This is a genomic window from Phytohabitans kaempferiae, from assembly GCF_042433955.1.
GTDB lineage: Bacteria > Actinomycetota > Actinomycetes > Mycobacteriales > Micromonosporaceae > Phytohabitans > Phytohabitans kaempferiae.
Genome location: NZ_JBHLUH010000030.1, coordinates 1 through 55,677, shown reverse-complemented (window position 1 = coordinate 55,677; position 55,677 = coordinate 1). Strand labels below are relative to the sequence as shown.

At 69.3% G+C, this 55,677-nt stretch carries 45 protein-coding genes and 1 pseudogene; 14 read left to right on the top strand and 32 right to left on the bottom strand.

What is annotated here, in order from left to right:
• Window positions 1–363 precede the first annotated feature (363 nt).
• The 3 genes from ACFFIA_RS16945 to ACFFIA_RS16935 form a co-directional block, all read right to left on the bottom strand.
• On the bottom strand, window positions 364–726 hold the full coding sequence (locus tag ACFFIA_RS16945; RefSeq protein ID WP_377251993.1) for an alpha/beta hydrolase family protein: 363 nt from the start codon (window positions 724–726) through the stop codon (window positions 364–366).
• 93 nt (window positions 727–819) lie between these two features.
• Window positions 820–981 carry a hypothetical protein gene (locus ACFFIA_RS16940; RefSeq protein WP_377251991.1) on the bottom strand — a complete coding sequence of 54 codons (162 nt, stop codon included), beginning with the start codon at window positions 979–981 and terminating at the stop codon, window positions 820–822.
• Between the two features lie 482 nt (window positions 982–1,463).
• On the bottom strand, window positions 1,464–4,763 hold the full coding sequence (locus ACFFIA_RS16935) for a glycosyl hydrolase family 95 catalytic domain-containing protein (protein WP_377251989.1): 3,300 nt from the start codon (window positions 4,761–4,763) through the stop codon (window positions 1,464–1,466).
• Window positions 4,764–5,988: 1,225 nt separating this feature from the next.
• On the opposite strand from ACFFIA_RS16935, the gene ACFFIA_RS16930 reads away from it, so the two are divergent.
• A complete protein-coding gene (locus tag ACFFIA_RS16930) occupies window positions 5,989–8,580 on the top strand; it encodes an alpha-L-fucosidase (protein WP_377251987.1) in 2,592 nt (863 codons plus the stop codon).
• A gap of 149 nt (window positions 8,581–8,729) precedes the next feature.
• Here the strand turns inward: ACFFIA_RS16930 and ACFFIA_RS16925 are convergent, their stop codons facing one another.
• From ACFFIA_RS16925 to ACFFIA_RS16900, 6 genes are all read right to left on the bottom strand, one after another.
• A complete protein-coding gene (locus ACFFIA_RS16925; RefSeq protein WP_377251985.1) occupies window positions 8,730–9,110 on the bottom strand; it encodes an L-rhamnose mutarotase in 381 nt (126 codons plus the stop codon).
• A gap of 10 nt (window positions 9,111–9,120) precedes the next feature.
• Window positions 9,121–9,996 carry an amidohydrolase family protein gene (locus ACFFIA_RS16920; RefSeq protein ID WP_377251983.1) on the bottom strand — a complete coding sequence of 292 codons (876 nt, stop codon included), beginning with the start codon at window positions 9,994–9,996 and terminating at the stop codon, window positions 9,121–9,123.
• Between the two features lie 187 nt (window positions 9,997–10,183).
• Window positions 10,184–11,230, bottom strand: a complete 1,047-nt coding sequence (locus ACFFIA_RS16915; RefSeq protein WP_377251981.1) for an ABC transporter permease — start codon at window positions 11,228–11,230, stop codon at window positions 10,184–10,186.
• The gene (locus ACFFIA_RS16910) at window positions 11,223–12,782 is read right to left on the bottom strand and encodes a sugar ABC transporter ATP-binding protein (protein ID WP_377251979.1); all 1,560 of its coding nucleotides are present in this window, start codon (window positions 12,780–12,782) and stop codon (window positions 11,223–11,225) included. The genes ACFFIA_RS16915 and ACFFIA_RS16910 overlap by 8 nt, the downstream gene beginning before the upstream one ends.
• A gap of 25 nt (window positions 12,783–12,807) precedes the next feature.
• Window positions 12,808–13,869 (bottom strand): sugar ABC transporter substrate-binding protein, encoded by a 1,062-nt coding sequence (locus tag ACFFIA_RS16905; RefSeq protein WP_377251977.1) that lies wholly within the window; start codon window positions 13,867–13,869, stop codon window positions 12,808–12,810.
• Window positions 13,870–13,958: 89 nt separating this feature from the next.
• Entirely contained in the window at window positions 13,959–15,260 is a 1,302-nt protein-coding gene (locus tag ACFFIA_RS16900) for an enolase C-terminal domain-like protein (protein WP_377251975.1), read from the bottom strand.
• A gap of 300 nt (window positions 15,261–15,560) precedes the next feature.
• Between ACFFIA_RS16900 and ACFFIA_RS16895 the strand changes: the two genes are divergently transcribed.
• The 4 genes from ACFFIA_RS16895 to ACFFIA_RS16880 all read left to right on the top strand — a co-directional run bounded on the left by ACFFIA_RS16895 (window position 15,561) and on the right by ACFFIA_RS16880 (window position 19,086).
• Window positions 15,561–16,265, top strand: coding sequence for a FadR/GntR family transcriptional regulator (locus ACFFIA_RS16895; RefSeq protein WP_377251973.1), 705 nt, complete (start codon window positions 15,561–15,563; stop codon window positions 16,263–16,265).
• Between the two features lie 88 nt (window positions 16,266–16,353).
• Window positions 16,354–17,340, top strand: coding sequence for a zinc-dependent alcohol dehydrogenase (locus tag ACFFIA_RS16890; protein ID WP_377251971.1), 987 nt, complete (start codon window positions 16,354–16,356; stop codon window positions 17,338–17,340).
• Window positions 17,337–18,098 (top strand): SDR family oxidoreductase, encoded by a 762-nt coding sequence (locus ACFFIA_RS16885; protein ID WP_377251969.1) that lies wholly within the window; start codon window positions 17,337–17,339, stop codon window positions 18,096–18,098. The genes ACFFIA_RS16890 and ACFFIA_RS16885 overlap by 4 nt, the downstream gene beginning before the upstream one ends.
• Before the next feature lie 7 nt (window positions 18,099–18,105).
• Entirely contained in the window at window positions 18,106–19,086 is a 981-nt protein-coding gene (locus ACFFIA_RS16880; protein WP_377251995.1) for an aldo/keto reductase, read from the top strand.
• A gap of 95 nt (window positions 19,087–19,181) precedes the next feature.
• Here the strand turns inward: ACFFIA_RS16880 and ACFFIA_RS16875 are convergent, their stop codons facing one another.
• Window positions 19,182–20,696 carry a non-reducing end alpha-L-arabinofuranosidase family hydrolase gene (locus ACFFIA_RS16875; protein ID WP_377251967.1) on the bottom strand — a complete coding sequence of 505 codons (1,515 nt, stop codon included), beginning with the start codon at window positions 20,694–20,696 and terminating at the stop codon, window positions 19,182–19,184.
• A gap of 425 nt (window positions 20,697–21,121) precedes the next feature.
• Between ACFFIA_RS16875 and ACFFIA_RS16870 the strand changes: the two genes are divergently transcribed.
• Complete coding sequence (locus ACFFIA_RS16870; protein WP_377251965.1) at window positions 21,122–21,334, top strand: helix-turn-helix domain-containing protein; 213 nt, start codon at window positions 21,122–21,124, stop codon at window positions 21,332–21,334.
• A 52-nt stretch (window positions 21,335–21,386) separates the two neighbouring features.
• On the opposite strand, the gene ACFFIA_RS16865 is transcribed toward ACFFIA_RS16870, so the two are convergent.
• From ACFFIA_RS16865 to ACFFIA_RS16805, 13 genes are all read right to left on the bottom strand, one after another.
• Window positions 21,387–23,096 carry a hypothetical protein gene (locus tag ACFFIA_RS16865; protein WP_377251963.1) on the bottom strand — a complete coding sequence of 570 codons (1,710 nt, stop codon included), beginning with the start codon at window positions 23,094–23,096 and terminating at the stop codon, window positions 21,387–21,389.
• Complete coding sequence (locus tag ACFFIA_RS16860) at window positions 23,084–24,175, bottom strand: hypothetical protein (RefSeq protein WP_377251961.1); 1,092 nt, start codon at window positions 24,173–24,175, stop codon at window positions 23,084–23,086. Before ACFFIA_RS16860 ends, ACFFIA_RS16865 begins: the two co-directional genes overlap by 13 nt.
• Entirely contained in the window at window positions 24,165–26,078 is a 1,914-nt protein-coding gene (locus ACFFIA_RS16855; protein ID WP_377251959.1) for a right-handed parallel beta-helix repeat-containing protein, read from the bottom strand. The genes ACFFIA_RS16860 and ACFFIA_RS16855 overlap by 11 nt, the downstream gene beginning before the upstream one ends.
• 225 nt (window positions 26,079–26,303) lie before the next feature.
• Window positions 26,304–27,071, bottom strand: a complete 768-nt coding sequence (locus ACFFIA_RS16850) for an SDR family NAD(P)-dependent oxidoreductase (RefSeq protein WP_377251957.1) — start codon at window positions 27,069–27,071, stop codon at window positions 26,304–26,306.
• The gene (locus ACFFIA_RS16845) at window positions 27,068–27,898 is read right to left on the bottom strand and encodes a carbohydrate ABC transporter permease (RefSeq protein ID WP_377251955.1); all 831 of its coding nucleotides are present in this window, start codon (window positions 27,896–27,898) and stop codon (window positions 27,068–27,070) included. The genes ACFFIA_RS16850 and ACFFIA_RS16845 overlap by 4 nt, the downstream gene beginning before the upstream one ends.
• On the bottom strand, window positions 27,895–28,848 hold the full coding sequence (locus ACFFIA_RS16840) for a carbohydrate ABC transporter permease (RefSeq protein WP_377251953.1): 954 nt from the start codon (window positions 28,846–28,848) through the stop codon (window positions 27,895–27,897). Before ACFFIA_RS16840 ends, ACFFIA_RS16845 begins: the two co-directional genes overlap by 4 nt.
• A 2-nt stretch (window positions 28,849–28,850) precedes the next feature.
• Complete coding sequence (locus tag ACFFIA_RS16835; RefSeq protein ID WP_377251951.1) at window positions 28,851–30,215, bottom strand: sulfatase family protein; 1,365 nt, start codon at window positions 30,213–30,215, stop codon at window positions 28,851–28,853.
• 19 nt (window positions 30,216–30,234) lie between these two features.
• A complete protein-coding gene (locus tag ACFFIA_RS16830) occupies window positions 30,235–31,536 on the bottom strand; it encodes an ABC transporter substrate-binding protein (protein ID WP_377251949.1) in 1,302 nt (433 codons plus the stop codon).
• Between the two features lie 23 nt (window positions 31,537–31,559).
• Window positions 31,560–31,880 (bottom strand): L-rhamnose mutarotase, encoded by a 321-nt coding sequence (locus tag ACFFIA_RS16825; protein WP_377251947.1) that lies wholly within the window; start codon window positions 31,878–31,880, stop codon window positions 31,560–31,562.
• An 11-nt stretch (window positions 31,881–31,891) separates the two neighbouring features.
• Entirely contained in the window at window positions 31,892–33,490 is a 1,599-nt protein-coding gene (locus ACFFIA_RS16820) for an apiosidase-like domain-containing protein (RefSeq protein ID WP_377251945.1), read from the bottom strand.
• 189 nt (window positions 33,491–33,679) lie between these two features.
• Window positions 33,680–34,435 (bottom strand): SDR family NAD(P)-dependent oxidoreductase, encoded by a 756-nt coding sequence (locus ACFFIA_RS16815; RefSeq protein WP_377251943.1) that lies wholly within the window; start codon window positions 34,433–34,435, stop codon window positions 33,680–33,682.
• Window positions 34,436–34,574: 139 nt separating this feature from the next.
• Window positions 34,575–35,690, bottom strand: a complete 1,116-nt coding sequence (locus tag ACFFIA_RS16810) for a LacI family DNA-binding transcriptional regulator (protein WP_377251941.1) — start codon at window positions 35,688–35,690, stop codon at window positions 34,575–34,577.
• 57 nt (window positions 35,691–35,747) lie between these two features.
• Window positions 35,748–36,863, bottom strand: a complete 1,116-nt coding sequence (locus ACFFIA_RS16805; RefSeq protein ID WP_377251939.1) for a mandelate racemase/muconate lactonizing enzyme family protein — start codon at window positions 36,861–36,863, stop codon at window positions 35,748–35,750.
• Between the two features lie 88 nt (window positions 36,864–36,951).
• Here ACFFIA_RS16805 and ACFFIA_RS16800 point away from each other — a divergent pair, with 88 nt between their 5' ends.
• Together ACFFIA_RS16800 and ACFFIA_RS16795 are read left to right on the top strand one after the other, a co-directional pair.
• Window positions 36,952–38,172, top strand: a complete 1,221-nt coding sequence (locus ACFFIA_RS16800) for a CaiB/BaiF CoA transferase family protein (protein ID WP_377251937.1) — start codon at window positions 36,952–36,954, stop codon at window positions 38,170–38,172.
• Window positions 38,169–39,248 carry a Gfo/Idh/MocA family protein gene (locus tag ACFFIA_RS16795; RefSeq protein WP_377251935.1) on the top strand — a complete coding sequence of 360 codons (1,080 nt, stop codon included), beginning with the start codon at window positions 38,169–38,171 and terminating at the stop codon, window positions 39,246–39,248. The genes ACFFIA_RS16800 and ACFFIA_RS16795 overlap by 4 nt, the downstream gene beginning before the upstream one ends.
• Here the strand turns inward: ACFFIA_RS16795 and ACFFIA_RS16790 are convergent.
• The 6 genes from ACFFIA_RS16790 to ACFFIA_RS16765 are packed head-to-tail and all read right to left on the bottom strand — an operon-like array spanning window position 39,245 to window position 44,646.
• Complete coding sequence (locus ACFFIA_RS16790) at window positions 39,245–40,384, bottom strand: MmgE/PrpD family protein (protein ID WP_377251933.1); 1,140 nt, start codon at window positions 40,382–40,384, stop codon at window positions 39,245–39,247. The genes ACFFIA_RS16795 and ACFFIA_RS16790 overlap by 4 nt on opposite strands.
• Window positions 40,381–41,505, bottom strand: coding sequence for a mandelate racemase/muconate lactonizing enzyme family protein (locus ACFFIA_RS16785; protein WP_377251931.1), 1,125 nt, complete (start codon window positions 41,503–41,505; stop codon window positions 40,381–40,383). The genes ACFFIA_RS16790 and ACFFIA_RS16785 overlap by 4 nt, the downstream gene beginning before the upstream one ends.
• Entirely contained in the window at window positions 41,502–42,383 is an 882-nt protein-coding gene (locus tag ACFFIA_RS16780; RefSeq protein ID WP_377251929.1) for an amidohydrolase family protein, read from the bottom strand. The genes ACFFIA_RS16785 and ACFFIA_RS16780 overlap by 4 nt, the downstream gene beginning before the upstream one ends.
• Before the next feature lie 9 nt (window positions 42,384–42,392).
• Window positions 42,393–42,629 (bottom strand): biotin/lipoyl-containing protein, encoded by a 237-nt coding sequence (locus ACFFIA_RS16775; RefSeq protein ID WP_377251927.1) that lies wholly within the window; start codon window positions 42,627–42,629, stop codon window positions 42,393–42,395.
• Entirely contained in the window at window positions 42,626–43,633 is a 1,008-nt protein-coding gene (locus tag ACFFIA_RS16770; protein ID WP_377251925.1) for a thiamine pyrophosphate-dependent dehydrogenase E1 component subunit alpha, read from the bottom strand. Before ACFFIA_RS16770 ends, ACFFIA_RS16775 begins: the two co-directional genes overlap by 4 nt.
• On the bottom strand, window positions 43,630–44,646 hold the full coding sequence (locus tag ACFFIA_RS16765) for an alpha-ketoacid dehydrogenase subunit beta (protein WP_377251923.1): 1,017 nt from the start codon (window positions 44,644–44,646) through the stop codon (window positions 43,630–43,632). Before ACFFIA_RS16765 ends, ACFFIA_RS16770 begins: the two co-directional genes overlap by 4 nt.
• A gap of 370 nt (window positions 44,647–45,016) precedes the next feature.
• On the opposite strand from ACFFIA_RS16765, the gene ACFFIA_RS16760 reads away from it, so the two are divergent.
• The 6 genes from ACFFIA_RS16760 to ACFFIA_RS16735 all read left to right on the top strand — a co-directional run bounded on the left by ACFFIA_RS16760 (window position 45,017) and on the right by ACFFIA_RS16735 (window position 53,246).
• The gene (locus ACFFIA_RS16760) at window positions 45,017–48,091 is read left to right on the top strand and encodes an AfsR/SARP family transcriptional regulator (protein WP_377251921.1); all 3,075 of its coding nucleotides are present in this window, start codon (window positions 45,017–45,019) and stop codon (window positions 48,089–48,091) included.
• Window positions 48,092–48,405: 314 nt separating this feature from the next.
• A complete protein-coding gene (locus tag ACFFIA_RS16755) occupies window positions 48,406–49,173 on the top strand; it encodes an IclR family transcriptional regulator (RefSeq protein WP_377251919.1) in 768 nt (255 codons plus the stop codon).
• A gap of 198 nt (window positions 49,174–49,371) precedes the next feature.
• Entirely contained in the window at window positions 49,372–50,802 is a 1,431-nt protein-coding gene (locus ACFFIA_RS16750) for an extracellular solute-binding protein (RefSeq protein WP_377251917.1), read from the top strand.
• Window positions 50,799–52,799 (top strand): ABC transporter permease, encoded by a 2,001-nt coding sequence (locus ACFFIA_RS16745; RefSeq protein ID WP_377251915.1) that lies wholly within the window; start codon window positions 50,799–50,801, stop codon window positions 52,797–52,799. Before ACFFIA_RS16750 ends, ACFFIA_RS16745 begins: the two co-directional genes overlap by 4 nt.
• A 37-nt stretch (window positions 52,800–52,836) precedes the next feature.
• A complete protein-coding gene (locus tag ACFFIA_RS16740; RefSeq protein WP_377251913.1) occupies window positions 52,837–53,025 on the top strand; it encodes an RNA polymerase sigma factor in 189 nt (62 codons plus the stop codon).
• Window positions 53,022–53,246: a hypothetical protein gene (locus tag ACFFIA_RS16735; RefSeq protein WP_377251911.1), complete on the top strand. Its 225-nt coding sequence runs from the start codon at window positions 53,022–53,024 to the stop codon at window positions 53,244–53,246. Before ACFFIA_RS16740 ends, ACFFIA_RS16735 begins: the two co-directional genes overlap by 4 nt.
• Window positions 53,247–53,349: 103 nt before the next feature.
• On the opposite strand, the gene ACFFIA_RS16730 is transcribed toward ACFFIA_RS16735, so the two are convergent.
• The 3 genes and pseudogenes from ACFFIA_RS16730 to ACFFIA_RS16720 all read right to left on the bottom strand — a co-directional run.
• Window positions 53,350–54,216 carry an NAD(P)-dependent oxidoreductase gene (locus ACFFIA_RS16730; protein ID WP_377251909.1) on the bottom strand — a complete coding sequence of 289 codons (867 nt, stop codon included), beginning with the start codon at window positions 54,214–54,216 and terminating at the stop codon, window positions 53,350–53,352.
• Window positions 54,217–54,438: 222 nt separating this feature from the next.
• Entirely contained in the window at window positions 54,439–55,122 is a 684-nt protein-coding gene (locus tag ACFFIA_RS16725) for an SDR family NAD(P)-dependent oxidoreductase (RefSeq protein WP_377251907.1), read from the bottom strand.
• Between the two features lie 314 nt (window positions 55,123–55,436).
• Window positions 55,437–55,677, bottom strand: a pseudogene (locus tag ACFFIA_RS16720) (NADP-specific glutamate dehydrogenase); the annotation flags it as partial.

Genomic DNA, 55,677 nt, shown 5'->3' with positions numbered 1-55,677 from the left:
GGTGCTGCCACTCGCACCACGTCATGGATGTGCGCACTGTTGGGCAAGCCCACCGAGACCCCCGGCGGCCCATCGACTTGCCTAGATGGACTTTGGCCGATGGCAGCGGCAGCCGTCAAGATGTGTCGGCAATGTTTCGCGAAAGTTCTTTCCCGACCCGGCGCTCGACCGGACATCGCCCCACCGGGGCCGGCACCGCGCGACCGCAAGCCACGCCGTCAAGGCCGGCGCCGGCAAGCACGACCACACCTGATCCTACGTGCCGCCGGCCAGGACAGCCCGTCCGCGAAGGGCACGGGCCAGCGCGGACAATCAGCCCCGCATCGCCGTTTCTCCAGCTCAGGAGGTCGGCGACCCGCGATGTCAACGCGCCGGACAAGCCGCCGCGGCGTACGCGTTGGTCAGCGCCGTCCGCGTGTCGCGGGCCAGGTTGATGTTCAGCAGGTGGTCGTGCACGCCGTGCGTGACCCACAGTGGGATCTCGGCGGTCGCGATCGCCTCCGCCTGGTCGGCGTTCACCGCGAATCCGCCGGTCACCAGCCCACCGGCGAAGAGGTCCGGGACGCTTCGCGAACGCGTTCCACAGCAACTGCGAGCCGTACGAGACGGTGGTTGCGCAGACCCGTTGCCTGTCGACCGCGAAGTCTTGAGGAAGTGGTCCAGCATCTTGGTCAGCAGGTCGGCCTCGGCCGGGCCGCCCACGCGCTGATGCTGTGGGGCTAGCACGATCACCTCCTCGGTACTCCCGGTCCATTTCGGCTGGAGCCACGCAGTCGCGGGAATGTCCGCGGCCACCTCGACGAGCAGATTGTCGCCGTCTCAGCCATACCGTGCCCGGGCAGCACCACCATGAGTGGATACCTCTTGGTCGGGTTTGTAGCCCTTGGGCAGGTGGTAGTGGTACGGCAGGACCATCCCACCGCTGAGGTAGCAGCCATATGTGAACTCGTCGACAAGCTGGTTGACCGGTTTCTCGGTCACCTTTCGGGAGGTGTTCGGGGCTGCCTTGGCCAACATCGGGCCTTTGCCGATGTCGAAACCTGGTTGGCCGTACACCGCCTGCGCTGCACCACGCGGGTCGGCAGGTCCGGGTTGACCTTGACGGTGCAGAGGAAGCTCGGGCACTTGGAGACGATGACCGTCCAGCCCGCGTTCTGGTCGGGTGCGCCGCCACGCGACCACCCGGTGGTCCGGTAGTCGCGTGCATTTACCAGAGGTGACCCGAGGAAGGGTCGCTAAACTGATTTAGCAGGAGCATGCGCACCATGGCCGAACCGTGTCGAGCGAGGACCCGGGATGAGCCCGAAACGTCCGGTTCACAGTTCGCCGGCGGGCGCTGCCGCGGTCGAAGCGACCGGCCTCATCGCCGAGCATGGACAGGCGCCGGGCCCACGTGGTACGGCGTGGGTCCGGCGCCCGGGCTCCGGCTCATCCAGAGCCTGTCCGGCGGATGACCAGCGCCGCTACCTGCCCATCGCCATGGCGAAGATGTGCAAGGTGGGCACACCCACTGCCGGCCTGCTGCTGATGTTCGGCAGGTCGACACGGGATACCGGCTTGTTCTGCAACGGCACACCTACGAAGTAGATGGTCGCCGGGGTGTTCTGCCGTTGGTTGCCGGGTCGGTTCTGGTACGGCGCGACGATAGCGCCGTCACCGCCCGGTCGTGGGGCACCGAACCAGTCCGGCGTGCCGAGGACGAAGGGCTGTCGCGTGCCATCGGCGTAGACGATGGTGGCCGCCCCCGACACCGCGCCGTACGTACCGGTGGCCAGGAAGCCGAGCGTCTTGCCGGTGCCCTCGATCTTGATGGACTGTCCTGAGGCGATGGCGTTGTCAGCGGTGCCGGCACCACCTGAGGGCCAGGTGAAGTCGATGCCGCCGTGGCTGATGGTGCTGCCCGGGGTCACGCCGACCTGGGCCAGTGCCTGTGCCGAGATCGAGCCGCCGTTTCCGTCGAGATTTCCGGCGTTGGTGTTGGCGTCGTCGGAGACCCCCACGTTGGTGAGGCTCTCCGACAGGGGCGCCTCACGACCGTCCCACACTCGCGTGGAAACGGTCGCCGAAGCGGTCCAGCCCCGCCCCAGTGCCTCGGCGGTCAGGGTAACGGCGCCGGCGGCGGGCGCCGGGCCGACGGTGACGTCGAGCTCGACGGTCCGCTCCGTGTCGGGCTGGATGGGGGGCAGCGTGACGCGCGCCGGTGCGACCGTCCACCCCTCGGGGACGACCAGTGAGACCGTCGTGGACGGCGTCAGCGGCAGCTCGATGGCGCGCACCGCCACGCTGACCTTCACGGTCTGACCGGGGCTGACCTCGATCGGCGCCCGCAGCCGCACCTTCTGGAGGGCGTAGGCGCGGTAGGTGTGCTTCGGCCGGCCGGTCAGCTCGATCAGGTCGGACTCGATGGTGGCTGTCTTGGCGCGACCTCCACGGGTCACGTCGACGACCTTGTAGCGACCGGCGAACAAGCGGCTGCGAACTTTGACGGTGCCACGCCGATCGGGCGTGATGAGCAGTTCGTCGGCCTGCCCTTCGCTCCACGCCGTGCCTACGGTGTAGCCGCCGCGGCCGCGCAGGCCCTCGACTCGGCCGCTCGGCCACGCCGTTGGTAGCGCGGGAAGCAGGTGCAGCTCGTCGTTGTGGCTTTGCAGGAGCATCTCGGCGATGCCGGAAGTGGCGCCGAAGTTGCCGTCGATCTGGAACGGCGGGTGCAGGTCGAACATGTTCGGGGCCAACCGGTCGGTCCGCACCAGGTCCCGGATGAGCTTGTGGGCGCGCACGCCCTCCTCCATGCGTGCCCAGAAGTTGATCTTCCAGGCCAGCGACCAGCCGGTCCCGTCGTCACCACGGATCTCGAGGGTGCGGCGTGCGGCGTCGTAGAGCTGTGGCGTGTCGCGCCGGGTGATCTGGTTGCTGGGGTGCAGGCCGTACAGGTGGGAGATGTGCCGGTGTGTCCGCTCGGTCTCGGTCCAGTCGTAGAGCCACTCCTGGATGTTGCCACGGGCGCCGATCTGCATTGGCGGCAGCTTGTCCCTGGTCGCCTGGACCTGGGCTCGGAAGGTGGCGTCGACCCCGAGGAGCTCGCTGGCACGGGCGCAGCCGTCAAACAGGTCGCGCAGGATCTGGTTGTCCATTGTGGGGCCCGCGCAGACGCTGACGCCGGAGTGGTGGGCGAGTTCCGGAGAGTTCGACGGGTTGGTGACGAGCCAGCCGAGGTTCGGCTCGGTGACCAGGCTGTCGAGGAAGAACTGGACGGCGCCTTTCAAGGCCGGGTAGTTGGCGCGGAGAAACTCGATGTCGCCGGTAAAGAGGTAGTGGTCCCAGATGAGGGTCGCCAGCCAGGCGCCGCCGGTCTGCCACATGCCCCACAGGGCGCCATCGACCACCGATGTGGCCCGCCAGGCGTCGGTGTTGTGGTGGGTGACCCAACCGCCTGCGCCGTACTGCACCTGGGCGGTTCGAGCGCCGGTGACGGAGAGGTCCTTGATCATGTCGAAGACCGGCAGGAAGCATTCTGAGAGGTTTGTGGTGTCGGCGGGCCAGTAGTTCATCGGCAGGTTGGCGTTGATCGTGTACTTCGAGTCCCAGGGTGGGAGCATCTGGTCGTTCCAGATGCCTTGCAGATTGGCCGGCTGGGTACCTGGTCGCGAGGAGGAGATAAGCAGGTAGCGGCCAAACTGGAACAGCAGCGCCGAAAACTGCGGGTCGTCCACCCCGGCGTGCTGCGCGATCCGCACGTCGGTCGGCTGGTCCGCGGCCGGCGTGCGGCCCAGGTCGATCGTCGTGCGCCCGAACAGCTTCTGGTAGTCGGTCACGTGCCGGCGCAGCAGCCCGTCCCAGTGGGTGCCCTGGGCAGCGCTGAGGTGCCGCCAGGCGATCCCCTGGTAGTCGCCACTGACGTCCTGGAAGTTGACGTAGCTGGATCCGATCGAGACCAGCAAGGTCACGTTGTTGGCCGCCGTGACCTGGAGCGTGCCGCCGCTGCTCGTGACCGAGCCGCCCTTGATAAGCGCGCGGGCGAGCGCCAGAAACCGGACCGAGCCGGTCACGCCCTCCTGGTTGCCGGAGATTCCGTCGAGCGCGATGGTCGCGTTGTCGGGGCTGGAAGCTGTAGTCCTCTGTGGACTGTCGAAGGACGCCGAGAAGGTGATGGACCCGGGCTTGTCCGCGCTCAGCCGTACGGCGATCACCTGATCGGGTGCGCTGGCGATCACCTCGCGCCGGTATCGCACACCGTTGGCCGCATAGGTCACCGACGCCGTAGCGGTGGTGAGGTCCAACTGCCGGTAGTACTCCGAGGCCACGTTGCCGTGCGGGAAGGTGAACCTGAGGTTGCCGACGGGCTGGTAGGCCAGTTCGCCCACCGGGTTTCCCAGCATCGTCTGGTTGATCAGGTTCTGCGCCTGGCTCCACTGATCGGCGAAAACCAGCCGCTGGATCTCCGGGAGTGCGGCGGCACCGCGCGGGTTGGCCGGGTCGTACGGTCCCCCGGCCCAAACGGTGTCCTCGTTGAGCTGGAGGCGCTCGGTGTCGATGTTGCCGAACACCATCGCGCCGAGGCGTCCGTTGCCGATGGGCAGTGCGCGTAGCCAGTCACCCCCGGCTCCCTCGTCGTACCAGAGTGCCAGGTCGTTGGCGGCGCGAACCTCGGCAGGGGCGGCCGAGGCGGGTCGGGGGTGAGCGGTCCACAGTGCCGGAAGGAGGGCGGCACCGGCACCGGCCGCTCCTACTTTGAGAATTTGCCTTCGCGACAGTTCTGACATGAAGCGGTCCTCCAAAGCGGACAGTGTGGCCCCGCAAGCGCTCGCTCAGGGCACAGACGGTGCGGGAGGGCGGGGCGGTGAGGTGGGCGGGCCGACGGGGACCGGCGCCGAGCCGATGACCCTGAACAGGGGTGACGGCAATGTACAAAGATTTGATGTATCGAGTCAACGGTTGTAACCAACCTCGTGACACCTGATCCTTCGACGTCGAGATACATAGGACTTCTGGCTGCGCTTCAACGGAATAGTTGCCGCGATTCAGGCGAATTGGCCAACATAGGTCCCATGCTGCCGCTGAGTGCGCCAGCCAGGACAGCGCGACGCCCGACCTACCTGACCTTGCAGTCATCAGACCTTTGGGCCAGACGGCGGCCATAGCACCGCCCCAGCCACTCAGACCTCAACGCCTCCAAGGTGGGACCACGGCGCGGATCCAACACGACCACCTCGCCGCGAACGGTCTGGGCAACAACGAGCAACGGCCGCGCCCACCAGGCCGCGAATCGGGATGAATGATCCACCGTCGGTCGCGGCCGCGGGCGACAGGCACCGCGGCATACCGGCGTCAGCCACCTGGAGCCGGCGGCACGCACCACGACGAAGTAATCCCATGTCTCGAAACCTTGGGAAACGCTTGATCTTGGGGGCGAAGTGAGAATCAGCAGGAAAACGCACCTATCTGGCGCAGGGGTAGACAGAGCCGCTGGCGGCGACTATAAAGACATCCCATGTCGATCTCTCGCCGACCGCAACTCAGGCCCTCGGAAGGGCCGCGCGTCCCGTTCCCGCCATCGAGATGATCATCAGTTCGAGGGGGCTACGACCGCGTCATCACCTCCTCGGACCCGTGGCACGGGTTCGGCCAATCCGAACACCGGCCCGGTGTGCGGCTCACCCGCGGGTCAGCACGGCAGTCAGACGGCCGTGTCCAGCTCAGCGTTGACGGCTGTTCTCCCCTGTCCGGACCGCACATCCCCGACGTCACCCTGATCCACGTTGGTCCGGCACGGTCAGGTGCTCCGGATCGTTCCTCCGGCCGGCCTGTCAGCGCGTCGACAACATCACCTTCCGTCCCACGAGAGGGTTCCCCCTGATGAGAAAACGATCTATCCGACGAGCCGCCGCCTTTATGGCGGCGGCCACGCTCTGTCCGGTTGTCCTGCTTGCCCCGCCCTCGCCGGCGGCCGCGAGCCCGGCGACGGCGTCGAAGCCGCCGAGCCACGGCATGACGTACGAGCCCACCTGGGAGTCGGTGGACCGTCACGTGGCCTCGCCGGAATGGTTCAAGGACGCCAAGTTCGGCATCTACTGGCACTGGGGGGCGTTCACCACACCCCAGTACGGACACGAGTGGTACGGCCGCGAGATGTACGTTGACGGCAGCAACATCAACAACCATCACAAGGCAACGTACGGCGACCCGCGGACAGAGTTCGGCTACGACAAGTTCATCGACGGTGGCATCGACAAGGCCGGCAACCACGTGCAGTTCAAGCCGGTGCTGAAGTCGCAGGGCGGCAAGTTCGACCCGGACGAGTGGGCGCGCCTGTTCAAGAGCGCGGGCGCGAAGTTCGGTGGGCCAGTCGCGGAACACCACGACGGTTACTCGATGTGGGACAGCGCCGTCAACGAATGGAACTCGGTCGACCGCGGCCCACGGTTGGACTTGCTGAAGCTCTTCGCCGACGCGGTGCGCAAGCAGGACATGAAGCTGCTCGTCGCTATGCATCAGTCGTTCAACCACAACGGGTTCTTCCGGTTCGTACCGCAGCAGACCGACCCGAGCCTGAGGAAGCTCTACGGTCAGCTTCCCCGGGCCGAGGCGGACCAGCTCTGGTTCGACAAGCAGAAGGAGGTCATCGACCAGGCCCAGCCAGACATCATCTGGAACGACTTCGCCCTGGACAGCCCCGGATACTGCCACGGCGATCCTGGCCCCTGCGCGATCGCCGAACAGCAGCGCCTGAACTACCTGGCCTACTACTTCAACAAGGGCGAGGAGTGGGGCAAGGAGGTCGTCACGACCTACAAGCACTTCGACCGCGGCTTCCACAACGCCAGCGCCGTCGAGGACTGGGAGCGCGGCGGCCCGGCGGACCTCGTACGTCCGTACTGGCTGACCGACGACGCCATCTCCTCCAGCAGCTGGAGCTACACCAACGGGATCGGCTACTACTCGTCGCAGCAGATGATTCACGCTCTCATCGACCGGGTCAGCAAGAACGGAAACATGCTTCTGAACGTCTCTCCCACGCTGGAAGGTGAGATTCCGCAAGGGCAGCGCGACGTGCTGCACGACATCGGGACATACCTGAACCGGTACGGGGAGTCGATCTACTCCACGCGCGCCTGGGACATCTACGGTGAAGGCCCGACAAGGATGGGCGGTGGCTCGTTCACCGGACCAAGGACCGGCACGAACACCGACATCCGATTCACCAGAAACAAGAAGGACGATGTCCTCTACGCGACCGTGCTGGGCTGGCCTGGAGACAACCAGACTCTCAACATCACCAGCCTCGGCTCCGACACCACCAACCTCGCCGATCTGAAAAAGGTCGAGCTGCTCGGGGGCGGTCGCGACAAGCACGTCGACCTGACGAAGAAGACCCGCCAGGACCCTGACGGCCTCAAGGTCACTATGCCCGCCCTGCGCCCTGTCGCATCGCCGGCCTACGTGCTCAAGCTGACGTTCAAGCAGGGTATTCCGACGCCGCGGCCGACCGCCGACGCGGCTTCTGTGTACGAGAAGAAGGACTTCCGAGGCGTCAGCGCCCTGCTCTCGCCGGGCGACTACGACTCCGCGGCGCTGGCCGAGCTCGGCGTCGACACGTCGAAGCTCGCCTCGCTGTCCGTCGGTGCCGGGACGCAGTTGCAGCTCTACCCCCAGGACGACTTCGGGGGAACCCCGGTCGCCTACACCGGCGCTGTGGAGTCGCTCCCGAAGAAGCTCAAGGTGGGGTCGATCCGGGTCACCAGGGATGTCAGCAAGCCGTTCCTGCTGACGAACGTGACCAACAGCCTCGCCCTCGACACGGACTCCGGCGCCGATGGCGCCACCGTCAAGCAGCACGTCCCGACCGGCGGGGCCGAACAGGAGTGGAAGCTGACGGAGAAGGCAACCGGCTTCTACGAAATCGCGAACCCGAGCACTGGCCTGGTGATCGACGGGCTCGGACTGGGAAGCGGCAGCCAGGTCCAGCAGAAGGTGGCCACCGGGGCGGACAGCCAACTGTGGCGCCTGGCACGCGTCGACGCGGGAACCTACAACCTCGTCAACAAGCGGACCGGGCTCGCTCTCGACAGCGGTGGCAACGTCACGACGGGTTCCGCGTTGAAGCAGTGGAACCTGGACAGCAGCACCAACCTGCGCTGGGTGCTGACGGCCATCGCCAGCTCTCCCAGTCCGGAACGTTCCCTGGTCATCCGTAACCAGACCAACAGCTTGGCGGTCGACGCGGATGGGGCCACGACGTCGGGCACACCGGTACGGCAGTTCGCGGTCGACGGCACTGCTGACCAGGCGTGGTGGTTCGTTCACCAGGGCGGCGGCTACTACCTGCTGCGGAACGGCAACGGCCTCGTCATCGACGGCGTTGGGCTCGGCTCCGGGACCCAGGTACAGCAGACGACCGCGACGGGGGCGAATTCCCAGCAGTGGCAGTTGCGTAGCGTTGGATCTGGTCGCTTCAACGTGGTCAACCGGGCGACGGGCCTGGCGTTGGACAGCCGTAACCTGGCCGCTGGCACGGAGCTGACACAACGCACTGTCGACACGAACACCAACCTGCGCTGGACACTGACGGCCACGGGCTGAGCGGTCCACGGAAAGATCCAAGCGCCCCGGGGGGCCGGCAATCCGTCGGCCCCCCGGGGGTCTTTCACATCCCGAGGCGCACCGCGGCGGGGTCGCCGCGCCGGCGCCGAAGCTGCCGTTGCTCCTGGATGGCTGAGGTGTGCATGGCGCTATCGGTCAGCAGGTGTGCCCGGAAGGTGCCAGACCTGCCGCATCGGCGTCCACCACTCCCCCGAGTTCGGCTCGCTCAGTGACCGCTGGCAGGGGTCGGTGAGCGTCCACCACCGCTGGGTCTCCGGGTCGGCGGCGATGCGTGCCTGGTCGGCGGCGTGGTCGTCGCCGACGTACTCGTAGTAGCCGAACAGCAGGTCGCGATACAGGAAGATGGTGTAGTTGCGGATGTTGGCCGAGCGCAGGGTCTGCTCGACGCCGGGCCACACGTCGGCGTGTAGCCGCAGGTAGGTGTCCTGGTGCTCTGGACGCAGTCGGATGATGGAGCCGTGCCGCTGGACGTTGTCTTGTGCCGCCAAGGTTTCCTCCGGGGTGCGCATGAAACAGGCCCTAGCTTTCCGCCAGTTGGTAGACGCGAAGCGCGGTCTCTCGCCAGATCTGCTGCCGCTGGTGTTCGTCACAGCCGGCCAGAAGGTCGCGCAGTACCTCGATCCAGTCGAGGTAGGTGGTGGCGAGCAGGCATACGGGCCAGTCCGAGCCGAACATCAGCCGGGCCGGTCCGAACGTGTCGAGGGCATGGGCAACGGCCGGTTTCAGGTCTGCTGGCGTCCATGACGACCAGTTCGCTTCGGTCACCAGACCGGAAAGCTTCGCCGACACGTTCGGCAGTCGGGCCAACGTTCGAAGGTGGCCGGCCCAGCCTCGCAACTCCTGCCCCGCCAGCGGCGGCTTGCCCAGATGGTCGAGGACGAACGAGACCTGCGGCAGGCTCTCCACCAGGCCGATGACCGCGGGCAACTGCTGGTGACGGCACACCAGGTCGAACACCAGGCCGGCGTCACCGATGGCCGCGACCGCGCGCCGGATGGCGCTGCGTTCGAGAAACGCCGGGTCGGGTTCGTCCTGTACGAGGTGGCGAATGCCGACCAGCTTGCCGCCACCACGTGTCGCTCGCAGGCGGCCGACGCGGTCGGCGGTGTCCGGGGCGGCGAAGTCGACCCACCCGACGACTCCCTTGATCAACTCGCTGCGCGACGCGACGCTCAGCAGGTCGGTCGTTTCCGCCTCGGAGTGGATCGACTGTACGACGACCGTGCCGGTGACCCCGGCCGGCTCGGCTTCCGCCGCGAGATCCGCGTGTACGAAGTCGGCGTCGATCGCGGCCATGCTCACCGGATCGATCCAGGGCTGCGGATGCCGCTCGCGGCGCCACAGGTGGTGGTGGGCGTCGATGATGCCGGCTCGCGGCACAGCGCCGTGGCTCATCGTCGATCCGTTCCGGCGGTGGTCAAGCCAGCACGTCCGGCACCCCCGAGCTGGCTGCCTTCGAAACCGGCGGGACATGGTGCCATGAGGCTGTCCTCTCTCCTGATCGGTGGTGACGGAGATGCCTGGTGGGCTGCCGCGGCTCGTGCCTACCGCGACAGCCCACCGGCCTGTGGTGACCTCAGCGCTACTCCTGTGCCCTGCCTCCGGTGATGCGGGAGACGACGAGTGCGATGAGGATGATCGCGCCGTTGAGGGCGCCGATCCACTGTGCCGGTACGCCGGCGAGCGTCAGCACGTTCTGGATCATGAACAGCAACAGGATGCCGGTGAACGCGCCGAACATGGTGCCCCTGCCGCCGTTGAGGCTGACGCCGCCGATGACGGCCGCGGCGAATACGGTGAAGATCGCGCCGTTGCCCTGTGAGGCGGCGACGGAGGCGAGCCGGCCGGACAGCAGCAGGCCTCCCATGGCGGCCAGCATGCTCGCGGCGATCAGGGCGATCCACAGCACGCGGTCGGTGCGGATACCCGCCGCCCTCGCCGCGTCGACGTTGCCGCCGATCGCGTACAGGGAGCGGCCGAAGCCCGTGTAGCCGAGTACCACGATGCCGGCCGCGAAGAGGGCGACGCAGATCCAGATCGAGGCCGGCACGCCGAGCCAGACCGCGGTGCCCAGGTACATCATCGACTCGGGCAGGTTGAAGAAGGTCTGCCCGCCGGAGATCCCGGTGAGCAGGCCGCGCAGGACGATGAGCATGCCCAGCGTCACGATGAAGCCGTGCAGTCCGAACCGGACGATCAGTGCCGCGTTCGCGACGCCGATGAGCGCGCCCACCAGCAAAGTGATCGGTATCGACCAGGCACCGGATAGCAGCCCGGTGCCGTGGCCGGCTCCGACGGCGACCGTCATCCAGGCCGCGACGCCCGGTGCGAGCCCGAAGGTGGACTCCAGGGAGAGGTCCATCTTCCCGGCGACCAGGACGATCGTCTGGGCCAGTACGAGCAACGCGATCTCGGACATGGTCTGGGCAATGTTGATCAAGTTGTCCGGCTGGAGGAAGACCGGGTTGACGATCTGCCCGACCACGGCGATGAGCGCGATCGCCGGGACCAGTGCGAGGTCCCGCAGCCGTGCGACGGCCAGCTTTCCGACCGGCCGGCGAGGTGGTGGTCCGGCCGCGACGGTGGATCCGTCAGCGCCTGCGGTTGCGGCGGTCATGGTCTCAGGCATCGACGCTCAGTCCTTCCATTGCGGCCACAAGATCGTGGTCACGCCAGCCGCTGGGCATGTCGGCGACGATCCGGCCCTGGAACATCACCAGGACGCGATCGCAGATACGCAGGTCGTCGAGTTCGTCGGAGGCCACGATGACGCCGGTGCCGGCGGCCGCCACCTGGTCGACCTTGTCGAGGAGAAACTCTTTCGACCGCACGTCCACGCCCGCCGTGGGCGTGATGAGCACGAGCACCTTGGGGTCGTTGGCGAGGGCGCGGGCCATGACGACCTTCTGCTGGTTGCCGCCGGAGAGGCCGGAGACCGGCAGGTCCGGTCCGGGCGTCTTGATGGCCAGCGCGTCGATCAGCGTGTTGGCGATCGCGTCGCGGCGGCGGGTACTGAGGAATCCGGCCGTTCCGAGCCGTTCCGGGATTGTCATGGTGGTGTTGTCGGCGATCGACATGCCAGCGACCAGGCCCTGGTGATGACGGTCCTGGGGGACGAAGCCGACCCCGCTGGCGAGGGCGGCACCGACATGGCCGGCACGTGGGGTGCGGCCGTCGACGGTGATCGTGCCGGCGCCCGCGGCGCGGAGTCCGACGATGGTTTCGGCCACCTCCGTCTTGCCGCTGCCGCCGGCGCCCGCGAGTCCGATGATCTCTCCATAGCCCACCCGGAACGAGATGTCCTCGAAGAGGCCGTCCAGGCGCAGCCCGGCGACGTCGAGGACCACACGCGCGTCACCGGTCGGCGCCGAGCGTGATCGGGGGACGTCGAGCGCGGTGGCCTCACCGGTCATCGCCGCGACGAGTTCGCCGCGAGGCAGGTCGGCGACCGGTGCGGTGACGATGTGGCGGGCGTCGCGGAAGACGGTCACCATGTCGCAGATTTCGTAGATCTCCTGTAGGTGGTGGCTGATGAACAGGAAGGTGACGCCCTGGGCCTGTAGGTCGCGGATGCGGCCGAAGAGCCGGGCGATCGCCCCACCGTCGAGCTGCGCGGTCGGTTCGTCGAGGATGATGAACCGGGCGCCGAACGACAGCGCCCTGGCGATCTCCACAAACTGGCGCTGCTCGACGCTCAGGTCCTTCGCCTTGGCGTCGACGTCCACGTCGACCGACCAGAGGGCCAGCAGGTCACGCGCGCGCCGGCGCAGCGAACGCCAGCTGATCAACCCGCTGCGTCCCCGGTCGTACCGGTTGAGCAGCAGGTTTTCGGCCACCGTCAGCTGCGGGATGATGGTGGACTTCTGGTACACGCAGGCCACGTGTCGCCGCCACGCGTCCCGGTCGGACAGCCGTGGCGCCGCCATGCCGCCAAACTGGACCTGCCCGGAGTCCGGCGGCTGAAGTCCGGTCAGGATCGACACGAGGGTGGATTTGCCGGCCCCGTTCCGGCCGACGAGGGCGTGGGTCTCCCCCGGCAGCACGCGGATCTGGGCGTTGTCGAGTGCCACGGTCGAGCCGTACCGCTTGGTGATGCTGGTCGCCTCCGCCACGGGCGGGCCCGGGTGGGCCCGCCCGTTGCCGTTCTGGGCTGACGAAGAGCGTGTCTCGTTGCCGCTCATGTGCCCGCTTCTCCTCCGCGGCCGGTCAGCCGATGTTGTTGCCCCACAGCGACTTGTCGTCGTGCTTGAGGCTCGGTACGCCGCCGTAGGTGCCGCCGTCGAGAGTGACCAGCGGGGCGGAGAGCTGGTCTTCGAGCACGCCGTCGCGTACCTGGATGATGGTGCTGTCGTGGTCGGTCGGGCCGGGCTGGAAGGTCTTGCCGTCGATCGCGGCCTTCAGGTAGTGGAGAGCGTACTTGGCGTACAGGTCAGCGGGCTGGGAGACGGTGGCGTCGATGTTGCCGGCCGCGATGTCCTGGAGTTCCTTGGGGATTCCGTCGTTGGAGACGACGAAGATGTGCTTCGGGTCGTCCGGCGGGGTGAGCAGGTCGCGCTGCTTGAGCAGTTGGAGGGTGCCGGCCAGCGCGAAGCTCGACTGCATGTAGACGCCCTTGATGTCGGGGTGCTCAGTCAGCCGGATCTGTAGCTTCTGGGAGGCGATCGCCCCGTCCCAGTTCGTGGCCTCGCCGAAGACCGTGATCCCCGGGTAGTTCTTCTTCATGCATTCGTTGAACGCCTCGGTGCGGTCGCGGCCGTTGATGGACGCCAGGTCGCCCTGGAGCATGACCACCTTGCCGCTGCCCTTAAGCTTCGTGCCCAGGAACTGGCAGGCCTTCTCCCCGTAGGCGCGGTTGTCCGCGCGCACGACCATGAACACCTCGCCCTGGTCCGGGCGGGTGTCGATGGTGACGACCGGGATTTTCTTGGATGCCAGAGACTGGAGCGCCGGGGCGATCGCGGCGGTGTCCTGCGGGGCCATCGCGATCCCCTTGACGCCCTGGCTGATGAACGACTGGACGTTGGAGGCCAGCTTCGCCACGTCGTTCTGGGAGTTGGTCGTCTTCAGGTCCAAGCCCAGCTCGCCGGCGAACTGCGGGGTGTACTTGATGTAGGAGTTCCAGAAGTCGGTATCCGACCGGGGGTAGTCGACGCCCACCACCGGGGCGCCGGGACCGCCGTCTCCGGTGGTCGCGTCATCGCCGCATGCGCTCAGCAGCGCGGCGGACATTGCTACTGCCGCGGCCGCGGCGATGGTTCTCAGGTTCATCACGACTCCTATGTGGAAGATGCCCGTACGTGACGCGTGGGAGTGAAACTGGCGAGGGCGTTACCGAGGCCGTTCAACCGGCCGGCCCCTCATCTTTGTGTCGTCCACTGTGGACCATCTGGAAACTTGTACGCGGCGACCGACTCCGGACGCATCCGGGCCCCGATGCCAGGACCCTCGGGCGCGACGTAGCGTCCGCCCCGAATGGCGACCGGATCGACGAAGTGTTGATGCAGGTGGTCGACGTACTCGATGACCCGACCTTCGGTGCTGCCGCTGACGGCTACGTAGTCGAACATCGCCAGGTGCTGCACCATCTCGCAGAGCCCGACCCCACCGGCGTGCGGGCAGACCGGTACGCCGAACTTGGCGGCCAGCAGCAGGATCGCGATGTTCTCGTTGACACCTGCCACCCGAGTGGCGTCCAGTTGGAGAACGTCGATCGCGTTCGCCTGGAGCAACTGCTTGAACATGACCTGGTTGTGACAGTGCTCGCCGGTGGCGACCTTGATCGGCGCGACGGCTTGGCGGATCGCGGCGTGACCGAGCACATCGTCGGGCGACGTCGGTTCCTCGATCCAGTAAGGGTCGTACGCCGCCAACGACTTCAGCCAGCTGATCGCCTGCTCGACCCCCCACGCCTGATTGGCGTCGATCGCGATCCGGATGCCGGCGCCCACCGCCTCGCGGGCCAGGGCCACCCGCCGGATGTCGGTGTCGTTGTCGGCGCCGACCTTCAGCTTGATCAGACCGAACCCGTCATCCACCGCCTCCTTGGACAGCCGAACGAGCTTTTCGTCCGTGTATCCCAGCCAGCCCGGCGTGGTGGTGTACGCCGGGTAGCCACGCGCGAGCAGGTCGTTCTGCCGCTGCTCCCGTCCCGGCTGCGCCCGCTGGAGGAGATCCAGCGCTTCCTCCGGGGTGAGCGCGTCGCGCAGGTACCGGAAGTCGACGAGGCTGACCAACTGCGTGGGTGACATCTCGGCCAGCAACCGCCATAACGGCTTGCCCTCCCGGCGGGCGTACAGATCCCATGCCGCGTTCACGATCGCGCCAGCGGCCATGTGGATGGCGCCCTTGTGCGGGCCGAGCCAGCGCAACTGACTGTCGCCGGTCAGCCGGTCAGAGAAACCTCGCAGGTCCGCGAGGACCTCCGCGACCGGCAGTCCCACCACCAACGGCGCCAGCGCGCGAATCGCGGCGACCTGGACATCGTTGCCGCGCCCGACGGTAAAGGCCAGCCCGAAGCCTTCCTCGCCGCCGCTGGTACGGAGCGTCACGTACGCAGCCGAGTAGTCCGGCTCCGGGTTCATCGCATCCGACCCGTCCAACTCCCGGGAGGTCGGAAACCGGACGTCGATCGCGTCCACCGCGGCGATCACCTCAGACATCGCCACCCACCCATCCTCGTCCCGCCAGTCCCGGCGTCACCGCCAGCCGTGTCGTCGCGTCGCCCGATAAACCGTGTGCCATGGGATGTCTTTATAGCGGCCGGCTCGTGCCAAGTCTAGAGACAGATCGCAAACACGGTTTCCTAGCGGCTGTTTCGCGCACCCAGCCTCGACCATCGACCCATCCCATCGACGCACAAGGTTTCGAGACATGGGATCACCTGTTAGGGTTTAGGCTCGCGCAACCGACCCGCCCCGCTGGCTGCTGACCTGCGGGCAAGCCCGAAGAGGCCCATGACAATGTCGCTGACCGACAAGGCGATGACACGCATCCGCGAGATGATCCAATCCGGCGACCTCCCGCCAGGCTCCAAGCTGCCGCCCGAACAGCAGCTCGCCTCGGAGCTCGGCGTCGGACGCAACATCATGCGTGAAGCCGTACGAGCGCTGGAGGCTGCCCGGGTACTCGAGGTGCGCCGCGGCAATGGCACCTTCGTCACCAGCCTCGAGCCACGTGTGCTGCTCGAAGGCATCAGCGGTGCGGTGGAGTTGCTGCGTGGCGACACCATGCTCGAGCTCACCGAGGTGCGCCGGCTTTTCGAGACGGCCGCCACGGGCCTGGCCGCCACCCGCATCACTCCCCAGCAACTGGCCGATGTCAAGGGCCACCTCGAAGCCATGCGCGCGGCGGCCGACGATGTGGAGCTTCTCAACCAGCACGACGCCGCCTTCCACCGCGCGGTCGTCGCCGCCACCGGCAACGAGACCCTGTCGACCGTCCTCGAAGGCATCTCCAGCCGGACCTTGCGCGCACGCGTTTGGCGCGGTCTGGTCGATGCGGACGCCGCCGGGCGCACGCTCCGCGAACACGAGGCGATCTACGTAGCGCTGGCCGCCGGTGACGCGATCCAGGCGCAGGCGGCCGCGCTCATGCACATCACGACGACCGAGACCTGGTTGCGCGCACACCTTCAGGAAGATCCGGACGCACTGGACGGCGCCTGACCGTTCAACCAACTCCCGACGCCCCGCCGACTGACAGCGAAGGGTTCCTATGCGCTCTGCCCTGTACACCGGCAACTCGACCATCATCGTGGACGAGCGTGCGCCTGTCCCGCCGACCTCGGGCGAGGTACAGATCGAGGTCGCCTACACCGGCATCTGCGGCACCGACCTGCACATCCTGCACGGCACGATGGATCATCGCGTACAGATTCCCCAGACCATCGGCCACGAGATGTCCGGCCACGTTGTCGCCGTCGGCCCGGACGTCGCCGACCTCGTCATCGGAACTCCGGTCACGGTCATGCCTCTGCGGTGGTGTGGAGCCTGTCCCGCGTGCGATGCCGGTCACCATCACATCTGCCATCGACTGAACTTCATCGGCATCGACTCCGTGGGCGCGATGCAGCAGCGCTGGACCGTTCCGGCAGAAGTCGTCGTCCCGCTGCCCGCCGATCTACCGCTCACCCACGGAGCCCTGGTCGAGCCCACCGCGGTGGCCGTGCACGACGTACGCCGGGCAGACCTGTGTGCCGGGGAAAAGGCGATCGTGATCGGCGGCGGACCTGTCGGCGTGCTGATCGCGCTGGTGGCACGCTCCATTCAGGCAGAAGTCGTCCTGGTCGAGATCGATCCGCATCGGCGAGCGATCGCCGACCGGCTCGGCATTCGGACCCTCAACCCCGCGCACGACGACCTGGCTGGACACGTGCGGGCATGGACCGGCGACGCCGGCGTAGCCGTGGCCTTCGAGGTGTCCGGCTCCGCCACCGCCATCGCCACGGCCGTCGAACTGCTCGCGGTACGAGGCCGGCTGGTGGTCGTCGGCATCCACAGTCAGCCACGCGAACTCGACGTGTTCCGCTTCTTCTGGCGCGAGCTCACCATGGTCGGCGCCCGTGTATACCGGCGCGCCGACTACGACACCGCCATCAAGCTACTGCGCACCGGACAGGTCGGCGCCGAAACCCTGATCACGCACATCGAGCCGCTGACCAACGCGGCCGCGGCCTTCGACGCCCTGCGCGGCGGCGGCAACGTCATGAAAGTCCTCATCGACTGCCAGGAGACGTCGTGAACCCGTTCGACCTGTCCGGCCGACTCGCCCTCGTCACCGGAGCCCGCCGGGGCATCGGCCTGGCCATCACCGACGCGCTGGCGGCCGCCGGTGCCGACATCGTCGCCGTCAGCGCACAACTCGAAGCCACCGGCAGCGAGGTCGAGAAGCGCGTCCGCGGGCACGGCCGCGGCTTCACCGGGTACCAGGTGGACTTCACCGACCGCGCCGCCGTCGCCGACCTCGCCGCACAGCTCGAAGCCAGCGACCGGGCCGTGGACATCCTGGTCAACAACGCCGGCACGATCAGACGCGCCCCGGCCGCACAGCACTCGGACGAAATGTGGGACGAGGTCCTGGCGGTCAACCTGTCCGCGCAGTTCGTCCTGAGCCGGGACATCGGGCGAGGCATGGTTGCCCGGGGCCACGGAAAGATCATCTTCACGGCGTCGTTGCTCAGCTTCCAAGGTGGGGTAAACGTGCCCGGTTACACGGCGGCCAAGTCCGGGCTGGTCGGCCTCACCCGCGCGCTTGCCAACGAATGGGCCCCGCACGGCGTCAACGTCAACGCCATCGTCCCTGGCTACGTTGCCACCGACAACACCCAGCCGCTGCGTGACGACCCGAGCCGCAACACCGCCATCCTCGACCGTATCCCTGCCGGGCGTTGGGGCCGGCCCGACGACCTCGCCGGTGCCGCGGTGTTTCTGGCCTCGCCGGCGTCCGACTACGTGCATGGTGCCGCCATTCCGGTCGACGGTGGCTGGCTGGGGCGGTAGGGCCGTGATGAAGTCTGTGGCTTTGCCGCGCCGGCCCGCCGTTCGGCTCAGCGAACTGGGGTTCGGTGCCGCCCAGGGCGGCAACCTCTACCGGGTCAGGACCGACGAGGAGTTCGCGGGCGCCGTCGACGCCGCTTGGGACGCCGGTATCCGCTACTTCGACACGGCTCCTCACTACGGACTTGGTCTGTCCGAGCGGCGTCTCGGCGCCGCCCTTCGCCCGCGGCCGCGGGACGAGTACGTGGTCTCGACCAAGGTGGGACGTCTGCTCGTGCCGTCTCCCGAAACCGCGTCCTCGGCCGACAGCGAGGGGTTCGCGGTCGCGGCCGACCACCGCCGCGTCTGGGACTTCAGCCGCGACGGGATACTGCGGTCCCTTGAGTCAAGCCTCGAACGTACCGGCCTGGACCGGATCGATGTGGTGTACCTGCACGACCCGGACGACCACTGGCGGCAGGCCGTAGCGGAGGCCGTGCCCGCACTGGTCGAGCTACGCGATCAAGGGGTCATCCGGGCCATCGGCGCCGGCATGAACCAGTCGCAGATGCTCACTCGCTTCGTACGGGAGACCGACATCGACCTGGTGATGTGTGCCGGCCGGTTCACTCTGCTGGAACAGGGCGCGCTGGATGACCTCCTGCCCGCCGCGGATCAGCACGGCGTGGCCGTCGTCGTCGCCGGCGTTTACAACTCAGGCATGCTGGCGCACGACTGGCCCCCGGCCAACGCCACCTACAACTACCAGCAGGCCCCTGCCGAACTCCTCGACCGAGCGATACACATCGCGCGAGTTTGCCAAAGCCACGGCGCCACCCTTCCCGAGGCCGCGCTGGCCTATGTACGAACGCATGCCGCGGTCGTCAGCACGGTCGTCGGGATGGGATCCGCGGATCAGGTGAACGAGACCGTCCGGCGAGCCAACGCTAACGTGCCGGACGACCTGTGGCCAGCGCTGGAGGCGGCAAGGCTGATCCACCTCGGCCGGTGAGGCGCCGAGAATCCCTCTGGCTGTGACCGGGTGGGCTCGACCTCGCGCCGAGCCCACCCGATCCCGTCCCGCCCGGTTGCTGATCCGTGACACCTCTAGCGTTGCAGTGTCAGTAGGCCGGGTCGGTATGGCAGGAGGCCGTAGTCGCCGCCGGAGTTGGGGGCACGTCCCTGGTAGAGCAACCGCAGATTGCAGGGATCGACGGTCATGGTCTGGTCGGCGTTGCTGCGGATCAGCTCGCCGTGGCTGATGTCGTTGGTCCAGGTCGCACCACTGTTGGCCTTGCCGGCGAAGGGATTGCTCTCGGTCGCGGCCTGCGGCGTCCACGAACCGCCGAGGCTGGTGGCGGTGAACGAGCGGAAGTAGCGGCCCTGCGAGCCGATCGCCTCCACGATCATCAGGTACCTGGTCTGGCCCTGAAGCTTGTAGACCTGGACCGCCTCGAAGAGGTTGTTCGTCGAGTCGGTCATGATCGTCGTGTAGTTGGAGCCGAAGCTGCCGGGGAAGTTCCCGATCGGCATGCTGGCCCGGTAGATCCGGCCGTTGTCCCCGGCGAAGAACAGGTACATGTTCGTGCTGTCACCGATGAGCGCCTGGTCGATCGGTCCGGTGCCGGAATTGGAGATGCTCCCGGTGAACAGCGTCTGATGCGCCGACCACGAGTTCACGTTCGTCGGGTCGGTCGAGGTCCGGTACGAGAACGCCGGGCCACCCCACTGATAGGCCAGCACCCAAATGTTGCGCGGAGCGAAGTAGAACAGTGACGGCGCCACCGCCGAGAACGGCATCTGGTTCTGACTGGCCGAACCCATCTCCGACCAGTTCGTAAACAGGCCGAAGTTCATCGAACCCCACGACGTCCCCGTGTCGTGCGTCGTCGCGTAGACCAACTGCCTGCCGTTGTAGGGCGCGTGCGTGAAGTCCTTCAGCGAAACCCAACCCGACCTCGGGTTCGCCAGCGAACCCGTCGATGTCCAGCGGTAGCTCGACGGAAGGTCGCAGGTGCCGGTCGGGGGCGGCGTCGTGGGATTCGTCGGCGTCGTCCCGCCGAGGCGGACCAGTTGCCACTGCTGGTTGGCGCCGCCCCAGTCCGAATACTGCACGACATTCCCGCCGTCGTTGGTCGCGGCTCCCTGCACCTCGACAGCCTTGTTGCTGTGGCGGCTGATCAGCCGCACGTAACCGCCGTCCGAGTCCGCGAGCCGGAACTGCTGGTTGGCGCCATTGGTGTCGGACCACTGCACGATCGCGGCACCGTCGGCCGTCGACCAGTTGTAGACGTCGAGCACCTTGCCCGAGTGGCGAGACTTGAGCCGGTAGTAGCCGCCGCCGGAGTCGACGAACTGCCACTGCTGCCACGCACCGTCGTTACGCGTCCACTGCGTGATCCGCGCACCGTCGTTGGTGGCCAGGTTGTACACGTCCAACGCCTTGCCACTGTTCCGGTTCACCAGCACGTACCAGGCGGTGGTGTCCACCGTGGCCGCCGACGCCGAGGTCGCGGCCACCGTGACCATCGCGCCGCCCACGACCACCGCGGCGGCCGCGGCAGCCACCCCCGACCGCCATCCACGACGCCACCTCGCGGTGCGCGTAGACCCAACCGGCATAGCATCTCTCCTTTCGATCATCGGGACCGCCGACCTGAAGCGCGCCGTATCGGCTCGGACGCCGACGACACCCGCGCCGCGACAGCGGTTGGGCATCGACATCACTGCTTGTTAGCGTTAACAGGCTCGCTGGCGACAGATCGGGGCAGGAATACGTAGGGCTGTTCGGCCGCGGATAGCCAGCCGGCGGTGCGATCGAACGCACCCACCTCATGGACTGTGAACGATAACAGTGACCGTCGTCAAGACGTTACGGGAATGTTTCGGAAGAAGTACCGCCCGGCACGCTGCCTCGCCAGGGCTCGGCGACCGATCAAGCTAAACCGATCCGGCACCAGGTTCCCTCGGCGGCGGGACGGGCGCATGCGCGTCACCGCCACTCACGATCTTTGCCGGAGCCCTTGGGAGCGGCATAGTCTCGGCGCATGCTTGACCACTGGACGCTGCGGGTCCTGGTGGAGGTCGCGGATCGAGGTTCCTTCTCCGCGGCCGGCGATGCGCTGTCGATGACCCAGCCGGCGGTCTCCCGTCAGATCGGTGGGCTCGAGCGACGTCTCGGCGTGCCACTCTTTCGCCGGGTGCCACGCGGCCTCCAGCTCACGCAGGCAGGTGCCACGGCGGTGGAGCTCAAGATCTGACGCGTCCGTCGCAGTCGCCGCCGCCGGACGCACCGAAACGCGGGCTTCGATGTCAGGCCGTGGTGAACGCGTGCAGCCCGAGTTCCCTCCGCGACTCGGACGCCGGCAGCAGATACGTGTCGAGGAACGCGTCGAGGTCCGTCTCCGCCAGATGGAGCGCGGCAACCGGCTCGGGCGCGCCAGACGTGTTGGCCACGTCCGCACGTAGGAGGTCGATCAACTCGGCGCACAACCGGGGAGTGAGCGGGCGCCCGCTGTCCCGGTCGCCGCGCAGCGTCCGCACGACGAGCGTCTCGCGCAGGTGCAGTGCGAAGCCGCGCACGATGCGGCCCAGGCGCTCGGCCGCGTCGCGGGTCTGCGTCGCGAAGCGCTCGACAGCCGGTCCGCCGCCGGCCGGCAGATGGTCGAGCAGCGCGACCGACTCGGCGAACGCGTCGGCGGCGAGCGCACAGCGGAGCTGGACGTCTTCGAGCAGGTACACGTGCGGCGAGTCGTCGTCGGTCTTCATGAAGTGCCCGCGCCGGCTCGACTCCCAGGAGGGTGTCGTGCAGACCCGGCCGCGGATGATGGCGGCGTGCCAGCCGTGGTCGGGCGTGCCGGTCCCCAGCTTGCGCAGAAACCAGCTCGTGTCCCACGGGATGAGCTGTACGGCCTCGTCCAGCCGGTCGAGCACCGCTGTCACCTCCGCCGGGAGCCCGTTGCGGTCGAGCACGCCGGCGAGCAGGGCGGCGAAAGGCGCGTCCGGGTCGGCGAGCCGTGCCGCGGCCAGGTCGAGGTTGAGGTCGGTTGTCTGGGCGTCGACGCCGAAGTACTCCTTCACTCCGGTGACACCCTCGACTCCGGACAGTGCGCGGAGCTGCTCGTCGACGAGGCGTACGGTGGATAGCGCGCACGGCTCGATCTCCTCGTTGTTGGCGCCGAGAAACGCCTCCGCGACGATGGGGATGCCGCGCCGGGCCGCCGCGCGGGCGGTGTTGCGTAGCCAGGTGTCGACCGGCCGTGCGATCTGCACCTCGGCGATGTTGCTGTGCAGGCAGAGCCCGAACGACGTGGCGGGAAGGTGTGGGACGCAGGCGAGCACCTGCCCGGCGGAGAGCTCCCACGGCTCCCACCACAGCGTGCTGCCGGGCCGGTCGCGCGTCCACACGTCGGTGAGCCGCGCCAGGTAGGCGGGAAGGCGTTCGTGCAGCGGTACCCCTCGGGAGAACGGGCTGGGCCCGAACTCGGACGCCTGCCAGGCGTCCTGGTCGTAGGTGTAGACCAGCAGGTCGTCGATGTCCGGGCAGGCCGCCCGCAGCCGCGCCAGCAGGTGCAGCTCGTGGCCCGCGACCCGCGGGTCGGCGACGTCGAACCGGCGGCTCGCCTCGCCTTCCAGGTCGGAGTAGTAGGTGTCGTCCGGGCCTTCGGGCGTGCGCACCTCGCCCGTAGCGGGGTCGCGCCACATGAACGGCGATCCGATGTGGAACATCGTCCGGAACCCGAGCCGGCGGGCCAGCGCGGAGCGCCGGGCGAGTTCCGCCCGGCGCTCCGCCACCCGGGGCGGCTCCGCTTCCCCTTCGTCCCGCACCACGTCACGGAGGTTGAGCGGCTCGTCGTGCGGGCGGCTCAGCCACGCGATGTTCAGCTGGACCGTGTCGAAACCCTTGGCCCGCAACGCGTGCAGGTGCTCCTCGGTGAAGGCGGGCGGCCGGGTCGGGTTGCCGACGACGGCGATGACGGGCGTGAAGCGAGGCATGGCGTGCTCCGGTGTCAGATCATCCATGTGCCGTACATGTCCCAATGCCCCCAGTCGTCGGTGGTCGCACCGTCGTAGGGGATCCCGAACATCAACAGGGTCTTGTCGTCGTTGACCCACCCGATCACGTCACCACTGACGCCGATGTTGTGGGTGTACGGCGGGAAGCAGGTCGTACCGCACACGATCTGCTCGTCCCAGTCGAGGCCGTCGCCCAGGTCGGAGAAGTACCGCACCAGCGAGGCGTGGTCGGTGTGCGGGTCGCGAATCTGGTACATGACGAACTGGCCGCGGCTCGGGTCGTACTTGACGTCGACCGAGTCGCCCATCACGTCAGTCATGGTCGAGGCGGGCCAGACCGTCGGGTCTGCCGAGGCCGTGTAGTAGATGCGGCGGGTCGGTGTCGACGTGGCGGTGTCGTCGGTGTACCACATCAGGAGCACGCCGTCGATGACGACCACACTGGACTGTGCGGCGCCGAGGAAGCCGGCCGGTCGCTGTGCTTTCGGCAGGATCACGGCGGCCGGCTGCGCCGTGCTCGACGTCGACCAGCCCGAGCCGGTCCACTTGGCGTACGTGCCGCCGTACGTGCTCGACCGGGCCACGAAGATGACGTCGTTGTAGCCGTTGGCGGTGTCGACGCCCGTGTAGAACATGTAGTACATCGGGCCCGCGCCGTCACCTGCGTCGTACCGCACCACCGAAGGGTCGCAGGCCGCACCCTCGTACTTCACCGTGGCCGTGTCCCGGGTGTCGGTCACCCTCAGCTTCACCGAAGGTGCGATCCAGGTGTTGCCGTCGGCGGACGCCGAGAAGCGGATGGTGTCGTACGGGTACCCCGGCGAGGTGCTGTCCGGCGAGCTGCAGTAGAGCGTGTAGTACTGGCTGCCGTCGTAGACGATCGACGGCGCGTAACCGTAGTCGTAGCCGTTCGGCGAACCGGTCGGGCACCACGGCGCGCTCGTGCTCGCACAGGAGTCGAGCTTCTTGGTCGGAGGCAGGACGTAGATGTCGTTCGCCGCGGCGGCGGGCGCGGCAGCCAGGGCCAGCAGTACGGCCACCGCGCACAGCGCCGCACCGACCCGCCGCCACCCGCTACGGGACATCGGCCACTCCGTTGTTCGCCCGCACGATCAGGCCGGTGCCGGCCGGTGCGGGCTGCGGCTCGTCGAACGTGTTGCCGACGATCGTCGCGCGGGTGAGCGCCTCGGTGGTCAGGCCGCCAGCGCCGCCGCGCACGATGTTGCCGGTCACGCCCGCGTCGGTGACCGCCGCGAGCGACAGGCCCGCCGCCAGCGCGCCGGAGACGGTGTTGTCCGCGACCGACACCCCGTTGCCGCCCTCGGCCCGGATGCCGAACTTGAACCGCGTCGCCGTGTTGCCCACGACGGTGGCGTCCTCGCAGCGCCGCACCAGGACGCCGTAGCCGCCGTTGTCGCCGAGGCCCGCCACCGTGTTGTTGGCGACGACGACGCCCGCGCTCTCGGTCACGGAGATCGCGGTGAGCGCGGTATCCACAAAGGAGTTGCCGGTGACGGACGCCTTGCGGCACCGGAAGAGCGAGCAGGTGGTACGCCCGATCCGTTCGACCGCCGGCTCGTTCTGCGTCTGGTTGCCGCTGACTATCACGCGGTCGGTGAAAAAACGGTCGTCGTCGCCGCTGGGCCGGGACGGGTCACCGGCGTCGCCCCCGACGGTGATCGGGGTGGCGTAGTTGCGGAAGTAGTTGTCGACGATCTTCACGTCCCGGACCGCCACCTCCTCGTCGCCGAACGCCTGGCTGCCTCTGATGTAGACACACTTGTCCATCCCGCCGGAGGAGACGTCGTTGTCGGCGAACGTGACGCCGCGCACGACGCCGTCGACATAGAAGAAGGCCGGCCGGTCGGGCAGCCCGCCGGTGCAGGAGTTGTTGGTGAACCGGATGTCCCGGCTGTGGTTGGCACCGTCGGCCGCCGGTGGGAGCCGCAGGTAGATGCCCGAGTACGTGTAGTCGCCGGGCGGCGAGCCCACCCAGGCGCAGTTGATGTAGTTGTGGTCGATGACCATGTTGTAGACCGGCGTGTACGAACCACCGGGCGCGGCCGGGTCGCCGTTGAGGTAGATGAACTGGGACCCGATGAACGTGCAGTGGATCAGCTCCACCTGCTCCATCAAATGGGTCTCGCTGGTGAAGAACCGGGTCCACAGCTTCGAGTCGGTGGGCGGTGTGGCGTAGCAGTTGACGTCGATGAACTTGGCGGGGCCGGCGATCCGGGCGCCCTGCACCACGTTGATGCCGTTCTTGATGTCGCGCAGCCACGCCGTGTGGACGTAGACGTTGAGCCAGGGGCCGGTCACCTGGATCGCGTTCTCGAACGGGCGGTAGTAGTTGGCGACGACGATGTTGTTGCCCTCGCTGTTGACCGAGACCCGTTCCACGCGCGGGTCCATGTACCACCGTTCGTCGCCGGCGGCGATGTGGATCGCCGACCGGTGCCGCCGGTCCGACCAGGCCGGCTCGAAGCGGTCGCTGCGGTCGGTCGACGCGATGCCGAGGTCGACGATGGCGCACTCGTCGTGCACCACCTTGACGGTCGCCTCCACGGTGCGGCTGTGCTGGCGCAGGACGGTGGCGTACATGCCGTCGCCCTGGATCGTCGTCATGGGATGGGTCGTGCGGATCGTGGCGTCCCAGTCGCCCGCCGCGCCGTCGAAGTAGTACTGCCCGGCGGGGAAGTAGATCACCGCGCGCGGGCCCAGGGAGGGTGAGGTGAGGATCGCCCGGATGCGCTTGCTGTTTTCGGCGGCGACGCGCGCGTCCCACCGGTCCGAGCGCACGAGCGGCTTGCGGACGACCGCGCCGTCGACGGTCGTCACGTCGACGAACTGCCGCCCGTCGCCGGGCCGGCGGGCCGGCGACGCCGAGGCGTCCGTGCCGGCGGCGGACGCACCGACCACGCCGAGCGCGGCCGCGGCGGACGCGCGGCCTACGAAGCCGCGACGGGAAAGGGATGGAGAACCAGCCATGCTTCACTCCTCGGGGATGGAGGGGCGCATTGCTGGTAACGATTCCACCAGAACGGATCTCTGTCAATGCTCGAAGATGCTTGCACACCAAGGAGCTTCCACGGTGGAGCAACCATCGCGAGCCGGCCGCCGGGGTTGTGGCAGGAAACGTTTCTTACCAGCGTGGCGCGCCATGCGGGACTTCGGCTGGTCATCCGCCACCGTCCGGCTCGGCGGCCGGCCTCCTCAGGTGAGACGGAACGGCTGCCGCGGGTCGCCATCCGGCCAGAGGAACCACCCGTTGTGGCCCTCGGCGTACGCGTCGTCCAGCAGCCGCAGGACCAGCCGTCCGGCGGCCTCCGGATCGGTGCCGCCGGCGTCGGTGGCCTCCGCCCACGCCCGGTAGCCGGCCAGGCGCGGCTCCGCGGCCGCCATCCGCGCGATCTCGCCGTGCATGCCGGACACCACGTCGCCCGGGTGGATGGCGTGCGCGGTCACGCCCGTGCCGGCGACCTCCGCGGCGAGGTGCGCGGTGAACCGGTTGAGGGCGGCCTTGCTCGTCGCGTACGGGGCGTTGAAGGGCCCCGCCGGCGCGACACCGGCGGCCGACGAGACGTTCACGACGCGCCCCCACCCGGCGGCGACCATGCGCGGCACGAGCGCCCGCACGGCCGCGACGGCGGCGAACAGGTTGGTGCCGAACACGCGGGTCCACTCCCCCGCCGGCGTCTCGGCGACCGGTCCGAGCGCTCCGTGCACCCCGGCGGCGTTGACCAGCACGAGGCGGCTCTCCCCCGCGATCCGGTCGGCGAGGCCGGCGGCCCACTCGCCGGGCTCGGTGACGTCGGCCACCACGGTGGCGCAGGCACCGCCGTCCGCCTCGACCCGGTCGCGGAGCGCCGCGAGCCGCCGCACGTCGCGGCCCACCGCCACGACCGGATGGCCGGCGCCGGCCAGCGCCTGGGCGATGGCACCGCCGATCGTGCCGGAGGCGCCGGTGACGACCGCGGTCACCGGTTGATCGCGCCCGAGGTCAGCCCGGAGAGGATGCGCCGCTGCGCCAGGAAGAACAGGATCAGCGGCGGCAGGCTCACCAGCAGCACGTCGGCGAAGACGAGGTTCCACGCCATCTGGTACTGGCGCACCTGGGCGAAGTTGTAGAGGCCCAGGCTCAGCGTGTCCCGCCCTCGGCCGCCCAGCAGGAAGAACTGGTAGAGCATGTCGTTCCAGATCACCAGGAACAGGAACACCGAGCAGGTGAAGATGACCGGGCGCAGCAGCGGCAGGACCACCGACCAGTACGTCCGGAACGGCCCGGCGCCGTCGATCCGCGCCGCCTCCTCCAGTTCGCTCGGCACCGTCCGTACGAAGCCGGTGATGAGGAAGATGGCGAGGCCGCTGAACGCGCCGACGTAGAACAGGATGGCGCCGGCGTAGCCGCCGTAGAGGCCGATCCGCTGGAGCACGTAGATCGTGGTGATGATGATCGGCGGCAACAGCACGCTGGAGATGCTGAACAGGTAGAGGGCGTTGACCACGCGGGACGTACGCCGGCCGAAGACCCACGCCGCCGCGGAGGCGAGCAGACAGATCAGCACGATCGACGGAACGACGATCAGCAGCGTGTTCACCGTCGCGGCGACGATGTGGCCCTGCTCGAAGACCGCCCGGTAGTTTTCCACGAGGTTCCACCGCCGGGGCAGCCCGAAGCCGAGCTCGTTGGCCTCGCCGAGCGGCTTGGCCGAGTTGACGAGCAGCAGCCAGAAGGGCGCGACGACGACCACGAGCGTGAAGATCGACAGGAAGCCCACCCGGGCGACCTCAAGGGTACGCGTTCTCACAGGTCCACCTCTCGCCGGCGGAGCACGGTGATGAGCGGCAGCGCGAGCAACGCGACAACCATGAAGAGCACCATGCTGATCGCGCTCGCGTAGCCGAACACACCGATGCCGAAGTTCTGCCAGACCGCGATGTTGAGCACCTTCGTCGACGCCCCCGGGCCGCCCTGCGTCATCGACAGCGCCAGCTCGAAGGTCTGTAGCGAGCCGATGAGGGCGAGCGCGAGGTTGAACGTGAAGGCGGGGGCGAGCAGCGGTACCTTCACCCGGCGGACCACCTGCCAGGTGGACGCCCCGTCGACGCGGGCCGCCTGGATCAGCTCCCGCGGAATCGCGTTGAGGCCGGCGATGTAGACGAGCATGTAGATGCCGAACGACTTCCAGACCTGGACGAGCGCGACCACGAACACCGTCCAGGTGGTGCTCCCCAACCACTCCACCCGCACGTCGCCGCCCACGATCAGCCCGAGCGCCTGGTTGAGCGAGCCGTCCGCCTGGAATATCGCCTTGAAGAGGTAGCCGGCCGCCAGGGGCGAGATCAGCACCGGTACGAAGAGCGCGGTGCGGAAGAACGAGTTGATCCGGCTCGCCTTCTCCAGCAGGAGTGCCAGGCCGAGGGCCGCGACGTTGGCCACCACCGTGAAGCACACCGCGAACTTGAGGGTGACCTCCACTGTGGACGTGAGCGTACCGCTGCTCACCAGGTCGCGGAAGTTGTCGAGGCCGATGAACTCGCGCTCGTCGCGGTAGCTGCTCCAGTTGGTGAACGAGAGCACGAAGCCGACCAGGATCGGCAGCGCGTAGAAGACGGAGACCGCGACGACCGCCGGCCAGGCGAACGCGAGCGGCACCGAGCGCACCACGCGCGGCTCGCGCCCCTTGCGCCGTACCGGCGGCCGCTTCCGGAGCGGGGGTTCCCGCACCGTCACCGCGGGCTGCGTGATCTGCGACATCGTCACCACTTTCTTCCGTGGAGGAGCTGGGCACGCACCCAGTCGTTCGCCATCTGCGTGTCGCCCTCCTCGGTGAGCGTGTCGAACAGAGCCTTCCGGAGCCGGGCGACCGTCTCGGCGTGTACCGGGTCGCGGGCCAGGTTGGTCAGCTCGTGAGGATCGGCGTCGAGGTCGTACAGCTCGTCCACGTCGGTGGCGTTCCACACGTACTTCCAGCGCCGGTCGCGCAGCATCCGTTGCGTGTGCAGCCCGAACTGCTGGCCGTTGTAGGTGGCGACCACGTGTTCGCGCGCCAGCTCCCCCGCGAGGAGGTCGCGGCCGACGGATCCGGGCGGCGGCGGCACACCAGCCGCGGCGCAGATCGTCGGCACCAGGTCGAGCAGGTTGTAGGCGAACCCGTCGACGACGGTGCCCGGTGCGATCCGCCCCGGCCAGCGCAGGATCAGCGGGACCCGGAGCACCTCTTCGTACATGACGTGGTGCTTGTCCATCATGCCGTGCGCGCCGGTCAGGTCGCCGTGGTCGGTGGTGAACACGACGAGCGTGTCGTCTTCGGCGCCGGTCGCACGCAGCGCGGCCAGGAGGATCCCCACCGCGGCGTCCAGCTGGCTGATCACCGCGAGGTAGTGCCGGACGACCTCGCGCCACCGGTCCCACGGCCAGTCGGCGACGTCCCAGTTGAGTAGCTGCTGCCGTTGCACGTACGGCTTGCCGTCGAAGGTGTCGCCGAAGTTGCCCCACGGCGGGATCTCCACACCTGTGTAGCGGTCGGCGAACTCCCGGGTCGGCGTACACGGCAGATGCGGCTCGACCAGGTCCAGCCGCAGGTGCCACGGTCCCGGGCCGGCGCGGTCGCGCAGCCACGACGCGGCGCGTTCGGCGAACCAGTGCGTGCGGGCCAGCGGCAGCGGCGCCGGGTCGACCGCGCCCTCCCACGGGCAGTCCAGGCTGCCCGGGAGGCCGGCGGCGGCACGGACCTGCTCGTACTCGTCGAGCGAGACGTACTCGCGGTAGCCGTACGCCGTCGGGTCCTCGGAGGGGTGGACGTGCCACTTGCCGAGGTACGCGGAGTCGTAGCCCCGGTCGGCCAGGGCGGCCGGCCAGGTGGGCTCGGTCGGCGGGAGCGCGGCGACCGGCAGCCCGATGTCGTAGTTCCACAGGCCGCCGAAGGTTTCCGGCCGGCGCCCGGTCAGGAACGACTGCCGCGCCGGACAGCAGAGCGGGATGTGCGTGAACGCGTGGGTGAAGCGGGCGCCCTGCGCGGCGAGCCGGTCGAGGTTTGGGGTGGAGACGGGCAGCGTCGACGTGTGACCCAGGCAGTCGTACCGGAGCTGGTCGGTGACGACGACAAGCACGTTCGGACCCATCTCCACCCCTCTCGGCCGGCTAGAAGCCGGCAAGCCCCTGCGCCTTGGCGTTACGGGCGAACGTCGTCTGCATCTGCTCGCCGACCCACTGCGGCGACTGGCCGGCGAAGAGCATCTCGCCCAGGTAGTCGGCGAACTCGCCGTACGCGGCCTTGAGGTTCTGCTGGTACTGCGGGATCGCGCCCGCCTGGAAGGCGGTGTACGCCTCCTGCAACGGCAGCGGGATGCCGGTCGGCGCGTTGACTCCCTCGAAGACCGGGTACTGCTTGGTGGAGTCGACGTACTCCTGCGCGACCTGGGCGCTGGTGATCCAGTCGACGAACGCCTTGGCCTTCTCGATCCGGGCCGGCTCGTTGGTCTGCGGCACGTAGATCGCCTGACCGGTCGTCTGCCAGGCGGCGGTGTTGGAGTCCTTCGCGATCGGGAAGAAGCCCAGGTTCTTGTCGACCTCCTCGGCGCCGAACGCGTCGACGAAGATGGACGTCTGCACGGAGATGGTCGGCGTCATCGCCGCCTCCCCGCTGATCATGCGCTTCTGCGAGTTCTCGAAGCTGGCCGTCTTGATGTCGTCGTTGAAGCACTTGCGCTCGTAGGCGGTCTTGAGCCCCTGGTAGCCGGCGACGAAGACCGGGTCGTTGAACGTGGCCTTGTTGCTGTTCACGTCGTCGATGAGCCCGGGGTTGGCCTTGAGGCCGTCGGTGAACAGCTGGAAGGCCAGGATCTGCAGTGGCCACTTGTCGCCGCCGGCCAGCTCGATCGGCGCCACCTTCGGGTCCTTGGCCCGGATCGTGTCGCAGAGCTTGAGCAGATCGTCGAAGTTGTTCGGAGCCGTCAGGCCGAGGCGGTCGAAGACGGGCTTGTTGTACAACACGCCGTCCACGCCCGGGAAGTCGACGAGCGCACCGTAGATCTTGCCGTCGAACTCGGTGGAGTTGTCCAGCAGGCCGTCGAGCGTGGCACCGACGAAGGGCCGGTCGGAGAGGTCGACGAGGTTCTTGGCCGGGTTGAGCTGGGCCAGGAAGTTGCCGATGCCGTGGAAGTAGAGGATGTCCGGGCGCTCGCCGGCCGCCCACTTGGTGAGGACGTTGTTCTCGAACGGGTTCGGGATCACCACGACGTTAACCGAGACGTCGGGATCGGTCTGGGCGAACCGGCTCGGAAACTCCTTCGCGGCCCCCTGGATCAGGGACGGCACCCAGATGGTGAGCGTCGTCTTGCCGTCGCTCTGCTCTCCCGGGCTGTCGGTGGTGCTGCACGCCGTGGCCGCCAGGGCGACGGCGAGCAGAGCCGCGCCGGCGAGGGCGCGGAAGGCTCGTCTCATAACGGTCTCCTTACAGGGGTCGGTCAGTCCAGGTGGAAGATCTCCGGTAGGCGTTCGAGCGACTCGTCGACCCGTCGTTCCGGCAGCCGCGTGACCAACGGCGCCATCTCGGCCTGCCACCGCTCGTTGACGTCGTGGCTTTCCATGCGCCGCAGGGCCGCGGCGAAGTCCGGCGATTCGAGGTATCCGACGGCGAGTCCGTCGGGACGCAGGAAGAGGCTGTAGTTGTGCCAGCCGGCGGCGCGCAGGGCGGCGCGCATCTCGGGCCAGACCTCGGCGTGGCGGCGCCGGTACTCGTCGACGGCGTCCGGCCGGACGTGGAGCAGGAATGCGACGCGTTCCATCGGTGCCTCCTCTAGCGGGCGTCTTCGCGGCGGCAGATCAACAGCCAGTCCTCGAACGTTGGGAGTGCGGAGGCGAAGTGGGCCGGGGGCAGCTCCCACTCGCCGCCGTCGTCCACAGTGGCCAGATGACGCGTCCAGGTCTCCCCGGTGCGGGGGTCGACCACGTCGACCGTCCACCGCCCGGCCGCCAGCTCCCGCAGCAGCAGCCGCTGAAGGTCCAGGGAGATCCCGATCGTCGGCTCGCGGAAGCTGTTGGCCGGCACGTACACGACCCGCTCGTCGGCGGAGCCGGCGCAGTAGGGCAGAAACGGTCGGTCCTCGCCGGCGGCCGGCTCGACGCCGCTCTGCCAGGGCCGGTGTTCCCACCAGGACAGGCCGTCGAGCAGGCGGCCACCGACGCCGGTCTGCGCCGCACCGGGCAGCCCCGCCGCGGTCCGCCAGTCGACCGCTCCCCACACGTAGCCGGGGTCCTCCGGCTTGCCCTCGGCGAAGGCCCACAGGCCCTGCGCGCCGTAGGTGTGGCCGGCCGCGCCGCTGAGCAGGTGCGACCAGAAGAGCATCCGCTGGAGGGCGGCCGAGGAGCCGGCCGCGATGCCCTCGTAGCAGACCTCCGAGTTGATCACGGGTAGCGGAGGTCGAGCGGCCCGGGCGCGGGCGAGCGCCCGCAGCGACGGCACCACCGAACTCCGGTCGGCGTGGCCGGTCTGCATCCAGACGAAGTCGGCGACGGCCCGGCCTCCCATGGCGTCGAGCGTGGTGAGGTGTTCGAAGGCGGGGCAGGGGTGGTAGGTCAGCGGGCGCCGGTACGGGTCGAGCTCGCGCACGCCGGCGCCGATCGCGGCCCAGCGGCCGAGCAGGTCGTCGACCCGGTCGGCGATGTCGTCGGCGAACAGGTCGCTGTAGTGCGGCAGGCCGACCTCGCCGGCGACGCACCAGACCACCGGCAGGGCGCTCCAGCGGGCGACCACCTCGCGCCAGTGCCGCCGCATCCGCTCGTCGCCGAGGTCCAGGAGGTAATAGCTCCAGGCGCCCACGACGGCCGGGGTGAGCCCCGCGGCGACCAGCGTGCCGAGGCGGGCGTCGGCCGCGTCCCACCAGCGGGGATCAGGGTGCCCGTAGCCCGGCGTCCAGGACCACACGCCGCCGGTGGCCGACTGGGCGGAGAACCCGGTGGTCTCCGGGTAGAGACCGGCGACGAGCTGGACGACCGTGTATCCCTGGCGCCGGCGCAGGTCGGCCAACTCGGCGAAGCCGGCGTCGTCGGCCCGGTCGCTGAACGCGAACCACCACGTGTCGGCCAGCCACGGGAAGGGCTCGCCGGTGGCCTCGTCGCGCAGCACCCGCTCGCCGGGGCGCACGGTCGGCTGCCGCGGGCCGGACGGGACGGCGGGCGCGTCGACGCCGACCGGCGCACCGCCGTCGAACGCGAACCGGTAGTGGCCCGCGCCGGAGTTGCGCACCCGCGCCCGCACGCGGCCGTCGGCGCCCACGAAGGCGGGCACCTCGACCGCGGCCCCGTCCGGCCCGGTGACCGAGCACGTGCCGGGGTCGCCGGCGGCGTCCACGCCTTCGCCGACCGCCTCGACGACACCGAGGGCGAACCAGTCCACGTTGCCTCCTTGGCGTACGTCGATCGCGTGGGCCGAACGGCCGGCTGACGAGGGCGTACGGTGCACCTGAGAAGTTGATGTTTCCGGCGTGTTAGCGGGACGCTATCGCCGGCTGGAATCGTTTGTCAACGGTTCCGGCAACGTTTCCAGTATCGTTATCGCGACCCCGCCGGCAGCCCGCCAGGCGGGTCAGTACATCAGCTGGCCACCGGAGACGTTGAGCGTCGCCCCCGTCACGTACCGGGCACCCGGGCGCAGCAGGTAGACGACCGCGTCCGCGACCTCCTCCGGCGTGGCGAGGCGGCCCAACGGCACCATCGCGACCGCCGCCGCGAGCTGCTCCTCGGTCATGCCACCGCGCATCATCGCCGTGTCCACGAAGCCGGGCGCCACCGTGTTGACCCGCACCCGGTCGGCCGCGAGCGTCCTGGCGAGCCCACGGGACATCGTCACCATGCCGCCCTTGGCCGCGTTGTAGACCACCGACCCGCCCAGCCCGCCGGTCCACCAGCCCTGCGAGGCCAGGTTGACGATCGCCCCGCCGGCGCCTTGACGGGCGAGGAACAGGCCCACCGCCCGGTTGAGAAAGAACGTCGCCTTGAGGTTGGTGTCGACCTGCAGGTCCCAGTCTTCCTCGGTGATGTCTTCGAGGCGGTGCCGGCGGCGAAGCACGGCGGCCAGGTGGGCGAGCCCGGCCAGGGGACGGCCGTCGGCCCGGACGGCGTCCAGAATCCCCTCGTACGAGCCCAGGTCGCGCAGGTCGGCGGCGAGGGCCCGGTGTCCGCCACCGGGCAACTCGTTGACGAGCCCGGCCAACCGCTCGGAATCGAGGTCGACCGCGTACACGGCGACGCCCTCGGCGGCGAGCATCCGCGCCACGGCGGCGCCGATGCCCCCGATGGCGCCGGTGACGACGACCGCGGAACCGGCGAGCGACTCGGTCATCTTCTCATCCCCTTAGACAGCGAGATCCCCCTTACACAGCCGAGACCCCCCTCAGACAGCCGAGACCCCCCTCAGACAGCCGAGACCCCTTGAAACGGCCGAGATCCCGGCTCGAACCAGCCGGGGGCGCCGCGCGGCATCAGGCGTCGGTCCGGACAGATTTCCCGGCGCCGGTCGCCTTGCGCGGTGCCGCCTTGCGCGGTGCCGCCTTGCGCGGTGCCGACGAGCTTTTGCGGACCGAACCGACGCTGTCACGCGGCGTGAAATGCGTGTCGATGACCACCGTGCGCGGCTCGGCACCGTCGAGCATGTCGAGCATGAGCCGCGCCGCGGCCGTACCCATCTCCCCCGAATCCCGGGAGACCGAGGCGAGGTCGGGCGCCAGCACGTCGAACATCGGCCACTCGTCGAGGGTCACCAGCGCGACGTCGGAGCCGACCGCCCGCCGCAGCTGGCGCAGGGCCTGCAGGGCACCACTCGCCGAGGCGATGCCACCGGTGATCAGCGCGGTCGGCTCCGAGCGCCGGGAGAACATGCGGATGACCTCGGCCTTGGCGTAGTCGGCCTCGAAGCTCCGCAGCGAGACCAGGCTGCGGTCGACCGGGACACCGGCGGCGGCGAAGGCCGCCTCGTAGCCACGCAGGCGCTCCCGCGACGACCGCACGGCGAGCGAACCGGTGACCAGCCCGATGCGCCGGTGGCCACGGGCCAGCAACTCGCCGGTGGCGCGGAGCACACCGGAGTAGTGGTCGCAGTGCACCGCGGCCGCGTTGAGCCCGCTGACCTCTCGGTCGAGCAGCACCACCGGCCCTTGCAGGGCGGCGAGCGCGGCCCGGGTGCTCTCCGCCTCCTCCGACACGAGCGAGACGATGACGCCGTCCACCCGCCGCCGGCGCAGCAGCGCGAGGTTGCGGGCCTCGACGTCGAGGTGGCCGTCGGAGCTTGTGATCAGCATGGAGAACCCGGAACGGCGCAGCTCCTGCTCCGCCGCCCGGGCGATGTTGGCGAACAGCGGGTTGGAGATGTCACGCAGCACGAAGCCTATGGTCTTGGTCGACCCGCTGCGCAGCGACTGCGCCAGCAGGTCGGGCTCGTAGCCGAGCTCGGCGACCGCCGCCTCCACCTTGGCCCGCATCGCGGGCGAGACGTCGGGGTGGCCGGAGAGCACCCGGGACACGCTCGACAGGGCGACACCGGCCTGGACTGCGACGTCGCGGATGGTCGCTCCGGAACCTTCCGAATCGGACCTTGCCATCGACGACCTCCACATCACTGCATCTCGCGCACAACCACTGGAGTATCCCTGAGCGACTCAGCCGTCGGTCCGGTGGTGGCGGATGAAATCCTCGTCCAGCTCCCAACCGAGGCCCGGCGCCTGCGGCAGAGGCAGCTCACCGCCGACCAGCGCGGGCCGGTTGGCGATCAGGCTCCAGAAGATCGGGTCACGGGTCGGCGAGAACGCCTCGACGAACGTGCCGTTGGGCACCGACGCCAGCAGGTGCGCGGCGATGTGCCCCTCCTCGTGGTGGCCGAGGTCGACCTCGAAGGCCAGCGCCAGCGCCGCGACCCGCCGCCATTCCGTGGGCCCACCGCCCCAGGACGCGTCGTAGTTGCAGACGTCGATCGCGCCGTTGACGAACATCTCCCGCATCCCCACCCGGGATGTCTCGCTCTGGCCGGCCGCCACGTTGACGTTGCCGCGAGTGCGTACGTCACGCAGCCCGCGCCAGTCGGCGTGCCACCGGGTCGGCTCCTCGAACCAGCGCAGCGGCACCTCGTCGCCGAGCAGGCGGAGGAACTCCAGCGCCTCGGGGACCGTGTAGCCCTGGTTGGCGTCGACCACGAAGATGAAGTCGTCGCCGACGATCTTCCGCGCCGCGCGCAGGCGGTCGGCGTCCTCCCGCGGTGGCTTCGCGCCGATCTTGAACTTCATGCCGACCATGCCGTGCTCTTCCTTGAAGAAGGCCAGCTCCTTCTCCAGGTCGGCGGCGCTGGAACCGTAGTAGCCACCGATGCCGATCATCGGAATGCGGTCGCGGTAGCCACCCCACAACCGCCACAGCGGCTGCTTCGCGTACTTGCCGACGGCGTCCCACACGGCGCTGTCGACGCACGCGATCGCCTGCATCGGGATCGCGCGGTCGCGCAACTGGTCGAGCGTGACCGGCAGCATGGCGTGCCAGACCCGCTCCACCTGGAGGACGTCGAGGCCGACGACGCGCGGGGCGATCTCGTCGCGGATGATGCCGAGGACCTCATGCTGCTCCTCGTCGGTGTCGGCGTTGTACGCCTCGCCCACCACGCCGTCCGACGTACGGACGCGAGTGATGATCGTGCACCGGTTGCGCATCGAGTAGTAGCTGCCCTTGTAGTGATGGCGCAACGGAATCCGCAACGGGATCGTCTCGATCGCCTCGATCGTCGGCATGCACTTCTCCTGGGGCAGCACGTTGGGTATCGTTCCTGGAAACGGTACCGGTAACGTGCTTCGTGGGTCAATGCGAAAGGGTCGCGGAATGTCACTCCCGTTGTCGGACATCAGGATCGTCGCGATCGAGCAGTACGGCGCGGGACCATACGGCTCCCTCCACCTCGCCGACCTGGGCGCCGACGTCATCAAGATCGAGCAGCCGCCGGAAGGCGACGTCGGCCGGTACGTCCCGCCCTACCGCGACGGCACCGACAGCCTCTTCTTCGAGTCACTCAACCGGAACAAGCGCAGCGTCTGCCTCGACATCGCACATCCCGACGGCCGGCGCGTACTCGAGGACCTGGTCGCCCACGCCGACGCCCTCTTCTACAACCTGCGCGGCGACGTACCGGCGAAGCTGGGTCTGCGGTACGCGGACCTGAGCCACGCCAACCCACGGCTTGTGTGCTGCTCCCTGTCCGGATACGGGATGACCGGCCCGCGTGCCGCCGACCCCGGCTTCGACTACATGGTGCAGGGCGTCGCCGGCTGGATGAGCATCACCGGCGAGCCGGACGGGCCGCCCACGAAGACCGGCATGTCCGCCGTCGACTTCGCGACCGGGCTCGCCGCCGCCCTGTCACTGATGGTCGGCGTGCACGCCGCCCGCCGCGACGGCGTGGGCGGCGACGCCGACGTGGCCCTGCTCGACACCGCCGTCTCCATGCTCAACTACCTCGCCACCTGGGCACTCACCGAAGGCCACGTGCCGGTCCGCGTGCCGCGCTCGGGCCACCCCACCCTCGTGCCGTTCGGCAACTTCCCGACCGCAGACGGCTGGATCGTCGCCGGCGGCAGCAAGGAGAAGTTCTGGGTACGGATGACCGCGGCGCTCGACCGGCCGGAGCTGGCCGCGGATCCGCGCTTCGTCACGTTCGACGACCGCCTGCGGCACCGTGACGAGGTGATCGCGCTGCTCGACGTCGAGTTCACGAAGCAGCCGACGGCGCACTGGCTCACGGTGCTCACCGAGCACGGCGTGCCATGCGCTCCGGTCAACGACGTCCACGCCGCGCTCGACGACCCCCAGGTGGCCGCACGCGAGCTGGTGTTCCGGGTCGACCACCCCCGGCTGGGCGCGGTGGGCCAGGTCGCCTCGCCCGTACGTTTCGGCGCCGCGCCCCCGCGCCGCAGCCGCGGCCCGGCGCTCGGCGAGCACACCCGAGCGGTCCTTGCCGACCTGCTCGGCTACTCCGACGATCACATCGCCGCCCTCGCCCGCGCGGGCGCGGTGGCCCTTCCCGTCCCGCTGAGAGGTGGAGCGTGAGCAAACTGCGGCTGTCGGTCATCGGTGCGGGTTCGTGGGCCGTCTCGTCCCATCTGCCCGAGCTGGCGAAGCGGCGCGACGAGGTCGAGTTCCACGGCGTCTGCCGCCTCGGCGGCGACCTGCTCGCCCAGATCCGCGACAAGTGGGGCTTCGCGCACGCGAGCGAGGACTACCGCGAGGTGCTCGCCCGCGGTGCCGACATCGTGCTCGTCGGCAGCCCCGCGGCCCTGCACCACGAGCACGCCCGGGCAGCGCTGGAGGCGGGCGCGCACGTGCTCGTCGAGAAGCCGTTCACGACCACCAGTGCCCAGGCGTGGGATCTGGTGGAGACCGCGCGCCGGGTCGGCCGACACCTGCTGGTCGCCTACGGCTACAACTACCGGCCGATGATGCGGCAGGCCCGCGAGCACATCGCCCGGCACGGCGGCATCGGCCAGGTGGAGTCGATGATGGTCTACATGGCATCCGGCGTGCGGGAGCTGCTCTCCGGCGCCGGCGCCTACGCCCGCGCGTCCAGCCTCTCCGCCCCCGACCTGGCGACCTGGGTCGACCCGGCGCTGTCCGGCGGCGGCTACGGCCAGGCCCAGCTGACCCACGCGCTCGGGCTGGCACTGTGGCTGCACGAGGTCGAGGTGACCGAGGTGAACGCGGTCGTCGCGCGCCCGCTCGGCGGCACCGTCGAGCAGCACGACGCCGCGGTGCTGCACCTCGCCGGCGGTGGGATCGGCACGCTGACCGGCGCCTCCGCCCATCAGAAGGCGATGGAGTTCCGCGACCAGCTACAGGTCCGGATGGTCGGTGCCGAGGGCCAGTTCCAGCTCGACGTGGAGAACGACCGGCTGCGGATGTTCCGCGACGGCACCGGCGACGTCGACCTGACGTTCCCGGCGGGCAGCGGCCGCTACGAGTGCGACGGGCCACCGCACACCCTGGTCGACCTGGGGCTCGGGCGCGACGTCGAGAACTGCTCGCCCGGTGAGCTTGGCGCGCGCACGGTGGCCGTACTGGAAGCGATGTACGCGAGCGCACGCGAGGGCCGTCCGGTGCCGGTGGGCCGGCCGGCCACCGCCGATTAGCCGGCGCCGACGGCCCGGATGGCGGACTCCACGTCGCCCGTACCAGCGACCGTCCACAGCAGAGAAGCGTCGACTCCCATCGCGCTCCACTTCCGGTGGGCCAGCTCCGCGCGAGCCGGGCCGGGCCCACCGGGGGCGGCGGCGACCGTCACAGCCTCCGCCAACCGGCCCGACGGCCAGGCGCGTACGGACTCGACCGGCCGTTCCTCCTCCTCCCGCACCGTGACCGTCAGGTGCGGCTCCGGGGCGCCGAGCTGGAAGGGATCTCCCGCCGCCCACGCGCGGCGGGCGATCCCGGCCAGGTCCCACCACGGGTCCGGCCCGGCGCACGCCCGGGCCACCAGCGGCGACACGGCCAGCTCCACGGCGTCGACCGCCGGCCCGACCGCGCGACGCAACGCGCGCAGCGCGTCGACAGTGGACTGTGCGAAACCGTTCACCGGGTACGGGCGGATGGCGGTCGCCGCCAGCGCTCCGACCGGTCCCGGCGGGGCGGCCGACGGGTCGCCGGCGAGCAGGGCGGCGACCCCGGCGGGGCCGGTCAGCACCGCACGCGGCGGCGCCACGCCCCACGCGGCGGCGTACGCCGCGCCCACCCCCGCCGACGCCGCGGCGGCCCGGTGCCAGGCGCCGGCCGAGCCGCGCTCCCAGATCGTCTGCCTGACGCCGCCCGCGGTGGTCATCGCGAGCCCGACCGCGGCCGCGATCGCGTCCGGGTCGCGCCCACCGGCCAGGCACACGGCCGCCGCCGCCGCGGCACCGGCGTGCCCGGACGTCGCCGTCGCGTGAAACCGCGCGGCGTGGCCGGCGCCGAGCCAGCTCGCCACCGCGACAGCCGCTTCGTAGCCGGCCGTCGCCGCCTCGGCCAGTGGTCCGCCCGGCGCGGCGGTGGCGAGCACGGCTGGCCACACGAGCGAGCCAGGGTGAATCCGCGCGGGCCAGTAGATGTCGTCGCGGTCGCCACGATGGGAGCGCAGGGCGAGCCGGCCGGCGAGGTCGAGACCGGCCGGCGGGCCGTCTCCCGCTGCCACGCAGGCCAGGTGGTCGGCGAGCAGCAGTCGCGCCGCCGCCCGGTCCACGGGCACGTCCGCCGCCGTCCGGGACACCGCGACGAGTACAGGGTCCACAATGGTCATTCGCGGTAGCGGTCGACGACGTCCTCGTCGACCGTGATGCCGAGCCCGGGACGCTCGACAGGCGGCGACATCCAGCCGTCGACGTGGCTGAACGGCTCGGCCACGAGGTCGTGCTGCATCGGGTTGCGCAAGGGCTTGAGCTCGAACACCTTGCAGGCCGGCGTGCTGAAGGAGATGGCGAGGCTCGCGGCCGTCACGATGGCCGACGACCAGGCGTGTGCGTTGGCCTGCCGGCGGTGAAACTCGACGCGGTCGGTGACCTTCTTGAAGCCGGTGATGCCCTCGGCGCGGGCCGGGTCGACGCCGAGCACGTCGCAGGTGCCGGTGGCGAGCACACGCTCGAACCCCTCCAGGGTCCACTCCTTCTCGCCGTACGCGATGGAGGTCTGGGTCTTGGCGCGCAGCGTGGCGTAACCTTCGGGATCCCAGGCGCCGAGCGGCTCCTCGATCCAGTCGATGCCGTACTCCTCGAAGGCGCGGACGCGGCGCACCGCGGTCGCGACGTCCCATTTGATGGCGATCCCGAGGTCGATCATGAGGTGCCGGTCGGGGCCGATCGCCTGGCGCATCGCGCGGACGTACTCGACGTCCCGGTCGTGTTCGTAGCCCAGCCGGGCGTTGCCGCGCTTGCCGAAGCCGACCTTCACGCCCCGCAGCCCGGTGGACAGCCACCCCGCGGCCTCCTCGGCCATGTCGGGGATGGAGGAGTGGTGCGCGTGCGCGGACGCGATCGCCGGCAGCCGGTCGTGTACCGGCCCGCCCAACAGGTCGAGGACGCTTCTCCCGAGCGCCTGGCCCTTCAGATCCCAGAGCGCGATGTCGAGCGCCGCGATCGCGTACGAGGCCATGCCGCCGCCGTACCCGTACCACCAGGCCCGGTCCTTCAGGGCGCGCCAGATCGACTCGGTGTGCACCGGGTCGCGCCCGACGACCACGTCGGCCATGCCTTCGATGAGACGGGCGACCGCGTGGTTGGCGTCGCGGAACTGGGTGATCGCCTCGCCCCAGCCCACCGCGCCCTCGTCGGTGACGACCTTGACCAGGCACAGGTAGCGGGTGGCGCCGAAGTCGTTGGGCTCTGGGTACGCGACCGGGATGGCCGTGACCGACGTGACTTTCATGACGCGATCCCGAAGATGCGCAGGGCGTTGCCGGACAGGACGGCGTGCTGCTCGTCCGGCGACAGTGCCGAGACGTAGTCGCGGTAGCCGGCCATGATGGCGTCGTACGAGCTGAACAGCCGGTCGACGGGCCAGTTGGAGCCGATGACGCAGCGCTGCGGCCCGAAGCTCTCCAGGCAGTGTTCGGCCCAGGGCCGCAGCGACTCGCGGGTGAAGAGCGGGTCGGTCATCCCGAGGCCGGAGATCTTGCACGTGACGTTGGGATGCTTCGCGAGGTCGGCGATCGCCGCCCGCCAAGCCTGGAAGTACTCGTCGTCGCGCCGCCGGGGATATCCGATGTGCTCGAGCACGATCCGCAGGTCCGGGTGGCGCGCCGCGACGGCGCCCGCCTCGGCCATGACGGGATACTCGCAGTCGAGGTCGAAGACCAGGTCGTGCGCTGCGAGGTAGCGCAGCGACCGCTCGTACGCCGGCGGCAGTTCCCCCGAGGCGATCGTCGGCTCGGCGGCGAAGTCGCGCACTCCGCGAAACAGCGGTGACTCGCGGTGCCGTGCCAACTGACGCTCGGCGTCGTCGGAGCCGAGGTCGGCGTGGCCGACGATGGCGTGTGGGATGCCGTGCCGCGCGGCCATCTCGGTGAGCCACACGGTCTCGGTCACCGGGTCGGGCGAGCCGATCGCCGCCTGCACGTGGACGAAGTGCGTCACGCCGGCGAACCGGGCCTCGGCCCACATGTGGCGCGCGTCGAAGACCTCGCTCTTGATGCCGTCGATGTCGCCGAGGATCGGGTGCACCGCATCCGGCGCGAGCCAGTCCCAGCGCAGTTCCGGATGCTTCTTGTCCCAGAAGTGCACGTGGGTGTCGACGATCGGGATCACTTCGCCTCCCTACGCCTGGATGACGGCGATCGGCTGTCCGGTCGTCACGTCGTCGTCGGCTGTGACCAGGAGTTCGCTGACGACGCCGGCCACCGGGGAAGGCACCTCGACGACCGCCTTGTCGGTCTCGACCCGGACGAGCGTGTCGCCGACCGCGACGGTGGCGCCGACGGACACGTCCCACTCCACGATGACGACCTCGTCGACGGTGTCCGCCACCCGGGGCAGCTTCACGGTCACCTTCACGCGGGCACCGCCGGCGCCCAGATGTTGCGGAACATGGCGGCTGGCTCCGGCTCGGGCAGGGCGGTCACCGCTTCGACCACCGCGTCGAGTTCCTCGCGTACCGCCTTCTCCAGCGTGGCGAGATCGTCTTCGGTCGCCGTGCCGGCGGCCACGAGCGCGTCGCGGGCCAGCGTGACCGGGTCGCGCTCGCGCCACATGTCCAGCTCGCCAGCCGGCCGGTAGGTCGCCTGGTCGGCCCGCGAGTGGCCGGCGAACCGGTAGGTCTTCGCCTCCACCAGGGTCGGCCCCTCCCCCGCCCGGGCCCGGGCCACCGCCTCGCGGAGCACAGCGCGGGTGGCCCCGACGTCCATGCCGTCGACGGGCACGCCCGGGATGTCGTACGACCCGGCCCGCCGGTGCAGGTCGGTCAGCGGGGTGGTGATGTCGATCCGGCTGTACTCGGCGTAGACGTTGTTGTCGCAGACGAACACGACCGGCAGCTTCCACACCGCGGCGAGGTTGAGCGCTTCGTGGAACGCGCCGATGTTGGCTGCCCCGTCGCCGAACACCGACACCGCCACGCGGTCCTCCCTCCGCGTCTGGAACGCGAGCGCCGCGCCCGCCGCCACCGGAAGGCCGGCGCCCACGATCGCGAACGTCGGCAGCAGGCCGACATCGGGCTCCGCGAGGTGCATCGAACCGCCGACGCCGCCGGCGCACCCGTCGGCCTTGCCCATGATCTCGGCGAGCACGTCGGTCGGGGACATGCCGAGCGCGAGCGCGATGCCGTGGCCCCGGTACGTGGCGCTGACGATGTCGGTGGCGCGCAACTCAAGCGCGAGGCTGACGTCGAGCGCCTCCTGGCCGGCGCACAGGTGCGTCGTACCGTGGATAAGGCCACGCGCGAACAACTCGTTGATCCGGTCCTCGAACGTGCGGATCTCGTACATCCGCTCGTAGCGGGCCACCGGCTCGGTCAACGCCTCCCGCCGCCGCGCCGAGTCCTGCGAGCGCACCAGGGTCATGCCGCCACCCCTTCCCGGACCCACCACGGCTGCGGCACGTCGCCGGTCTCGAGGTAGGTCTTGAGCTGGAACTCGATCTCGTCGACCGTCGGGCTGTAGCGCGCCTCGAGGGCCTTGGTGTAGGGCACCGGCACATCCGGCGCGGTCACCCGGAACGGCGGCGCCTGCAGCGACCGGAACGCCGCTGTCGTCACCGTGGAGACGACCTCGCTGCCCCAGCCGCCGCTGACCGGCGCCTCCTCGACCACGACGAGCCGGCCGGTCTTCGCGACCGAGGCGAGCACCGTCGCCCGGTCCCAGGGCACGAGCGTGGCGAGGTCGATCACCTCGACGCCAGCGTCGAGGCGCTCCGCGGCGGCCAGCGCCGCGCGGACGGTCTGCCCGAGGGCGACGACCGTGACCGCGTCGCCGTCACGGAGGACTCGGGCGGCGCCGAGGGGAACGATGCCCTCCTCGCCGGTAACGCACTCACCGCGCTCGGCATAGAGGACCCGCGGCTCCAGAACGACCACCGGGTCGGGGTCGCGGATCGCCGCGCGGAGCAGGCCATAGGCCGTCTGGGAGTCGCTGGGGACGGCCACTTTCAGCCCTGGCGTGGCAGCGAGCCAGTTCTCCAGGGTCTGGCTGTGCTGGCTGCCGAAGCCGAGACCCGAACCAGTGCTGGCGCGGACCACCATCGGTACGCCCACGCGGCCGTTGCTCAGGTACCGGAACTTCGCCGCTTCGGTCACGAGCTGGTCGAGCGCCACGCCGAGGAACTCCATGAACATGATCTCGACGACCGGGCGCATCCCGACGGCGGCGGCGCCGACCGCCGCGCCGACGAAGCCCATCTCAGAGATCGGCGTATCCCGCACCCGAAGCGGGCCGAACTCCGCGAGCAACCCCTCGGAGGTCTTGAACGGCCCTTCGGCCGCGGCGACATCCTCGCCGAACAGGAGCACCGAGGGGTCTTCGCGCATCTCGTCCGCCAGCGCGGCGGCAACCGCCTGCCGCATTCTGATCCGTGCCATCCCTCACCTTTCAGAGAGCTGGAAACGATTCTAATCGTGGCCGATGCCGGCAGGCCGAGTCAAGAGCCTCAAGATCTCAATGCCTGGCCACCAGTGCGCTCACCTGCGGCCCGCGTCCCGGCAACGTTTCCGAAAGTGACGGTCGGCGGCGGTTTCGGATCGGACGTGTGCGCGTTCGCCTTGTCTTCCGATGAGGGCTGAGGTACTCGACAGGGCCGGCGCTGGTGGCACCGAACCAGTGCGGGGTGCGAGTGTCGAACTCCGCGGCTTCCCCACCAAGTGCCCCCTGAAGCCACACCCGTAGCCCTGGCGACGCGGTCCTAGGCTGCTGCGTGGGTTGCCGACTGCGGGAGCGAGGGGGAAGCGGTTGATGCGGTTCCAGGTGTTGGGTCCGGTGGTCGCACACGGTGAGCACGGGCTGGTTCCGTTGGGGCCCGCTCGGCAACGGACGGTGTTGGCGGTGTTGCTGGCCGAGTTGGGCCGAGTGGTCGCGTTCGACGAGTTGGTGGGGCGGGTGTGGGGGGAGACGCCGCCGCAGCGGGCCTCCCAGACGCTGCACAGCTACCTGTCGCGACTACGGACGGTCCTGGATGGTGCGGGAGGGGCGGCGCTGGTGCGCCGGGCGCACGGCTACCTGGTGGAGACCGATCGCGGCGTCGTCGATCTGTACCGGTTCCGGGCGTTGTCGGAGCAGGCCCGGCGGGTTGACGACGACGAGCGCGCCGCGCGCCTCTGGGACGAGGCCCTGGCGTTGTGGCGGGGAGCGCCGTTCGCGGATCTGGATAGCGACTGGTTACGGCGGGTCGCGGTCGGATTGGAGGGCGAGCGGCTCGCCGCGGTGCTGGACCGCACCGATGTACTGCTGGGCCGCGGCGAGCACGCACGGCTGCTGCCCGAGTTGACTGCCGCTGTGGCCGAGCACCCGATGGATGAGCGGCGGGCCGGCCAACTGATGCTCGCGCTGTACCGCTGCGGCCGGCAGGCCGACGCGCTGGCCCGGTACCGGCTGCTGCGCCAGCGGCTGGTCGACGAACTGGGCAGCGACCCGGGCCCGGCGCTACGAGACCTGCAACAGCAGATCTTGCGGCAGGACCCCCAGCTCACCCTGCCGTCCACCGTCGGCACGCCTGACGCCAGCCGACCGCCGGCCGGCCGCAGGACGCGTCCGCACCGGCCGGCGCAGCTACTCGCCGACGTGCCCAGTTTCACCGGCCGCACCACCGAACTGCAACGACTCGACGACCTGCTGCCTGACAGCGCCGGTGCCCCACGCCCCGTCGTCATCACCGCGATCGGCGGGACGGCTGGTGTCGGCAAGACCGCGCTCGCGATCCATTGGGCGCACCGGGTCATCGACCGGTTCCCGGACGGCCAGCTGTACGTGAACCTGCACGGCTACGACCCGCAGCAGCCAATGCCGGCGGAGGACGCGCTCGCGCGATTCCTGACCGCGCTGGGGGTGACCGGCCAGAACATCCCACTTGACCTGGACGAGCGGGCCGCCCGCTACCGCAGCGAACTGGCCGGCCGGCGGATGCTGATCGTGCTGGACAACGCCGCCGACGTTGCCCAGGTGCGGCCGCTGCTACCCGGCAGCGGCTCATGCCTGGTGGTGGTGACCAGCAGGGACAGCCTGGCCGGGCTGGTCGCCGTGCACGGCGCCGTCCGCATCGACCTGGACCTGCTGCCCAGCGGTGAGGCGGTCGGCCTGCTGCGCCGGTTGATCGGTGCCAGGGTCGACGCCGACCCCGCCTCGGCCACGGCACTGGCCAAGCAGTGCGCCCGGCTGCCGCTGGCGTTGCGAATCGCCGCGGAGCTGGCGGTGTCCCGGCCGGACGACACGCTCGCCGATCTGGTGGCCGAGCTGGCCGACCGGCAGGACCGACTGGACCTGCTCGATGCCGGCGGCGACCAGTACGCGGCCGTGCGCGAGGTGTTCTCCTGGTCGATCCAGCAGTTGCCGGCCGAAGCCGCCCGAACCTTCCGGATGCTCGGACTGCATCCCGGCCCCGACCTGGAACCGTACGCGGTCGCGGCGCTCACGGAGGCCGGCGTCGACCAGGCTCGGCGGATCCTGGAGCTGCTCACCCGCGCTCACCTGGTGCATCGCACCGACCGCGGCCGGTACGGCATCCACGACCTGCTGCGCGCCTACGCCACCGACCTGGCCACGACGGAGGAGAACGACCAACGGCGGTGGGAAGCCGAAGTACGCCTACGCGACTACTACCAGGCGGCAGCGACGTCTGCCATGGACACGCTGCACCCGACCGAGGCGCATTGGCGACCCGACCGCCCCGCCACGACCGCGGTCCTGCCTGACCTGACCGATCCGGGCGCGGCCAGCGCCTGGCTGGAGCGCGAACGATTCTGCCTGGTCGCCACCGCGGCCCATGCCGCCGCGAATGGCAGCTCCAGATACGCCGTCGACCTGGCCCGGGTCCTTTACCGGTACCTCAGCGCCGCCCACCTCACCGAGCAGTTGGCGATCAACGGCCACGCCCTGCGGGCCGCCGAACGGGCCGGCGACCTGCTGGGGACCGCACACGCGCTGCGCCACCTCGCGACCGCCTACGTGTCGTCCGGCCGGTACGCGCAGGCGACCGAACACGGTCAGTTGGCTCGTACCCGCTTCCAGCACGCCGGCGACCCGGCCGGTGAGGGGTTGACGCTGCTCGCGCTCGGCGTCGCCCAGTCCCGAATGGGCAACCACAAACAAGCCATCGACGACTACCGCGAAGCGGTCACTTGCTTCGGCAAAGTCGGTGACCGGCTCGGCGAGGCGTCCGGACTAGCCAACCTGGCCGTGGTGAACGCCTGGCTGGCCCGGTACGACGAAGCCGCCGACAACAACCGGCAGGCGCTCGCGATATACCGGGAGGTCGGCTCCCGCTACCACGAAGGTCTCACCTTGGGAAATCTCGCCGAGGTCGAGCTGCGGCAGGGTGACTACGCGGCCGCCGACGAGAACCTTCAGCACGCCCTCAGCATCGTCCAGCAACTGGACATCCCCATCACCCACGCCTCCATTTTGGACGGTCTAGGCAGGCTCCACATCCACCTTCGCCAACCAGAAACCGCCACCGGCTATCTGCGGCAGGCACTCACCCTCTGCCGCACCACCGGCGAAAGGTACGCCCAATCGTGGACGCTCAACAGCCTCGGTGAGGCCGCCCAGCTCGCCGACAGACCCGCGGACGCCGTCGCCCACTACACCGAAGCACTCGCCATCGCCACCGAAACCGGCACCCGCCCCCAGCAGGCTCGTGCTCACGCCGGCCTCGGCCACGCCCACCGGGCGCAGGGTGACACCGATGAGGCCTGGGCTCACTACGAGCAGGCGTACGCCATCTACAGCGAACTGGGAATGCCCGACGCGGAGGACATCCGCGCAGCGATCGGCCGACTCGACGGTCCAGCCGGGCCAACACTTGAGGACGCGTAGGGCATCACGCCGCCCCATCGCTGTTGTGGCGAGTGGTGAGGAAGGGCTGGAGCACTCCTGGGGCTCGGGTGCCTACGGTGGATCGGGGTGGACCTCGCCGGCGACACCGACTTGGATGAGATCAACGAGCTGCCGGACGGCAGCTACCGGCGCACGGCGGTCCGCGCAGGGTCGCGATGCTCGACAGCCGGGCGTCGAAGACGTGACGCTGCGAGTTCGCACCCTACCGCGCGGGCCGACCGCCGCTACGCTGTCCAGATGTCGTTTCACGTAGGCCGTTGACGGGGGCCCGGCATTTCGAAAGGACTATCGACATGCCCCGCGTGGTACCGGCGGTCATCCGCGCACTCGACATCCTCGAGCTGTTTCTGGACCGCGCCCAGCTGTCGGCCCGCGAGGTGGCCGAGCGGCTCGACCTGCCTCGCACCACCGTGCACGAGCTGCTCGTCACGCTCGTGGCTCGGTCATACCTGATCTCCGTGCCGGGCCAGCCGGTGCGGTACCGGCTCGGCATGCCCCTCTTCCAGCTCGGCTCGGCGTTCGCCGGCCGGCTCGATCTGGTCCGGGAGGCGCAGGGCGTCGCGCGCGAGGTGGCCGCCGCGTGCGACGAGGCGGTCCTCGTCGCCGTGCTCGACGGTGCCGATGTCATCTACCTCGTCAAGGTCGACAGCACGCACCCTGTCCGGATGGTCTCGGCGGTCGGGCGAGGGCTGCCGGCCCACTGCACGGCGGTCGGCAAGATACTGCTGTCGAGCCTAGATCCGGCCGACCTGGACGCCGTCCTGGCAAGCGGCGACCTGCCCGGCATGACGCCGGCCAGCATCACCGACCCGGACCTCCTGCGGAAGCATCTTGACCGTGTTCGGGCCGAAGACGTCGCGGTCGACAACGGCGAGTCCGATACCGCCATGCGCTGCGTGGCCGCGGCGATCCGTGACCATACCGGCGCGACCGTCGCGGCGATGAGCGTCTCCGCCCCTATCATCCGCTGGACCCCGCAGGCGAACGAGGCGTGGACCCAGCTGGTACGCGAGGGCGCGGCCACGCTCTCCGCCCGCATGGGGTACCGAAGCCAGTCCTGACACCCACAGCCTTGCCCTTTAGGGCGGCAATAACATCGATACATTGACACTCCCCGTTGGGGTCATCTACCGTCGCGTCCACTCGGTACGAAATCCCGAATCAAGTTCGAAATTTCGAACAGCGATGTCAGCGTCACCTACCCCGTGAATACGGCCTCGGCGTGCGGCGGTGAGGCGAGACGAAGGAGGCGAATCGCTATGGCGGATAACCCGATGTGGACCCGACGCGGCTTTCTGGGGATGGGAGTCGGAGTGCTCGGCGCGGCCGGTCTGGCCGCGTGCGGGGGCGACTCGACGCCGGCACCCCAGGCACAGGCCGAGGTGCCGAAGGAACTGCTCGACGCCGCGGCGGCGTTGAAGGGCACCTCGATGGGGATGCTCTCGCAGAAGCTGTACTCGGAGGCGGCGAACGCCGCCCTCGACAGCTCGATCGCGAAGTTCGCCAACTCCACCGGGACGAAGATCGACAACAGCCTGGTCCAGGCCGACGCCGGCGACGTGGTGGCCAAGCTCGACGCCGAGGTGAAGGGCGGCGTGGCGCGTGACCTGGCGTTCATGACCGACTCGCGATTCGTCGCGCAGTTCCACGCGCTGGGCGATCTGGAGGACGTGACGGACGTCGTCGAGGCGCTGACGGCCACGTACGGTGAGCCCACCGCGGAGTCCAAGAACTTCTGCGTCTTCGACGGCAAGTGGTTCGCCATTCCCTACCACTTCATCGGAATCGGGTCCTTCCTGCGCAAGGACTGGATGCGGGAGAAGGGCATCACGCCCAAGGAGATCTACACCTGGGAGGAACTGCGGGACCTGTGCCTGGAGATCTCCGACCCCGCCAAGCGCCGGTTCGGCTGGGGCATGACGATGAACCGGTCCGGCGACGCCAACGGCATCATCGAGGCACTGATCAACGCCTATGGCGGGTCGATCGCCTCCGACGACGGTACGAAGGTCACGTTCAACTCCCCCGAGACGGTGGAGGCGGTGAGCTTCCTCGGCGACATCTACACCAATCCCAAGTTCAAGCCGATGCTGCCGACCGGGGTGGCCGCCTGGACCGACTCCAGCAACAACGAGAACTGGCTCGCCGGGATCCTCGGCTACACCCGCAACCAGTTCAGCGTGTACGCGGACTCCAAGACCAAGAAGAACCCCGTCTACGAGAACACGCACGTCTTCTCCGACTGCATCGGGCCGGCTACCGACAAGCCCCTGCTGCTCGGCCAGTCCCAGGGTTTCGTCGTCTTCAAAGGCGCCAAGAACGCCGCGCTCGCCAAGCTCCTGGCCCAGTACCTGATCACCGCGCCCGCGCTGCTTGGCGTGGCGAAGGAGGCGCCCGGCCTGGCGCTGCCCGCCTGGGAGAAGGTCTGGGACTCCGACCCGTTCTTCACCAGCGGCGACCCGGCGTTCCCGATCATGCGCAAGATCACCCAGCAGTCGCTGCCGCTGACCACGAAGAACGGCCTGAACTTTCCGCAGAAGGCCAGCGCGGGCCAGCAGGCCGCGGTCGGGGCCTACGTCCTCACCGACATGATGCAGCAGGTCATCCAGGGAACGGCGCCCGCGCGGGCGGTGCAGGACGCGCACACGAAGATGGTGCAGATCTTCACCCAGCAGGGGCTGCCCCAGTGACGTCGGTCCGTCCGGCGCCGGCTCCGGCGACGAGGGCACCCTCGCCGTCGGGGCCCGGCTCGCTCACGAGGGTCCAGCGGCGGCTGGGGCGCGACTGGCGGCTGGCGGCGCTGTTCCTCGCGCCGACGGCTCTGCTGGTCGGTGGGCTCGTGCTGCTGCCGATCGCCCGGTCGGTGATCACCAGCACGACGGAACGACACGGGCGGGAAAGCGTTTTCGTCGGCCTGGACAACTACCTCGCCCTGGTCAACGACGAGCAGTTCCGCACCGGCGTACTGAACTCGTTCGTCTTCACCGCGTACGCCGAGGTTTTCAAGGTGGTCCTCGGCCTCTCCGCGGCCCTGCTGCTGCACCATCGGCGTCGTGGGCGGTCCGTGCTGGCCGGGCTGCTCCTGCTGCCCTGGGTGGTCCCGACGGTGGTGACGGCGTTCAGCTGGCGCTCGCTGCTCGACCCGATCTTCGGCAGCGTCAACCTGCTGCTCACCGAGTCCGGGATCGGGCCGCTGCTGGCCAGTTTGCACCTGGTCGACAGCTGGCCGGCCGGCTGGCTCTCCGACCCGTCGCTGGCCATGCCGTCGGTGATCCTCGTCAACGTCTGGAAGGGCGTGCCGTTCTTCACCGTCGCGTTCCTCGCCGGGTTGAAGGCCATCCCGGCGGACCAGTACGAGGCGGCGACCGTCGACGGCGCCTCACCGTTCCAGCGGTTCATGCACGTGACGCTCCCCGGACTGCGCCACGTGATGACCGTGACGGTGACCCTGTCGTCGATCTGGACGTTCAACAACTTCGACCTCATCTGGCTGCTGACGCAGGGTGGCCCTGGCAACGCGACCGCCCCGTACGTGCTCGTCGCCTACTCCAAGGCGATCCTGCAACTGCAGTACGGCGCGGGGGCAGCGGTCACGCTCGTGATGCTGCCGGTCGTCGGCGTACTGGTGTTCGTCCTGGTCCGGTTGCTGCGCCGGGACGGCGACGCCGCACCGCCACGTTGGACGGGGAAGTCGCGCAAGGCGCTGCCTTGGGTCATCGCGGCAGTGGTCACCGGCCTGCTGGCCTGGGCCTCGCCACGCATCTTCTGGAAGGCGGCGGTGGTACTCGGGGTGCTGCTGCTGATCGTGGCCGCGGTCGGTTGGGTGGTCTCGGCGCTGCGGACCTGGGGTCGTCGCCGGGCGTCATCCCTGGCGTCAGGGCTGGGATCCGCTCTCGGGCTGGCCGGGCTGCTCCTGTTCGTGCTGGTCCCGCTGTACTGGATCGTGGTCACGGCCTTCAAGTCCGAGGGCCAGATCGTCATGCACACCAGCGACCTGTGGCCGACCCCGTGGACCCTGCAGCAGTTCACTGACCTGTTCACCACCAAGCCCTTCGGCCGCTGGTACCTCAACACGATCCTGGTGTCCGCGGCCTCCACCGCCGTGGCCCTGGTCCTCGCCGCCCTGGCCGGATACGCGCTGGCCCGGCTGCGGTTCCGCGGGGCGCAGGGCTTCACCGTCACGGTGCTGCTCACCTACGTGATGCCGGGCGCGCTGCTGTTCATCCCGCTGTACCAACTGCTCATCGGGGTGCGGCTCACCGACTCCCTGTGGTCGCTGGTGGTGACGTACCCGACCTTCACGCTTCCGTTCGCGACCTGGCTGCTGACCGGGTACTTCGCGTCGATCCCCGTCGAACTGGAGGAGGCCGCGCTGGTCGACGGCTGCAGCCGCATCCAGGCGTTCGGCCGGGTGGTGCTGCCCCTTGCCAAGCCGGGGTTGCTGGCGGTCGCGCTGTTCACCCTCACCAACGCCTGGAACGAGTTCCTGTTCGCCTTCGTGTTCATCACGAAGGACGAGTACAAGACCCTCCCGGTCGGAATGCAGTCGATGATCATCGGAGACGTGGTACCGCAGGGACAGCTCGCCGCGGCCTCACTGCTCGTCAGCGTTCCCGTGGTGATCATGTACGCCTTCGGGCAGCGCTTCCTGACCGAAGGGCTCACCGCCGGCGCGGTCAAGGGCTGAACCCTGCTGCTACTTCTTGGCGACCTTGGTTTTCTCCGTGGTGGGCAGGTTGACGTACTCGGCGGTACATCGGTTGCCCGCCGCCCAGCGCCGGGCGATCGCGCTGCACTACCTGTGTGACATGTCGGTGGCCGAGATCGCCGTCGAGACCGGATCGTCCCCCGGGACGGTCAAGTCCGGGTCGCCCGGTGCGCCACGTTCTCGCCCGACCAGAGCGAGGACGTGACGTGGCGCGCGCAGATCGCCGAGCGTGACTTCACCGGCGACGAGAGCCTGCTCGTCTACGTTGGAGTCGGCACCGCCGCCGAGCCTAGCTACCCCGGTTGGTGGGTGGGGGTTGCCCGGGTCGGCGACCTCGTGATCGTCGTGGAGCCCTCTTCCGATCTGGGCGGGAGCCGCGCCTTCGCGAAGACCATGACCCGCAAAGCCGTGCAGAGAGCCACCTAGTCGAAGTAGCTAGATTCGACCCCGCCGTCGATGGCGGCCGCGACGTCGGGCCGGACTGCTCGCACTCGCTCGTCGTCGCTGGAGCTGTCTCGGCGGCCGGTGGTCAAGAGACGGTCGCGGTCAACCCTTCGTCGCCGCGACCGTCGCGGATGAGCACCTCGACCACCTCGGCCACCTGGGGAAGCCCACCGTCGCCCAGCCGGGTGCCAGCCCGCAGCTCGACGAGCTGGCGCAGGACCGTAAGGTGCTCGGTGAGGCTTGCTGGGCCTGCGGGATAGGTTGCCCGGTGCAGTTCCGAAATGGTGCCGGGCACACCGTCGACGACGTGGCCGAGCTGTGTAGCCGCCGTCTGGCTAAACTCCGTCGGGTCGATGCCGGCCGACCGTGCCGTGTCGAGCGCCCGCAACAGCCCGACCTGCGCGTCGTACCACAGCCCGAAGAGGGCAAGGTCCCAGACCGCGGCGCCATCTGGCGCCTCACCGACGAACCGCGGCTTGCTCAGCAGCTCGAGGGTCGCCGTATGTCGCTGGAACGCCGTCCGTGAGCCGCTGTACAGGATTGTCGCGGCACCGGTCCCGATCATCTCCGGTGAGGCCTGGATGCCCGCGTCGAGGTATTGCCCGGCCAGGTCGTCGACCCGTTCGGCGAGGGAGCGCGCCTCGCTGGCCGTGCCCGTGTACATCCCGATGACCGTCCGCCCGGACAGGTCGGCGCGGTCGAGGTCGGCGAGGCACTGCTGTACGGATGTGAAGTCCTTGAGGGTCAGCAGGACAAGCGTGCTCGACGACACCGCTTCGCGGACAGAGCCCGCTCGTGCCGCCCCTTCACCGACCAACTGACTGGCACGACTCTCGGTACGGTTCCAGACCGTGACGCTGTGCCCTCCCGCGAGCAGGCGACGCGCGACGGCCGTACCGATGGCGCCGGTCCCGATGACCGCCACTCCAGCCGAGTCCGCGACTTCTGCCATGACACCCCTCCTAAGCTTTGTCTTCTACCTTCGATGTCCCTGACATGCCCGTAGGTGCGACGCTGACGCATCTTTCTCGTCCGCGCCGGCACCTACGACGAAGACCGGTCCAGATCGCTACCGGCACCGGCGCCCCGGTAATGCGGACGGGTCGGTCGAAGCCGTACGCGGGTGCTTTGGTGACCTGCCACAGCCCGGAAACATCTGGGCTGCGGCGTCGCGTCAGTAGGTGACGGGTGCGCCGCCGATGTCGTAAATCGCGCCGGTGGTGTGGTTCACCTTGTCGGAGGCGAGCCAGGCGATGAACTCGGCGATCTCTTCGGGCTGGCTCAGCCGCCTGGTCGGGGTGCGGTCGCTGGCGTGGGCGAAGGCCTCGGGCGCCGTCGCCGCGTTCGATGGCGCCTGTACCAGGGTCGGGGCGACCGCGTTGGCCAGGACCCCGCTGGTGGCCAGTTCCTTGCCGAGCGACTTGGTAAGGGCGATGAGCGCGGCGCTGGCGGCCGAGTACGCCGACATATTGGGGTTGCCGACCTTGCCAGCGATGCTGGCGACATTGATGATCCGGCCCCAACCGCGTTCCCGCATCGCGGGTACGAAGGCTTTGCAGGCGTTGAACGTGCCGTGGACGTTGACCGCGAAAGTGTTCTCCCAGGCATCGAGCGGGATCTGCCACAGTGGCAGGTACGGGCCGACGACACCTGCGGCGTTGACGAGGATGTCGACCGGTCCGAGCCGGGCCGCGGCGGCGCGGACCGCCGCGGCATCGGTGACGTCGACGCGTAAGTCGGCGCGATCGGCGAGGTCCAGCGTGATGACCTTGAGACCGTCCTTGACCAGGCGGGCGGCGGCAGCCGCGCCGAGACCACTCATGCCGCCGGTGATGACCGCTGTCCGGGATGCGCGCAACAGCGGCCCTCTCTCCTATGTTCCGATCACCGCGATCGACGTGATCGTCTTGAAAGACGGCCGCAGATTAGCCGCTTGACCACCAGGGTGGCTATGCGTTTGTCGTCACACCCTCACGTCGTTGAGTCGCCTCGCGAACACCACCTCGACCGCACCAGCGACTCATCCGTTGTGCGGGCTTGCACGGTTCAAGCCCACAGGACACGGACAGGTAGTGGTGTGAGGTGGTGAAATCCGCTGGACGCCGAGAGCGAGCAGCCCGGTGGCGACGGTGCGCGCCAGGTCTGCGTGGCCTACGCCGCCGCCGTGCGGGGTCAGATGACGCCGAGTGCGAGCATCGCGTCGGCGACCTGGATGAAGCCGGCGATGTTGGCTCCCGCGACGTAGTTGCCCGGGCTGCCGTACGCGTCCGCGGTCTCCAGACAGCGGTCATGGATGCTGTGCATGATGTCGGCCAACCGCCGCTCGGTGTGCTCGAAACTCCACGAATCACGCGAAGCGTTCTGCTGCATCTCCAACGCACTGGTCGCCACACCACCAGCGTTGGCGGCCTTG

Coding starts and splice junctions, on each gene's coding strand:
- ACFFIA_RS16855 (WP_377251959.1), bottom strand. CDS start 26,078: ATGGCTGGTTCTCCATCCCTTTCCCGTCGCGGCTTCGTAGGCCGCGCG.
- ACFFIA_RS16910 (WP_377251979.1), bottom strand. CDS start 12,782: ATGAGCGGCAACGAGACACGCTCTTCGTCAGCCCAGAACGGCAACGGG.
- ACFFIA_RS16760 (WP_377251921.1), top strand. CDS start 45,017: ATGCGGTTCCAGGTGTTGGGTCCGGTGGTCGCACACGGTGAGCACGGG.
- ACFFIA_RS16730 (WP_377251909.1), bottom strand. CDS start 54,216: ATGGCAGAAGTCGCGGACTCGGCTGGAGTGGCGGTCATCGGGACCGGC.
- ACFFIA_RS16880 (WP_377251995.1), top strand. CDS start 18,106: ATGAAGTCTGTGGCTTTGCCGCGCCGGCCCGCCGTTCGGCTCAGCGAA.
- ACFFIA_RS16825 (WP_377251947.1), bottom strand. CDS start 31,880: ATGGAACGCGTCGCATTCCTGCTCCACGTCCGGCCGGACGCCGTCGAC.
- ACFFIA_RS16800 (WP_377251937.1), top strand. CDS start 36,952: ATGTCACTCCCGTTGTCGGACATCAGGATCGTCGCGATCGAGCAGTAC.
- ACFFIA_RS16915 (WP_377251981.1), bottom strand. CDS start 11,230: ATGCCTGAGACCATGACCGCCGCAACCGCAGGCGCTGACGGATCCACC.
- ACFFIA_RS16815 (WP_377251943.1), bottom strand. CDS start 34,435: ATGACCGAGTCGCTCGCCGGTTCCGCGGTCGTCGTCACCGGCGCCATC.
- ACFFIA_RS16925 (WP_377251985.1), bottom strand. CDS start 9,110: ATGCGCACCCCGGAGGAAACCTTGGCGGCACAAGACAACGTCCAGCGG.
- ACFFIA_RS16805 (WP_377251939.1), bottom strand. CDS start 36,863: ATGCCGACGATCGAGGCGATCGAGACGATCCCGTTGCGGATTCCGTTG.
- ACFFIA_RS16920 (WP_377251983.1), bottom strand. CDS start 9,996: ATGAGCCACGGCGCTGTGCCGCGAGCCGGCATCATCGACGCCCACCAC.
- ACFFIA_RS16870 (WP_377251965.1), top strand. CDS start 21,122: ATGCTTGACCACTGGACGCTGCGGGTCCTGGTGGAGGTCGCGGATCGA.
- ACFFIA_RS16750 (WP_377251917.1), top strand. CDS start 49,372: ATGGCGGATAACCCGATGTGGACCCGACGCGGCTTTCTGGGGATGGGA.
- ACFFIA_RS16790 (WP_377251933.1), bottom strand. CDS start 40,384: ATGACCATTGTGGACCCTGTACTCGTCGCGGTGTCCCGGACGGCGGCG.
- ACFFIA_RS16770 (WP_377251925.1), bottom strand. CDS start 43,633: ATGACCCTGGTGCGCTCGCAGGACTCGGCGCGGCGGCGGGAGGCGTTG.
- ACFFIA_RS16935 (WP_377251989.1), bottom strand. CDS start 4,763: ATGTCAGAACTGTCGCGAAGGCAAATTCTCAAAGTAGGAGCGGCCGGT.
- ACFFIA_RS16895 (WP_377251973.1), top strand. CDS start 15,561: ATGTCGCTGACCGACAAGGCGATGACACGCATCCGCGAGATGATCCAA.
- ACFFIA_RS16865 (WP_377251963.1), bottom strand. CDS start 23,096: ATGGATGATCTGACACCGGAGCACGCCATGCCTCGCTTCACGCCCGTC.
- ACFFIA_RS16830 (WP_377251949.1), bottom strand. CDS start 31,536: ATGAGACGAGCCTTCCGCGCCCTCGCCGGCGCGGCTCTGCTCGCCGTC.
- ACFFIA_RS16810 (WP_377251941.1), bottom strand. CDS start 35,690: ATGGCAAGGTCCGATTCGGAAGGTTCCGGAGCGACCATCCGCGACGTC.
- ACFFIA_RS16785 (WP_377251931.1), bottom strand. CDS start 41,505: ATGAAAGTCACGTCGGTCACGGCCATCCCGGTCGCGTACCCAGAGCCC.
- ACFFIA_RS16860 (WP_377251961.1), bottom strand. CDS start 24,175: ATGTCCCGTAGCGGGTGGCGGCGGGTCGGTGCGGCGCTGTGCGCGGTG.
- ACFFIA_RS16755 (WP_377251919.1), top strand. CDS start 48,406: ATGCCCCGCGTGGTACCGGCGGTCATCCGCGCACTCGACATCCTCGAG.
- ACFFIA_RS16765 (WP_377251923.1), bottom strand. CDS start 44,646: ATGGCACGGATCAGAATGCGGCAGGCGGTTGCCGCCGCGCTGGCGGAC.
- ACFFIA_RS16840 (WP_377251953.1), bottom strand. CDS start 28,848: ATGTCGCAGATCACGCAGCCCGCGGTGACGGTGCGGGAACCCCCGCTC.
- ACFFIA_RS16930 (WP_377251987.1), top strand. CDS start 5,989: ATGACGTACGAGCCCACCTGGGAGTCGGTGGACCGTCACGTGGCCTCG.
- ACFFIA_RS16900 (WP_377251975.1), bottom strand. CDS start 15,260: ATGTCTGAGGTGATCGCCGCGGTGGACGCGATCGACGTCCGGTTTCCG.
- ACFFIA_RS16875 (WP_377251967.1), bottom strand. CDS start 20,696: ATGCCGGTTGGGTCTACGCGCACCGCGAGGTGGCGTCGTGGATGGCGG.
- ACFFIA_RS16835 (WP_377251951.1), bottom strand. CDS start 30,215: ATGGGTCCGAACGTGCTTGTCGTCGTCACCGACCAGCTCCGGTACGAC.
- ACFFIA_RS16905 (WP_377251977.1), bottom strand. CDS start 13,869: ATGAACCTGAGAACCATCGCCGCGGCCGCGGCAGTAGCAATGTCCGCC.